The organism is Lysobacter korlensis, from assembly GCF_042434515.1.
The window spans coordinates 171118-226571 of sequence record NZ_JBHLTG010000006.1; the positions used below are offsets into that span (position 1 = coordinate 171118).

At 68.8% G+C, this 55454-nt stretch carries 68 protein-coding genes (2 of these 68 only partly in view); 57 read left to right on the top strand and 11 right to left on the bottom strand.

From position 1 onward, the window contains the following. From ACFFGH_RS23060 to tuf, 5 genes are all read left to right on the top strand, one after another. Positions 1-262, top strand: the 3' portion of a protein-coding gene (locus ACFFGH_RS23060) for a hypothetical protein (protein WP_386672728.1). It extends 779 nt beyond the left edge of the window; the window shows 262 of its 1041 coding nt (coding positions 780-1041); its start codon lies off the left edge, out of view; its stop codon occupies positions 260-262. A gap of 292 nt (positions 263-554) precedes the next feature. Then, positions 555-929: a 30S ribosomal protein S12 gene (rpsL, locus tag ACFFGH_RS23065; protein ID WP_055787040.1), complete on the top strand. Its 375-nt coding sequence runs from the start codon at positions 555-557 to the stop codon at positions 927-929. After that, entirely contained in the window at positions 929-1399 is a 471-nt protein-coding gene (gene rpsG, locus ACFFGH_RS23070; RefSeq protein WP_386672731.1) for a 30S ribosomal protein S7, read from the top strand. Before rpsL ends, rpsG begins: the two co-directional genes overlap by 1 nt. Positions 1400-1533: 134 nt before the next feature. Further along, positions 1534-3648 carry an elongation factor G gene (gene fusA / locus ACFFGH_RS23075; protein ID WP_386672733.1) on the top strand — a complete coding sequence of 705 codons (2115 nt, stop codon included), beginning with the start codon at positions 1534-1536 and terminating at the stop codon, positions 3646-3648. A gap of 136 nt (positions 3649-3784) precedes the next feature. Next, on the top strand, positions 3785-4978 hold the full coding sequence (tuf, locus tag ACFFGH_RS23080; protein WP_386672735.1) for an elongation factor Tu: 1194 nt from the start codon (positions 3785-3787) through the stop codon (positions 4976-4978). Between the two features lie 123 nt (positions 4979-5101). Here tuf and ACFFGH_RS23085 read toward each other — a convergent pair whose 3' ends face one another. The 3 genes from ACFFGH_RS23085 to ACFFGH_RS23095 are packed head-to-tail and all read right to left on the bottom strand — an operon-like array spanning position 5102 to position 9803. Then, entirely contained in the window at positions 5102-6076 is a 975-nt protein-coding gene (locus tag ACFFGH_RS23085; protein ID WP_386672737.1) for an NAD-dependent epimerase/dehydratase family protein, read from the bottom strand. Continuing rightward, entirely contained in the window at positions 6073-8784 is a 2712-nt protein-coding gene (locus ACFFGH_RS23090; protein ID WP_386672739.1) for an alpha/beta fold hydrolase, read from the bottom strand. The genes ACFFGH_RS23085 and ACFFGH_RS23090 overlap by 4 nt, the downstream gene beginning before the upstream one ends. Beyond that, entirely contained in the window at positions 8781-9803 is a 1023-nt protein-coding gene (locus ACFFGH_RS23095) for a 3-oxoacyl-ACP synthase III (RefSeq protein ID WP_386672741.1), read from the bottom strand. The genes ACFFGH_RS23090 and ACFFGH_RS23095 overlap by 4 nt, the downstream gene beginning before the upstream one ends. 147 nt (positions 9804-9950) lie before the next feature. Between ACFFGH_RS23095 and ACFFGH_RS23100 the strand changes: the two genes are divergently transcribed. From ACFFGH_RS23100 to ligD, 33 genes are all read left to right on the top strand, one after another. After that, positions 9951-10922, top strand: coding sequence for a DNA topoisomerase IB (locus ACFFGH_RS23100; protein ID WP_386672743.1), 972 nt, complete (start codon positions 9951-9953; stop codon positions 10920-10922). A 154-nt stretch (positions 10923-11076) separates the two neighbouring features. After that, positions 11077-11541 carry a hypothetical protein gene (locus ACFFGH_RS23105; protein WP_386672745.1) on the top strand — a complete coding sequence of 155 codons (465 nt, stop codon included), beginning with the start codon at positions 11077-11079 and terminating at the stop codon, positions 11539-11541. A 179-nt stretch (positions 11542-11720) separates the two neighbouring features. After that, positions 11721-12674, top strand: coding sequence for a type IV toxin-antitoxin system AbiEi family antitoxin domain-containing protein (locus ACFFGH_RS23110; protein ID WP_386672747.1), 954 nt, complete (start codon positions 11721-11723; stop codon positions 12672-12674). Between the two features lie 391 nt (positions 12675-13065). After that, positions 13066-13374, top strand: a complete 309-nt coding sequence (rpsJ, locus tag ACFFGH_RS23115; protein WP_386672748.1) for a 30S ribosomal protein S10 — start codon at positions 13066-13068, stop codon at positions 13372-13374. Between the two features lie 8 nt (positions 13375-13382). Further along, entirely contained in the window at positions 13383-14039 is a 657-nt protein-coding gene (gene rplC / locus ACFFGH_RS23120; protein WP_386672750.1) for a 50S ribosomal protein L3, read from the top strand. 4 nt (positions 14040-14043) lie between these two features. Then, positions 14044-14739: a 50S ribosomal protein L4 gene (gene rplD, locus ACFFGH_RS23125; protein ID WP_386672751.1), complete on the top strand. Its 696-nt coding sequence runs from the start codon at positions 14044-14046 to the stop codon at positions 14737-14739. Further along, a complete protein-coding gene (gene rplW / locus ACFFGH_RS23130; protein ID WP_386672753.1) occupies positions 14736-15038 on the top strand; it encodes a 50S ribosomal protein L23 in 303 nt (100 codons plus the stop codon). The genes rplD and rplW overlap by 4 nt, the downstream gene beginning before the upstream one ends. Positions 15039-15056: 18 nt before the next feature. Continuing rightward, a complete protein-coding gene (gene rplB, locus ACFFGH_RS23135; protein ID WP_386672755.1) occupies positions 15057-15893 on the top strand; it encodes a 50S ribosomal protein L2 in 837 nt (278 codons plus the stop codon). A gap of 15 nt (positions 15894-15908) precedes the next feature. Next, positions 15909-16190: a 30S ribosomal protein S19 gene (gene rpsS / locus ACFFGH_RS23140; RefSeq protein WP_386672757.1), complete on the top strand. Its 282-nt coding sequence runs from the start codon at positions 15909-15911 to the stop codon at positions 16188-16190. Between the two features lie 29 nt (positions 16191-16219). Beyond that, positions 16220-16621 (top strand): 50S ribosomal protein L22, encoded by a 402-nt coding sequence (rplV, locus tag ACFFGH_RS23145; RefSeq protein WP_446686174.1) that lies wholly within the window; start codon positions 16220-16222, stop codon positions 16619-16621. Next, the gene (gene rpsC, locus ACFFGH_RS23150; RefSeq protein WP_386672761.1) at positions 16621-17376 is read left to right on the top strand and encodes a 30S ribosomal protein S3; all 756 of its coding nucleotides are present in this window, start codon (positions 16621-16623) and stop codon (positions 17374-17376) included. The genes rplV and rpsC overlap by 1 nt, the downstream gene beginning before the upstream one ends. 2 nt (positions 17377-17378) lie before the next feature. Then, positions 17379-17798, top strand: coding sequence for a 50S ribosomal protein L16 (gene rplP, locus ACFFGH_RS23155; protein ID WP_386672763.1), 420 nt, complete (start codon positions 17379-17381; stop codon positions 17796-17798). Further along, a complete protein-coding gene (gene rpmC, locus ACFFGH_RS23160) occupies positions 17798-18124 on the top strand; it encodes a 50S ribosomal protein L29 (protein WP_446686168.1) in 327 nt (108 codons plus the stop codon). Before rplP ends, rpmC begins: the two co-directional genes overlap by 1 nt. Continuing rightward, a complete protein-coding gene (gene rpsQ / locus ACFFGH_RS23165) occupies positions 18124-18420 on the top strand; it encodes a 30S ribosomal protein S17 (protein WP_386672764.1) in 297 nt (98 codons plus the stop codon). Before rpmC ends, rpsQ begins: the two co-directional genes overlap by 1 nt. Positions 18421-18453: 33 nt before the next feature. Further along, on the top strand, positions 18454-18822 hold the full coding sequence (gene rplN, locus ACFFGH_RS23170) for a 50S ribosomal protein L14 (RefSeq protein ID WP_386672766.1): 369 nt from the start codon (positions 18454-18456) through the stop codon (positions 18820-18822). A 3-nt stretch (positions 18823-18825) separates the two neighbouring features. Next, on the top strand, positions 18826-19293 hold the full coding sequence (gene rplX, locus ACFFGH_RS23175; protein ID WP_446686169.1) for a 50S ribosomal protein L24: 468 nt from the start codon (positions 18826-18828) through the stop codon (positions 19291-19293). Then, positions 19293-19904, top strand: coding sequence for a 50S ribosomal protein L5 (gene rplE / locus ACFFGH_RS23180; RefSeq protein ID WP_386672768.1), 612 nt, complete (start codon positions 19293-19295; stop codon positions 19902-19904). Before rplX ends, rplE begins: the two co-directional genes overlap by 1 nt. Positions 19905-19972: 68 nt before the next feature. After that, positions 19973-20371, top strand: a complete 399-nt coding sequence (gene rpsH, locus ACFFGH_RS23185; RefSeq protein WP_386672769.1) for a 30S ribosomal protein S8 — start codon at positions 19973-19975, stop codon at positions 20369-20371. Between the two features lie 4 nt (positions 20372-20375). Next, complete coding sequence (rplF, locus tag ACFFGH_RS23190) at positions 20376-20912, top strand: 50S ribosomal protein L6 (RefSeq protein ID WP_386672771.1); 537 nt, start codon at positions 20376-20378, stop codon at positions 20910-20912. A 2-nt stretch (positions 20913-20914) separates the two neighbouring features. Continuing rightward, positions 20915-21286 carry a 50S ribosomal protein L18 gene (rplR, locus tag ACFFGH_RS23195; RefSeq protein ID WP_386672773.1) on the top strand — a complete coding sequence of 124 codons (372 nt, stop codon included), beginning with the start codon at positions 20915-20917 and terminating at the stop codon, positions 21284-21286. A gap of 53 nt (positions 21287-21339) precedes the next feature. Further along, the gene (rpsE, locus tag ACFFGH_RS23200; RefSeq protein ID WP_446686175.1) at positions 21340-22002 is read left to right on the top strand and encodes a 30S ribosomal protein S5; all 663 of its coding nucleotides are present in this window, start codon (positions 21340-21342) and stop codon (positions 22000-22002) included. Next, positions 22002-22184, top strand: coding sequence for a 50S ribosomal protein L30 (rpmD, locus tag ACFFGH_RS23205; RefSeq protein WP_386672775.1), 183 nt, complete (start codon positions 22002-22004; stop codon positions 22182-22184). The genes rpsE and rpmD overlap by 1 nt, the downstream gene beginning before the upstream one ends. After that, positions 22184-22720: a 50S ribosomal protein L15 gene (rplO, locus tag ACFFGH_RS23210; RefSeq protein ID WP_386672777.1), complete on the top strand. Its 537-nt coding sequence runs from the start codon at positions 22184-22186 to the stop codon at positions 22718-22720. The genes rpmD and rplO overlap by 1 nt, the downstream gene beginning before the upstream one ends. 111 nt (positions 22721-22831) lie before the next feature. Beyond that, positions 22832-24154, top strand: a complete 1323-nt coding sequence (secY, locus tag ACFFGH_RS23215; protein ID WP_386672779.1) for a preprotein translocase subunit SecY — start codon at positions 22832-22834, stop codon at positions 24152-24154. Beyond that, complete coding sequence (locus ACFFGH_RS23220; protein ID WP_386672781.1) at positions 24151-24765, top strand: adenylate kinase; 615 nt, start codon at positions 24151-24153, stop codon at positions 24763-24765. Before secY ends, ACFFGH_RS23220 begins: the two co-directional genes overlap by 4 nt. A gap of 168 nt (positions 24766-24933) precedes the next feature. Next, positions 24934-25155 carry a translation initiation factor IF-1 gene (infA, locus tag ACFFGH_RS23225; protein ID WP_191283558.1) on the top strand — a complete coding sequence of 74 codons (222 nt, stop codon included), beginning with the start codon at positions 24934-24936 and terminating at the stop codon, positions 25153-25155. A 66-nt stretch (positions 25156-25221) separates the two neighbouring features. Next, positions 25222-25335, top strand: a complete 114-nt coding sequence (gene rpmJ, locus ACFFGH_RS23230) for a 50S ribosomal protein L36 (protein WP_018191946.1) — start codon at positions 25222-25224, stop codon at positions 25333-25335. Between the two features lie 226 nt (positions 25336-25561). Next, positions 25562-25942, top strand: coding sequence for a 30S ribosomal protein S13 (rpsM, locus tag ACFFGH_RS23235; RefSeq protein ID WP_386672784.1), 381 nt, complete (start codon positions 25562-25564; stop codon positions 25940-25942). Between the two features lie 87 nt (positions 25943-26029). After that, positions 26030-26428: a 30S ribosomal protein S11 gene (rpsK, locus tag ACFFGH_RS23240; RefSeq protein WP_386672786.1), complete on the top strand. Its 399-nt coding sequence runs from the start codon at positions 26030-26032 to the stop codon at positions 26426-26428. Between the two features lie 199 nt (positions 26429-26627). Further along, positions 26628-27620 carry a DNA-directed RNA polymerase subunit alpha gene (locus tag ACFFGH_RS23245; RefSeq protein ID WP_386672788.1) on the top strand — a complete coding sequence of 331 codons (993 nt, stop codon included), beginning with the start codon at positions 26628-26630 and terminating at the stop codon, positions 27618-27620. Between the two features lie 48 nt (positions 27621-27668). After that, positions 27669-28301 (top strand): 50S ribosomal protein L17, encoded by a 633-nt coding sequence (rplQ, locus tag ACFFGH_RS34515; protein WP_446686170.1) that lies wholly within the window; start codon positions 27669-27671, stop codon positions 28299-28301. A 60-nt stretch (positions 28302-28361) separates the two neighbouring features. After that, positions 28362-29420 carry a GNAT family N-acetyltransferase gene (locus tag ACFFGH_RS23255; RefSeq protein ID WP_386672790.1) on the top strand — a complete coding sequence of 353 codons (1059 nt, stop codon included), beginning with the start codon at positions 28362-28364 and terminating at the stop codon, positions 29418-29420. A 26-nt stretch (positions 29421-29446) separates the two neighbouring features. Further along, positions 29447-30481, top strand: coding sequence for a non-homologous end-joining DNA ligase (gene ligD / locus ACFFGH_RS23260; protein WP_386672792.1), 1035 nt, complete (start codon positions 29447-29449; stop codon positions 30479-30481). Between the two features lie 42 nt (positions 30482-30523). On the opposite strand, the gene ACFFGH_RS23265 is transcribed toward ligD, so the two are convergent. Continuing rightward, positions 30524-31576: an ATP-dependent DNA ligase gene (locus ACFFGH_RS23265; protein WP_386672793.1), complete on the bottom strand. Its 1053-nt coding sequence runs from the start codon at positions 31574-31576 to the stop codon at positions 30524-30526. 37 nt (positions 31577-31613) lie between these two features. Here ACFFGH_RS23265 and ACFFGH_RS23270 point away from each other — a divergent pair, with 37 nt between their 5' ends. The 4 genes from ACFFGH_RS23270 to glmM all read left to right on the top strand — a co-directional run bounded on the left by ACFFGH_RS23270 (position 31614) and on the right by glmM (position 35062). Continuing rightward, positions 31614-32576 (top strand): tRNA pseudouridine synthase A, encoded by a 963-nt coding sequence (locus ACFFGH_RS23270; RefSeq protein WP_386672795.1) that lies wholly within the window; start codon positions 31614-31616, stop codon positions 32574-32576. 115 nt (positions 32577-32691) lie between these two features. Then, on the top strand, positions 32692-33138 hold the full coding sequence (gene rplM, locus ACFFGH_RS23275) for a 50S ribosomal protein L13 (RefSeq protein ID WP_386672797.1): 447 nt from the start codon (positions 32692-32694) through the stop codon (positions 33136-33138). A gap of 42 nt (positions 33139-33180) precedes the next feature. Further along, positions 33181-33672 (top strand): 30S ribosomal protein S9, encoded by a 492-nt coding sequence (gene rpsI, locus ACFFGH_RS23280; protein WP_446686171.1) that lies wholly within the window; start codon positions 33181-33183, stop codon positions 33670-33672. 25 nt (positions 33673-33697) lie between these two features. Further along, entirely contained in the window at positions 33698-35062 is a 1365-nt protein-coding gene (gene glmM, locus ACFFGH_RS23285) for a phosphoglucosamine mutase (RefSeq protein WP_386672798.1), read from the top strand. Between the two features lie 77 nt (positions 35063-35139). Here glmM and coaA read toward each other — a convergent pair whose 3' ends face one another. Further along, the gene (gene coaA, locus ACFFGH_RS23290) at positions 35140-36087 is read right to left on the bottom strand and encodes a type I pantothenate kinase (RefSeq protein ID WP_386672800.1); all 948 of its coding nucleotides are present in this window, start codon (positions 36085-36087) and stop codon (positions 35140-35142) included. Positions 36088-36186: 99 nt separating this feature from the next. Here coaA and glmS point away from each other — a divergent pair, with 99 nt between their 5' ends. From glmS to tsaE, 4 genes are read left to right on the top strand one after another with little or no spacing between them, the layout of a single operon-like run. Continuing rightward, on the top strand, positions 36187-38037 hold the full coding sequence (glmS, locus tag ACFFGH_RS23295) for a glutamine--fructose-6-phosphate transaminase (isomerizing) (RefSeq protein WP_386672802.1): 1851 nt from the start codon (positions 36187-36189) through the stop codon (positions 38035-38037). 4 nt (positions 38038-38041) lie between these two features. Continuing rightward, positions 38042-38407: a holo-ACP synthase gene (locus tag ACFFGH_RS23300; RefSeq protein WP_386672804.1), complete on the top strand. Its 366-nt coding sequence runs from the start codon at positions 38042-38044 to the stop codon at positions 38405-38407. Then, positions 38404-39492 (top strand): alanine racemase, encoded by a 1089-nt coding sequence (gene alr, locus ACFFGH_RS23305; protein ID WP_386672806.1) that lies wholly within the window; start codon positions 38404-38406, stop codon positions 39490-39492. The genes ACFFGH_RS23300 and alr overlap by 4 nt, the downstream gene beginning before the upstream one ends. Continuing rightward, the gene (tsaE, locus tag ACFFGH_RS23310) at positions 39489-39956 is read left to right on the top strand and encodes a tRNA (adenosine(37)-N6)-threonylcarbamoyltransferase complex ATPase subunit type 1 TsaE (protein WP_386672808.1); all 468 of its coding nucleotides are present in this window, start codon (positions 39489-39491) and stop codon (positions 39954-39956) included. Before alr ends, tsaE begins: the two co-directional genes overlap by 4 nt. A 95-nt stretch (positions 39957-40051) precedes the next feature. Here tsaE and ACFFGH_RS23315 read toward each other — a convergent pair whose 3' ends face one another. Next, entirely contained in the window at positions 40052-41017 is a 966-nt protein-coding gene (locus ACFFGH_RS23315) for a hypothetical protein (protein WP_386672810.1), read from the bottom strand. A 193-nt stretch (positions 41018-41210) separates the two neighbouring features. Between ACFFGH_RS23315 and tsaB the strand changes: the two genes are divergently transcribed. The 5 genes from tsaB to ACFFGH_RS23340 all read left to right on the top strand — a co-directional run bounded on the left by tsaB (position 41211) and on the right by ACFFGH_RS23340 (position 44220). Continuing rightward, on the top strand, positions 41211-41819 hold the full coding sequence (gene tsaB / locus ACFFGH_RS23320) for a tRNA (adenosine(37)-N6)-threonylcarbamoyltransferase complex dimerization subunit type 1 TsaB (RefSeq protein WP_386672812.1): 609 nt from the start codon (positions 41211-41213) through the stop codon (positions 41817-41819). After that, complete coding sequence (gene rimI / locus ACFFGH_RS23325) at positions 41816-42283, top strand: ribosomal protein S18-alanine N-acetyltransferase (protein WP_386672814.1); 468 nt, start codon at positions 41816-41818, stop codon at positions 42281-42283. Before tsaB ends, rimI begins: the two co-directional genes overlap by 4 nt. Continuing rightward, a complete protein-coding gene (gene tsaD / locus ACFFGH_RS23330) occupies positions 42280-43329 on the top strand; it encodes a tRNA (adenosine(37)-N6)-threonylcarbamoyltransferase complex transferase subunit TsaD (RefSeq protein ID WP_386672816.1) in 1050 nt (349 codons plus the stop codon). Before rimI ends, tsaD begins: the two co-directional genes overlap by 4 nt. A 97-nt stretch (positions 43330-43426) precedes the next feature. Further along, positions 43427-43903 (top strand): hypothetical protein, encoded by a 477-nt coding sequence (locus tag ACFFGH_RS23335; protein ID WP_386672818.1) that lies wholly within the window; start codon positions 43427-43429, stop codon positions 43901-43903. 56 nt (positions 43904-43959) lie between these two features. Continuing rightward, positions 43960-44220, top strand: a complete 261-nt coding sequence (locus ACFFGH_RS23340) for a hypothetical protein (RefSeq protein WP_386672819.1) — start codon at positions 43960-43962, stop codon at positions 44218-44220. Position 44221: 1 nt separating this feature from the next. Here the strand turns inward: ACFFGH_RS23340 and ACFFGH_RS23345 are convergent, their stop codons facing one another. Further along, positions 44222-45397: a THUMP-like domain-containing protein gene (locus ACFFGH_RS23345; RefSeq protein ID WP_386672821.1), complete on the bottom strand. Its 1176-nt coding sequence runs from the start codon at positions 45395-45397 to the stop codon at positions 44222-44224. 126 nt (positions 45398-45523) lie between these two features. Here ACFFGH_RS23345 and groES point away from each other — a divergent pair, with 126 nt between their 5' ends. The 4 genes from groES (at position 45524) to ACFFGH_RS23365 (ending at position 49172) form a co-directional block, all read left to right on the top strand. Continuing rightward, complete coding sequence (gene groES, locus ACFFGH_RS23350) at positions 45524-45820, top strand: co-chaperone GroES (protein ID WP_446686172.1); 297 nt, start codon at positions 45524-45526, stop codon at positions 45818-45820. Between the two features lie 86 nt (positions 45821-45906). Beyond that, a complete protein-coding gene (gene rarD / locus ACFFGH_RS23355; protein ID WP_386672825.1) occupies positions 45907-46830 on the top strand; it encodes an EamA family transporter RarD in 924 nt (307 codons plus the stop codon). 43 nt (positions 46831-46873) lie between these two features. Continuing rightward, positions 46874-47716, top strand: a complete 843-nt coding sequence (locus ACFFGH_RS23360; RefSeq protein ID WP_386672827.1) for an ABC transporter substrate-binding protein — start codon at positions 46874-46876, stop codon at positions 47714-47716. 160 nt (positions 47717-47876) lie between these two features. Continuing rightward, positions 47877-49172, top strand: coding sequence for an ABC transporter substrate-binding protein (locus ACFFGH_RS23365; RefSeq protein WP_386672829.1), 1296 nt, complete (start codon positions 47877-47879; stop codon positions 49170-49172). A gap of 115 nt (positions 49173-49287) precedes the next feature. Here ACFFGH_RS23365 and ACFFGH_RS23370 read toward each other — a convergent pair whose 3' ends face one another. The 4 genes from ACFFGH_RS23370 to ACFFGH_RS23385 are packed head-to-tail and all read right to left on the bottom strand — an operon-like array spanning position 49288 to position 53337. Then, on the bottom strand, positions 49288-50079 hold the full coding sequence (locus ACFFGH_RS23370) for an ABC transporter ATP-binding protein (RefSeq protein ID WP_386672831.1): 792 nt from the start codon (positions 50077-50079) through the stop codon (positions 49288-49290). Beyond that, positions 50076-50939, bottom strand: a complete 864-nt coding sequence (locus tag ACFFGH_RS23375) for an ABC transporter ATP-binding protein (RefSeq protein WP_386672833.1) — start codon at positions 50937-50939, stop codon at positions 50076-50078. Before ACFFGH_RS23375 ends, ACFFGH_RS23370 begins: the two co-directional genes overlap by 4 nt. A 40-nt stretch (positions 50940-50979) precedes the next feature. Continuing rightward, positions 50980-51957 (bottom strand): branched-chain amino acid ABC transporter permease, encoded by a 978-nt coding sequence (locus ACFFGH_RS23380; protein WP_386672835.1) that lies wholly within the window; start codon positions 51955-51957, stop codon positions 50980-50982. 9 nt (positions 51958-51966) lie between these two features. Then, entirely contained in the window at positions 51967-53337 is a 1371-nt protein-coding gene (locus tag ACFFGH_RS23385; RefSeq protein ID WP_386672837.1) for a branched-chain amino acid ABC transporter permease, read from the bottom strand. A 218-nt stretch (positions 53338-53555) separates the two neighbouring features. On the opposite strand from ACFFGH_RS23385, the gene guaB reads away from it, so the two are divergent. Together guaB and ACFFGH_RS23395 are read left to right on the top strand one after the other, a co-directional pair. Further along, positions 53556-55058, top strand: coding sequence for an IMP dehydrogenase (guaB, locus tag ACFFGH_RS23390; protein WP_386672839.1), 1503 nt, complete (start codon positions 53556-53558; stop codon positions 55056-55058). A gap of 309 nt (positions 55059-55367) precedes the next feature. Continuing rightward, positions 55368-55454: the 5' end (the start) of a hypothetical protein gene (locus tag ACFFGH_RS23395; RefSeq protein ID WP_386672841.1), read on the top strand. It continues 726 nt past the right edge of the window; only the first 87 of its 813 coding nucleotides appear in the window; its start codon is at positions 55368-55370; its stop codon lies beyond the right edge, outside the window.

Below are 55454 nucleotides of genomic sequence, written 5' to 3' on the forward strand. Positions count from 1 at the left end.
GCTGCTTCGCGCCACCGCGCTGACGCCGGAGACCGCCGTGCTCGCCTTCCGCCAGCTGCTCGTCAGCCCGACCGCGATCGCCGCCGGCTTGGTGGCTCGTGAGGTCGCGCTGTGGGCGGGTGCCGTCATCAGCGCCCGCGGGCGCCGGGTGACGGCGAGGAACGCTGAAGCGCGCGCCGAGTTCGAGCGCGATGAGGCGGAGCGCAAGGCGGAGATCGAGCGGAACGGTGCGGTCATCCGGGAGCGCGTGAACGTTCGCTGAGGGCGTTCCGTCGGGCACTCGCGACGCCCAGGCTCATTTGACCGACGGGACACCGAGCGGCTATTCTTGTCCGGGTGTGCGCGTTGACGCGCGCCCGATTTCCCGGCGAAGCTGGATTTCCGCGTGAGGCTCGCTGACGCGCACATCCCCACCGCCGCCCAACCAGCAGCGCACAGGCCAGCAGTACTCAAGCATGTGACCGCCGGTGGGACATGACGAAACCCCCGTGTCGCCGCGAAACGGCGAGCCGCGCGGCGGATAAACCGGCAGTACAACCCAAGGAGCAAGACCAGTGCCAACGATTCAGCAGTTGGTCCGAAAGGGACGCAGCCCCAAGGTCACGAAGACCAAGGCGCCCGCCCTGAAGGCCAACCCCCAGCAGCGCGGCGTGTGCACCCGCGTCTACACCACGACCCCGAAGAAGCCGAACTCGGCTCTGCGGAAGGTCGCGCGTGTGAAGCTGTCGAACGGCACCGAGGTCACCGCCTACATCCCCGGTGAGGGCCACAACCTGCAGGAGCACTCCATGGTGCTCGTGCGCGGCGGTCGTGTGAAGGACCTGCCGGGTGTGCGCTACAAGATCGTCCGCGGCGCTCTGGACACCCAGGCCGTGAAGAACCGCAAGCAGGCTCGCAGCCGGTACGGCGCGAAGATGGAGAAGAAGTAATGCCTCGCAAGGGTCCCGCCCCGAAGCGTCCTGTCGTCGCCGACCCGGTGTACGGCGCCCCCGTCGTGAGCCAGCTGGTCAACAAGATCCTGCTCGACGGCAAGAAGGGCCTGGCGGAGAAGATCGTCTACGGCGCGCTCGAGGGTGTCTCCAGCAAGACCGGCCAGGACGCCGTCGTCACGCTGAAGAAGGCGCTCGACAACGTCCGGCCGACCCTCGAGGTCAAGAGCCGCCGCGTCGGTGGCTCCACCTACCAGGTGCCGGTCGAAGTCAAGCCGCACCGCGCCAACACCCTCGCGCTGCGCTGGCTGACGAGCTACGCCAAGGCCCGCCGCGAGAAGACGATGACCGAGCGCCTCACCAACGAGATCCTCGACGCGTCGAACGGCCTCGGTGCCGCGGTCAAGCGCCGCGAGGACACTCACAAGATGGCCGAGTCGAACAAGGCCTTCGCGCACTACCGCTGGTAGGCGACCTCGCTGGTTGAGGAGGCGGCGCAGCCGTCGTATCGAAGCCAGCATCGCCGATCCGGCACCCTTCTGGTTTCGATACGCCGCATCGCGGCTGCTCAACCAGCGAAAAACAATCTTTCGGAGGAACCCCCGTGGCACAGGACGTGCTCACCGACCTGAACAAGGTCCGCAACATCGGCATCATGGCGCACATCGATGCCGGCAAGACCACCACCACCGAGCGCATCCTGTTCTACACCGGCATCACCCACAAGATCGGTGAGGTGCACGACGGTGCGGCGACGATGGACTGGATGGCGCAGGAGCAAGAGCGCGGCATCACGATCACGTCCGCCGCGACGACCTGCTTCTGGAACGGCACCCAGATCAACATCATCGACACCCCGGGCCACGTGGACTTCACCGTCGAGGTGGAGCGGTCGCTCCGCGTGCTCGACGGCGCCGTCGCGGTGTTCGACGGCAAGGAGGGCGTCGAGCCCCAGTCGGAGACCGTGTGGCGTCAGGCCGACAAGTACGACGTCCCGCGCATCTGCTTCGTCAACAAGATGGACAAGCTCGGCGCCGACTTCTACTTCACGGTCGACACCATCATCAAGCGCCTCGGCGCGAAGCCGCTCGTCATCCAGCTGCCGATCGGCTCCGAGTCGAACTTCGAGGGTGTCGTCGACCTGGTCGAGATGCGCGCGCTGACCTGGCGCGGCGACTCCAAGGGTGACGTCCAGATGGGCGCCAAGTACGAGATCGAGGAGATCCCGGCCGACCTCAAGGAGAAGGCCGACGAGTACCGCCACGCGCTGCTCGAGACCGTCGCCGAGTCCGACGACACGCTGCTCGAGAAGTACTTCGGGGGCGAGGAGCTCACGGTCGCCGAGATCAAGGGTGCGATCCGCAAGCTGACCATCTCGAGCCAGCTCTACCCCGTGCTCTGCGGCTCCGCGTTCAAGAACCGCGGCGTGCAGCCGATGCTCGACGCCGTCGTGGACTACCTGCCGAGCCCGCTGGACGTTCCGGCGGTCGAGGGCCACGACGTCCGCGACGAGGAGAAGATCATCGAGCGTCACGCCGACGCGAAGGAGCCCTTCTCGGCGCTCGCCTTCAAGATCGCCGTGCACCCGTTCTTCGGCCGGCTCACCTACGTGCGGGTCTACTCCGGCACCATCGACTCCGGCGCCCAGGTCATCAACTCGACCAAGGGTCGCAAGGAGCGCATCGGCAAGATCTTCCAGATGCACGCGAACAAGGAGAACCCGGTCGACAGCGTCACCGCCGGGCACATCTACGCCGTCATCGGCCTGAAGGACACCACCACCGGCGACACCCTCTCGGATGTCAACAACCAGGTGATCCTGGAGTCGATGACCTTCCCTGAGCCGGTCATCGAGGTGGCCATCGAGCCGAAGACCAAGGCCGACCAGGAGAAGCTGGGCACCGCGATCCAGAAGCTCGCCGAGGAGGACCCAACCTTCCGGACCGAGCAGAACCAGGAGACCGGCCAGACCATCATCAAGGGCATGGGCGAGCTCCACCTCGACATCCTCGTCGACCGCATGAAGCGGGAGTTCAAGGTCGAGGCGAACGTCGGAAAGCCGCAGGTGGCCTACCGCGAGACGCTGAAGCGTGCGGTCGAGCGCTACGACTACACCCACAAGAAGCAGACCGGTGGATCCGGTCAGTTCGCGAAGGTGCAGATCGCGCTCGAGCCGATGGAGGTGACCACCGACAAGATCTACGAGTTCGACAACAAGGTCACCGGTGGCCGCGTTCCGCGCGAGTACATCCCCTCGGTGGATGCCGGCATCCAGGACGCGATGCAGGTCGGCGTGCTCGCCGGCTTCCCTACGGTGGGCGTCAAGGCGACCCTGCTCGACGGTGCAGCGCACGACGTCGACTCCTCGGAGATGGCGTTCAAGATCGCCGGATCGATGGCGTACAAGGAGGCTGCCCGCAAGGCGAACCCGGTGCTCCTCGAGCCGATCATGGCCGTCGAGGTCCGCACGCCCGAGGAGTACATGGGCGACGTCATCGGCGACCTGAACTCGCGTCGCGGTCAGATCCAGTCGATGGAGGACGCGACCGGCGTCAAGGTGGTCCGTGCCAACGTGCCGCTGTCGGAGATGTTCGGATACGTGGGTGACCTGCGGTCGCGCACGTCGGGCCGCGCCGTGTACTCGATGCAGTTCGAGACGTACGCTGAGGTGCCCAAGAACGTCGCGGACGAGATCGTCCAGAAGAGCAAGGGCGAGTAGCCCGCTCCCAGAGGCTGAGCCCACGGTTCGTCGCCTCAAGCAACACAACCTAAAGTAGATACACACCAAATCGCAGAGCGTCCGGCGGCAACCAGCTGCCGGATGCCCAGCATTCGAGTCCTGAGGAGGACACCAAGTGGCCAAGGCCAAGTTCGAGCGGACCAAGCCGCACGTCAACATCGGAACGATCGGTCACGTCGACCACGGCAAGACCACGCTCACCGCGGCGATCTCGAAGGTGCTTGCCGACAAGTACCCGTCGGCGACCAACGTGAAGCGCGACTTCGCGTCGATCGACTCCGCTCCGGAGGAGCGCCAGCGCGGTATCACGATCAACATCTCGCACGTCGAGTACGAGACCCCGAAGCGTCACTACGCGCACGTCGACGCTCCCGGCCACGCCGACTACATCAAGAACATGATCACCGGTGCCGCACAGATGGACGGCGCGATCCTCGTGGTCGCCGCCACCGACGGCCCGATGGCGCAGACCCGTGAGCACGTGCTGCTCGCCAAGCAGGTCGGCGTGCCCTACCTGCTCGTCGCGCTGAACAAGTCCGACATGGTCGACGACGAGGAGATCCTGGAGCTCGTCGAGCTCGAGGTCCGCGAGCTGCTCTCCAGCCAGGACTTCGACGGCGACAACGCGCCGGTCATCCGCGTCTCGGGCCTGAAGGCCCTCGAGGGCGACGAGAAGTGGACCCAGTCGGTCCTCGAGCTCATGGAGGCCGTCGACGAGTCCGTTCCGGACCCGGTGCGCGACAAGGACAAGCCGTTCCTGATGCCGATCGAGGACGTCTTCACGATCACCGGTCGTGGCACCGTCGTCACCGGCCGTGCCGAGCGCGGAACGCTCAAGATCAACTCGGACGTCGAGATCGTGGGCATCCGTCCCACCCAGAAGACGACCGTCACCGGTATCGAGATGTTCCACAAGCAGCTCGACGAGGCATGGGCCGGCGAGAACTGTGGTCTGCTCCTCCGTGGCACCAAGCGCGAGGACGTGGAGCGCGGCCAGGTCGTCGTGAAGCCGGGTTCGGTCACGCCGCACACCGTCTTCGAGGGCACCGCCTACATCCTGTCCAAGGATGAGGGTGGCCGTCACAACCCGTTCTACGGCAACTACCGCCCGCAGTTCTACTTCCGCACCACCGACGTCACCGGCGTCATCACGCTGCCTGAGGGCACCGAGATGGTCATGCCCGGCGACACCACCGACATGTCGGTCGAGCTGATCCAGCCGATCGCCATGGAGGAGGGCCTCGGCTTCGCCATCCGTGAGGGTGGCCGCACCGTGGGCGCCGGCAAGGTCACGAAGATCATCAAGTAACACCTGTTCCACACGAAGGGCCGCACCCCAGGGTGCGGCCCTTCGTCGTTCCGAACGATCGCGACTGTTCCCGTTCCGGCCTGATGCACCCGTTCCGCCAGACGTACTCGGCCGGAACTGGAACTATCGGGCCGTCCGGTAGGCGGCTGCCAGCCGGCGGAGGCCCTCGTCGAGCGACACGGCCGGGGTCCACTGCAGGTCGGCTCGGGTGCGACGCTGGTCGAACCAGTGCGACGTGGACAGCTGCTCCGCGAGAAATCTCGTCATCGGCGGCTCGTCGGCGCCCGGCCGCACTCGCCACACGGCCTCCACCGCGGCGCCCGCCGAGCGGGCGAGCCCCGCACGCACATGCCGGCTCGGCGACCGCACGCCGGCGGCGCGGCAGATTCCGGCGAGCATCTCGGCGACAGGCCGCGGTTCGCCGTTCGTGACGACGTACGCCTGCCCGTGCACGTCCTCCGCGCGATCGAGCGCCGCGGCGATCGCGGTGGCTGCGTTGTCGAGGTACGTGGTGTCGATGAGCGCCGCGCCAGAGCCGATCAGCGGCAGCCGGCCGGCGGCGGCGCGCTGGACGATCCGCGCGACCAACTGGGTGTCGCCGGGACCCCACACGAGATGAGGCCGCACCGCGACGACCGCGAAGCCGGGCGAGTCCGCCGCGAGGGCGAGGCGCTCGGCGATCGCCTTCGTGCGCGCGTAGTCGCCCCGGGCGTGTGCCGGATCGGCCGGCCGGGCGTCGTCCCCGGCGATCGACATGCCTGCATGGGCCACCGACGGCGACGAGATGTGCACGAAGCGGCGGACCCCGGCACGTGCGGCCTCGGCGATCAAGCGCCGTGTCCCTTCCACGTTCACCGCCGAGAACTCGGCCGGATCCCCTGCGAGCGACACCTTTGCGGCGAGATGCACCACCGCATCCATGCCGGCGACTGCCCGCCGCACCGCGTCGGTATCGGTGACAGAGCCGGGCGCATCTTCGACACCCGGCAGCTCGGCGGGTCGGCGCTGGAACGAGCGAACCTCATGCCCACGGGAGGCCAGCTCGCGCGCCACGGCACCGCCCAGCAGCCCGCTGGCGCCGGTGACGAGCACGCTCATGGGCTGGTCATACGTCCGCCGGCGAGCACGCGGGTCGCCCAGTCGGCCAACCGGCTGCGGTCGATCTTGGAGTTGTGCCGGATGTCGGTGGGGAGCTTCGGCACGACGAGCACCGCCGCCAGCGGAAGCGGGCTGGCCTCGCGGACCGCGGCGGTGAGATCCGCCTCAGCGAGCCGCGGTGCGGCTCCCGCCGGCACCGTCTCGAGCACCGCGACCGCCTGCTGCGCGCCGATCGGGCCGACGCCGACGACGGCGGCCCGCACGACGTTCGGCACCCGTTCGATCCGTTGTTCCGGGCCGACGGGGGTGCGCACGCCGTCCGCGGTGACGAGCACGTGCTGCAGGCGGCCCTCCACCCAGAGGCGGCCGCCGTCGTCGAGGTGGCCGACGTCATTGGTGCGGTGCCAACGCTCCTCCGGCCCGCTGTCGCGGCGGCTCGCGCGGTCCGTGAGCCAGAGCCGGTCGTATGCGTCCTTGACGTGCGGGGCAGAGACGACGATCTCGCCGGTCACCCCGGGTTCGTCGGTGAGCTCACCGGTCGGGCGGCCGTCCGAGTCGAGCGGCGCGATGCGGATCCGAGTGGACGCCGTCGGCGTCCCGACGCAGACGCCGCCCAGTGGGTCCGCATCCTCGATCGCCGCGCGGATGCCGTCGAGCGAGATGTCGGTGAGGAGCAGCCCTTCCGTCATCCCGTAGGGGGTGTGCGGCTCGGCATTGGGGAAGAGCATGGCGGCCTCGGCGAGGAGCGGCTCCGGAACCGGCGCGCCGGCGGAGAGGAACGTCCGCACCTGCCGGAAGGTCTCCCGGCTCTCCCGGTCGAGGTCCTTGGCGGTCGCCACGACGTTCTCGAGGGCGGCGGGGGAGAGGAAGAGCACCTCGCCGTGGACAGCGGAGATCGCCTCCGCGGTGGCCCGGGCGGTGAGGGTAGCGGGTTTCGTGACGTCCATGTCCGGGGTCGCAGAGGTGGCCCCGAGCGCCGGCCCGAGCAGGGCGAACGGCGCAAAGCCGGCGACGAGGCCGGTGCCCGTGCGGATGTCGTACTGCGCCGCCAGAGCGTCGCGGAGCGCCGCGAGTCGCGCGTGGCTGTACACCACGCCCTTGGCAGGACCGGTGGACCCGGAGGTGAACAGCACCGCGGCGGGATCCTCCGGGGATGGCTCCGGCGGCAGTTTCGCGCCGACGCCGCGACCGGCGAGCTCCGTCAGCGTGTGTGAGACGCCGAGCGCGCGTCGCACCGGGGGGCTGAGGCGCAGCGTCGAGATCCGCCGTCCGGGCCAGCCGAGCGTCTTCGCGGCGGTGAGGCCGGGCAGCGCGCCGATCACGTGGTCGGGCCAGGCGCCGCGCACCGCTCGAGTGAGGCCCTGCAGGCCGAGGCCGGCATCCGCGACGACCACGACCGCACCGATCCGAAGGCACGCGTAGAGCACCGCGGTGAGGTCAGCGCCGGGGGGAATCAGCAGCGAGACCCGGTCGCCCTTCTTCACGCCCGCCCAGGCGAGTCCCGCCGCGAGTTCACGCACACGACGCGACAGCAGGCGCCAGCTGACGACCCGCGGCCCCTGGCCGGCCGGCGGGGCGAGCTCGACGAGCGCCGGGGCGTAGTGCTCGGAGTGCCGATCGATCGCCGACCAGAGGGGACGGTATGGGGTGCCGTCCGCCGACCCCTCCACAGCCGGCTCCATGCGGACATCCTCGGCGCGCGACTCGGCTGAGCCCGGCCGGGTGCGCCGGCGCACCTTCTCGTCGAGCCAGGACAGGGCGGGCGTCGCGATGTCGACGTCCTCGGCGAGCAGGTGCCCGGCGCCCTCGAAGCGGTGCACGTCGGCGTGCGGCATCCGGGAGATCAGGTCGTTGAGGTAGCGATCGCCGAACACCGGATCGCGCGGTCCCCACAGCATCAGTGCCGGCACGTCGAGCGACCGGATGCCCTGGTTGATCCGGTACAGCTCCGGTGCGGTCTCGTCGGTGGCGTAGACCGGGATGTCGGCGACGAACTGCCCGATGCCGCCGCGGTCCGCCCGCGTGCGGTAGGGGGCGCGGTACGCCTCCTTCACATCCGGGGGGAGCGGGGGGTGCGCGAGCGCCAGGGTCGTCTCGAGGAACGCGGGCGTGGTCACCGTGGCGGTGCCGAGCACTCCGGGTGCGAGCGCGACCCGAAGCGGTGACGGGATCCGGGTGTCGGCAGGCTGGTGCACGGCGGTGTTGAAAAGCATCACGCCGGCCAGCTGGTCCGGGTGGTCGAGGGCCCAGCCGAGCGAGATCACACCCCCCCAGTCGTGGCCGAAGGTCACCACCGGGCCGGTGAGCCACAGCGCGTTCGTCAGCCGCCCGAGCACCTCCACCCGGTCTGGGAGCGTGCGGCGCGCGCCGGTGCGCTCGGAGAAGCCCATCTCGAGGTGGTCCACCGCGATGACCCGCCACGCCGGACCGCCCGCGAGGGCCTGTGCGGTGGCGTGCTCGAGCACGCTGCGCCACATGTACGACCAGGTCGGGTTGCCGTGCACGCACAGCACCGTGCCGACCGGGGTGATGTCGGCCTCCGTCAGCTCTGCAGCGTTGTCGAGCACGTGCCAGTCGACGGTGGGCCGTCCGCCGCCCTCCTGCACGCGGACGATGCGCGACCAGCGCGGATTCAGGCCAGGGAGGCCCGGAGGCGGGATGCGCGCAGCGCTCGTCGCCGTCGCTGCCGATGGCAGCCGCCGCTTCACCAGGCCAGTTCCATCATCGCCGTGTTGAGGCCGGATCCGACCCCCATGAGCAGCACGCGGTCACCCGAGCGGAGCTTCGGCGCCTCCTCGGCCAGGGTGATCGGAATGGACGCGGGGCCGACGTTGCCGAATTTCGGGTAGGTGACCGGCACGCGCGAACGGTCGAGCTTCGCGGCCTTCACGATCGCGTTGGTGTGCACGTCGGAGACCTGGTGCAGGATGTAGCGGTCCATGTTGGACCAGTTCCAGTCCCGCTTCGCCTCCCGCCAGGCGGAGACGACGAGCTCCATGCCGCCCTTCAGCAGCGCCTTCGCGTCGGTGAACATCCCGTCGACGCTGCCGACGCAGAGGTTGTTGAACTGCGTCGCGGCCCGGGTGACGCCGCCGAGGATGCGGTGGCCGGACGGGTGGGCGTCGGCACGGCCGATCACGGCGGCGGCCGCGCCGGAGCCGAGGGTGAGGCTCGCGAACTCGCTCATGAAGTCGTCGCGGTTGATGTCGCCCTCAGTGAGCCGGCGGAGGGTGTTCTGCTGGATTTCGTCGGCATCCTCACCGTCGATGATCACCGCGTAGTCGACCTGGCCTGCGTCGACGAGCTGAGAGGCGAGGCTCATCCCGTTCACGAAGCCGAGGCAGGCGTTCGCGATGTCGAAGTTCAGCGCGGAGGTCGGGAGGCCGAGCCCATGGTGGATCCGCACCGCGACCGACGGCTCGAGGTGCTTCCGGGTGACCGACGTGTTGATGAGGAGCCCGACCTGGTCCGGGCGGATGCCCGCCTCAGCGAGCGCGTTCCGTCCGGCGGTGATGGCGGCGTCATCGAACGTCTGCTCACCACCCCAGTTGCGGCGCTCCACGACCCCCGCAACCCGCTGCAGCAGACCGGTGGGGAGCTTCAGTCTCCGCAGCACCGGTTCGAGCTTGCGATCGATGGCTTCCGACGTGGTGACCAGCGTCGGGGTGATGGCTGCGACGGCGAGGAGCGCGACATTCCGATGCCTCGTCGTGGCATTCCCGTCCAACGGCTCTCCTGTCGAAAGTGGTCAACCCTTATTCTCTCGTGCGAACCCTGACCATTCGCCCGGAGAACGCACATCTTCAGGTCGGGTTGCTTGCGGCAAACGGTCAGACAAGTGAGGTTCAGGCGGCCGACCGGTTATCTTCACACCGTGCCACGACTGCGCAGGAGCCGGACCTCGGGTCCCGGGATCACGCGCGTCCGCGCCGGGAAGGGGTTCTCCTACCGTGACGAGCGGGGGAGGACCATCCGCGATCCCGGGGTGAAGCAGCGGATCGAGGCGCTCGCGATCCCGCCCGCATGGAAGCAGGTCTGGATCTGTCCGTACGAGAACGGCCACGTGCAGGCGGTCGGCATCGACGCTGCCGGGCGGAAGCAGTACCGCTACCATCCGCTGTGGCGGGAGCAGAAGGACCAGGTCAAGTACGACCGGGCGCTGGCGCTCGGCGAGACGCTGCCGGCGGCGCGTCGGCAGGTGACGAAGTCACTCCGGCTCGACGGCTTCCAGCGCGAGCGCATCCTCGCCGCCGCGTTCCGGCTGCTCGACACCGGCTCCCTCCGGGTCGGCTCTGAGCGGTACGCGACGGACAACGGCAGCTTCGGGCTGTCGACGCTGCTCTGCGCGCACGTCACCGTGAGCGGCGACACCGTGCAGTTGCGCTTCCCGGCGAAGAGCGGCAAGGAATGGGACTCCGACATCACCGATCCGGACCTCGCACCCCTCGTGCGGAACCTCAAGCGACGCGGCCCGAACGCCCGGCTCCTCGCGTGGAAGGACGACGACGGGGAGTGGCATCCGCTCACCGCCGAGGAGATCAACGAGTACGTGCGCGAGCGGACCGGGGGAGACTTCACCGCGAAGGACTTCCGCACCTTCCACGGGACCCTCGCGGCGGCGATCAGTCTCGCCAAGCAGGGGCCGGCAGAGTCGAAGACCGCCCGCTCGAGGGCACTCACCCAGGCGATGCGCGACGCGGCGGAGGAGCTGAGCAACACCCCGGCGATCGCGAAGACGAGCTACGTCGACCCGCGGGTGGTGGAGGCGTTCGAGGACGGGGTGACGATCGACCCGAACCGGCTGCACGCCGCGGAGAGCGAGCTGCGGGACCTGCTGGAGGATTGACCGGCCCCCGGCCCGCATTTGTTCCCGTTTCGGCTGGATGTGCCCGCCGCGGCGGCAACATCGAGCCGAAACGGGAACAGTCGGCGGTGGAACGGGCGTAACCGGCGGTGGCGCCTCGCCGCTGCACGGGCCCGGGGGCGCTATCTTCTGGTCCATGCGCATCCTTGCGGAGACCGTCGTCGGCATCCTGCTCACCCTGCTCCTCACACTGCTCGTCACCGGCGCGCTGGTGTCGATCGACAACCCCGATCCGGCCGGGGCCTTCTTCGGCGAAGGGCCGGCGCTCGTCTTCGGCGCGTTCTGGATCGGGCTGGTGCTGTGGGGGATCCTCGTCGTGATCGGGAACGTGCTGCACCGCAACCGGCGGCCCGGCGCGCGTGTCCTGCACAACCTGCTCGCTGCGCTGGTCGCCGGGATTCTGACGCTGATCGTCTACATCGTGATCGGCGCGACGGCGGGCGGCTGGGGGCTCCTCATCGTCGGCATCGTGCTGGTCCCCACGATCGCCTTCCTCGTCGGCGCCGCCGTCGCCATCCCCCTCACCCATCTGGTTCTCTTCCGCCCCCGCACCACCGCAGCTCCTCCCGCGGCCACCGCCTCCTCCGCCAGACCGAGGTAACTGTTCCCGTTTCGGCTCGATGTGCCTGCCGCGGCGGGAACATCGAGCCGAACCGGGAACATTCACCCCGGTGTCGGCTGGCAGGCGGGCCCGTCGCTCACGCGGGTCCGCTTCCTGGATCGATGCACAGCGCTGATCCTGTGAGGTGCTACCAGGGGAGGTGGCGAGACGCTTCTGGTGTGGAACATGTAGCCGGCGCAGATCCGTTGTCCACGACGCGGCATTACGTGGCTGTCGGCGCCGACGACCGGGCATTGCGACGGAGCCACCAGAGCGGCGCCTTGGTGCGGGTGCGCCGAGGCGCATACGCCGCCACGTCGGAATGGGCGCTCCTCCGAGACGACGAGCGGTACGACCTGAGGATCGCCGCCGTGTTGGCGACCCGGCGGTCCGAGGTGGTGCTGTCGCACCACTCGGCCGCGCGGCTCTGGGGCTTGCCGCTGATCGACTGGCCTTCGGTGGTGCACATCACCGAGCCACTGGATTCCCGACGACGGAGCAAGAATGGCGTCGCTGTGCACCGGCGCGATCTCGACGCGTCGAGTGTGACCGTCCTGGGCGACGTGCGGGTGACGACGCTCATCCGGACGCTCATCGATCTCGCCTGCGATGCCGCCTTCCGGGACGCTGTGGCGGCGATCGACTGCGCGCGCTCCCGATACGGCGAGGCGCTCAGCCTGGAGGTGCTTCTCCGCGCGCTCGATTTCTTCGGTTCGCGAAACACGAGTCGGGCGCGCCGGGCAACCGAGTTCTCGACCGACCTGGCAATGTCCCCGCTCGAGTCGTTCAGCAGGGTGGTCATCGCCGAACTGGGGTTCCCCGAACCAGTTCTGCAGCACGTCGTTCGAACGCGCCGTGGGCGGCGCCTCACGGACTTCTGGTGGCCGGCCGAGCGGGTGATGGGGGAGTGCGATGGGAAGGTGAAATACGAGGATGTGCGCTTCCTCGCCGGCCGAAGTGCGGCCGACGTCGTCTGGGACGAGAAGCTGCGCGAGAACGAGCTGAGTGATGACGGCGTTCGATTCGCGCGGTGGACCTGGAGCGAGTGTGCCGAACCTTGGCGTCTTGCCACTCGCCTCCGCGCGGCCGGTCTGCGTCAGTCGCCTACCGCGCCCCGGGTGAAGGTGAACTGACGCGGGGGCTGTTTCCGTTTCGGCTGGATGTGCCCGCCGCGGCGGCAACATCGAGCCGGAACGGGAACAATAGGGCGGGGCGGGGCGGGGCGTGCGCGACACGCCCGGGTTGCAGCACATGAAGCGGTATGGCAAACTCTTCTAGTTCGACATTTCGCGCGTCTGCGCGGATCACCACCAGGCAGTGCATAGAAGCGGAACGACTTCTAGGCCGCGGGTGGCAGAACCAACACCGACTCCTTCGCACCTTGGGAAACCTGTGTGCCTCGCGGGGGTAAGCGCTTCAGCGTGTGGGTCGGCCTGAAACAAGAACAGTGGTGCGCCAGCAAGAGTGCTGTGCGGCGTCCGTGTCCCCAGGGATGCGCTACGTACCTAGAGAAAAGAGTTGTCAATGGCGGGACAGAAGATCCGCATTCGACTTAAGTCGTATGACCACGAGGTCATCGACACCTCGGCGCGGAAGATCGTCGACACCGTGACCCGTGCGGGCGCGACCGTGGTGGGCCCTGTGCCCCTGCCCACGGAGAAGAACGTGGTCGTCGTGATCCGTTCCCCCCACAAGTACAAGGACGCTCGCGAGCACTTCGAGAAGCGCACGCACAAGCGTCTCATCGACATCATCGACCCCACGCCGAAGGCGGTCGACTCGCTGATGCGCCTCGACCTGCCGGCCGACGTCAACATCGAGATCAAGCTCTAAGGAAACCCATGTCTACGCTTACGAAGACGACCAAGGGTCTGCTGGGCAAGAAGCTCGGCATGACGCAGGTGTGGGACGAGAACAACCGCCTCGTGCCGGTCACCGTGGTCGAGATCACCCCGAACGTCGTGACGCAGGTGCGCACGCCCGAGGTCGACGGCTACAGCGCCGTGCAGATCGCCTACGGCCAGATCGACCCGCGCAAGGTCAACAAGCCGGCAGCCGGCCACTTCGACAAGGCGGGCGTCACCCCGCGCCGCCACCTCACCGAGGTCCGCACCGCCGACGCCGGCGAGTACTCCGCCGGCCAGGAGCTCCCCGTCGACTCGGTGTTCGAGCCCGGCCAGCTGGTCGACGTCGTCGGCACCAGCAAGGGCAAGGGCTTCGCCGGTGTCATGAAGCGCCACAACTTCAAGGGCGTCAGCGCCTCGCACGGTGCACACCGCAACCACCGCAAGCCGGGATCGATCGGTGCGTCCTCGACGCCCAGCCGCGTCTTCAAGGGCATGCGGATGGCCGGTCGCATGGGTGGCGAGCGCGTGACCGTTCTGAACCTCAAGGTCCACTCGGTCGACGCCGAGAAGGGCCTGCTGCTGGTCAAGGGCGCCGTCCCCGGCGCGCGCGGCCGCATCGTCTTCGTCCGCAACGCCGTGAAGGGAGCGTAGCCAGATGGCCAACGCCACCACGCTCGACGTCCTCGACGCCACGGGACAGAAGACCGGCTCGGTCGACCTGCCCGCTGACCTCTTCGACGCATCGACCAACGTTCCGCTGATCCACCAGGTCGTCGTCGCCCAGCTCGCAGCCGCGCGCCAGGGCACGCACAAGACCAAGGGTCGCGGCGAGGTCTCCGGATCCGGTGTCAAGCCGTTCAAGCAGAAGGGCACCGGGCGCGCCCGCCAGGGTTCGGTCCGCATGCCGCAGCACCGCGGCGGTGGAATCGTCCACGGACCGGTGCCGCGCGACTACGCGCAGCGCACCCCCAAGAAGATGATCGCCGCAGCGCTGCTCGGCGCCCTCTCCGACCGGGTCCGCGCCGGACGGCTGCACGTCGTCGACTCCCTCGTCGTGGGCGATGCCCCGTCGACCAAGGTCGTGAACGAGCTGCTCCTCCGAATCGCCTCGAGCAAGAACGTGCTCGTCGTGCTGGAGCGGGACGACGAGCTCAGCTTCAAGAGCGTCCGCAACATCTCCACCATCCACGTGCTGCCGGCCGACCAGCTGAACGCGTACGACGTGCTGGTGAGCGACGACATCATCTTCACCCGCGCAGCATTCGACTCGTTCGTCGCCGCCAAGGCGACGAAGCAGGACGACACTGCCGTGGCGTCGACTCCTGAGAACACGGAAGAGGTGACCGCATGAGCGGCGGCCGCAACAAGGACCCGCGCGACATCATCCTCGCGCCCGTCGTGAGCGAGAAGAGCTACGCCCTGATCGACGACGGCAAGTACACCTTCACGGTGGACCCGCGCTCGAACAAGACCGAGATCAAGCTCGCCATCGAGAAGATCTTCGACGTCAAGGTGGACACGGTGAACACGCTGAACCGCACCGGCAAGACGCGCCGCACCAAGTTCGGGCTCGGCAAGCGCAAGGACACCAAGCGCGCCATCGTCACGCTCAAGTCCGGCTCCATCGACATCTTCACGGCTGTCGGCTAAGGACCAGAGGAATACATCATGGCTATTCGCAATTACAAGCCGACGACCCCGGGTCGCCGCGGTTCGTCCGTGGCGGACTTCGCGGAGATCACGCGCTCGACGCCTGAGAAGTCGCTGCTCCGCCCGCTGCCGAAGACCGGTGGACGCAACAACGCCGGCCGGATCACCACCCGCCACATCGGCGGCGGCCACAAGCGCCAGTACCGCGTCATCGACTTCCGTCGCAACGACAAGGACGGCGTCAACGCCAAGGTCGCGCACATCGAGTACGACCCGAACCGCACGGCGCGCATCGCGCTGCTGCATTTCGTGGACGGTACCAAGCGCTACATCCTCGCGCCGAACAAGCTCAGCCAGGGCGACATCGTCGAGTCGGGTGCCGGCGCGGACATCAAGCCGGGCAACAACCTGCCGCTGCGCAACATCCCGGTCGGTACCGTGATCCACGCGATCGAGCTGAAGCCCGGTGGCGGCGCCAAGATGGCCCGCTCCGCCGGCGCCTCGGTGCGTCTCGTCGCGAAGGACGGACCCTACGCGCAGCTGCGTCTGCCGTCGGGCGAGGTCCGCAACGTCGACGCCCGCTGCCGCGCAACGATCGGCGAGGTCGGCAACGCCGAGCAGTCGAACATCAACTGGGGCAAGGCCGGCCGCGCCCGCTGGAAGGGCGTGCGCCCGACCGTCCGCGGTGTGGCCATGAACCCGATCGACCACCCGCACGGTGGTGGTGAGGGCAAGACCTCCGGTGGTCGCCACCCGGTCAGCCCGTGGGGCCAGAAGGAAGGCCGCACGCGTCACCCCAACAAGGAGAGCGACAAGCTCATCGTCCGCCGCCGCAATGTCGGCAAGAAGCGTTAGTAGGAGACCAAGAGGATGCCACGCAGTCTGAAGAAGGGCCCCTTCGTCGACGAGCACCTGCTTCGCAAGGTGACGACACAGAACGAGGCCAAGACCAAGAACGTGATCAAGACCTGGTCGCGCCGCTCGATGATCGTGCCGTCGATGCTCGGCCACACGATCGCGGTGCACGACGGTCGCAAGCACATCCCGGTGTTCGTCACCGAGACCATGGTCGGTCACAAGCTCGGCGAGTTCGCGCCGACCCGCACCTTCCGCGGCCACGAGAAGGACGACAAGAAGGGTCGTCGCCGCTGACGCGGTGACGAAGAGGAGGAGAAGAAATGGTGGAGTCGATCGCACGCGTGCGACACATCCGCGTTACGCCTCAGAAGGCCCGTCGCGTCGTGGACCTCATCCGCGGCAAGCAGGCCGTCGAGGCCCTGGCCATCCTGAAGTTCGCCCCGCAGGGTGCGAGCGAGCCGGTCTACAAGCTGGTCGCCTCCGCGATCGCGAACGCCCGGGTCAAGGCGGATGCCGAGAACAGCTACCTGGATGAGCAGGACCTCTACGTGAGCCGCGCGTTCGTCGACGAGGGAACCACCCTCAAGCGATTCCAGCCGCGTGCCCAGGGACGTGCCTTCCGCATCAACAAGCGCACCAGCCACATCACGGTCGTCCTCGCCACCCCTGAGGGTGCCGATGTGGCGCCGGCCGGCCGTGCCACGAGCAAGAAGGCGAGCAAGTAATGGGCCAGAAGGTCAACCCGTACGGCTTCCGTCTCGGAATCACCACCGACCACGTGTCGCGCTGGTTCTCTGACTCCACGAAGCGCGGTCAGCGGTACAGCGACTTCGTCGCCGAGGACGTCAAGATCCGCCGCCTGCTGTCGACGAGCCTCGACCGCGCCGGTGTGGCGCGCATCGAGATCGAGCGCACCCGCGACCGCGTCCGCGTGGACATCCACACGGCCCGTCCCGGCATCGTCATCGGCCGCCGCGGCGCCGAGGCCGAGCGCATCCGCGCCGACCTCGAGAAGCTCACCGGCAAGCAGATCCAGCTGAACATCCTCGAGGTGAAGAACCCCGAGGCCGAGGCGCAGCTCGTCGCACAGGGCATCGCCGAGCAGCTGAGCGCCCGTGTGGCGTTCCGCCGCGCGATGCGCAAGGGTCTCCAGGGCGCCCAGCGCGCCGGCGCCAAGGGCGTGCGGATCCAGGTGTCCGGCCGCCTCGGCGGCGCGGAGATGAGCCGCAGCGAGTTCTACCGCGAGGGCCGCGTCCCGCTGCACACCCTGCGCGCCAACATCGACTACGGCTTCTACGAGGCCAAGACGACGTTCGGCCGCATCGGCGTGAAGGTCTGGATCTACAAGGGTGACATCACCAACAAGGAACTCGCTCGGGAGCAGGCGAACCAGAAGTCGTCGCGCCCCGAGCGACGGGATGGCGACCGCCGCCGTGGCCCTCGTGCCGAGGCGCCGGCGACCGCAGGAGCTGAGGCATAGAAATGTTGATTCCCCGTCGAGTCAAGCACCGCAAGCAGCACCACCCCAAGCGGAGTGGTCAGGCGACCGGTGGCACCCAGGTGTCGTTCGGTGAGTTCGGCATCCAGGCCCTCACCCCCGCCTATGTGACGAACCGTCAGATCGAGTCCGCTCGTATCGCGATGACCCGTCACATCAAGCGTGGCGGAAAGGTGTGGATCAACATCTACCCCGACCGCCCGCTGACCAAGAAGCCCGCCGAGACCCGCATGGGTTCCGGCAAGGGCTCGCCCGAGTGGTGGGTCGCCAACGTCAAGCCGGGTCGCGTCCTCTTCGAGGTCGCCGGTGTCAACGAGCAGCTCGCTCGTGAGGCCATGACCCGTGCCATCCACAAGCTGCCCCTGAAGGCACGCATCATCAAGCGCGAGGAGGGCGACGCGTAATGGCGATCGGATCCAAGGAGCTGCTTCCCGCCGAACTCGACACCTTCGAGGACGACCGTCTGGCGGATGCGCTGAAGAAGGCCAAGGAAGAGCTGTTCAACCTGCGCTTCCAGGCCGCAACCGGACAGCTGGAGAGCCACGGGCGTCTCCGCGCAGTCAAGCGCGACATCGCGCGCATCTACACCGTGCAGCGCGAGCGCGAGCTCGGCATCCGTGCCGTCCCGGCCCCGGTCGAGGCGCCCGCGAAGCCGGAGAAGAAGAGCCGCAAGAAGGCGGAGACCACGGCCGCTGAGCCCGTCGAAGCGGTCGAAGAGGAGAGCAAGTAATGGCTAAGGCAGACGCAGCGGCCCAGCCGCAGCAGGCCGCGGAGGGCCGCCCGTACCGCAAGGTGCGCCGCGGCTACGTGATCAGCGACAAGATGCAGAAGACCATCGTCGTCGAGGTCGAGGACCGCGTGAAGCACCCGCTCTACGGCAAGGTCATCCGCCGCACCTCCAAGGTCAAGGCGCACGACGAGCAGCAGACCGCCGGCATCGGCGACCTGGTGGTCATCGCCGAGACCCGCCCCCTCTCCGCCTCGAAGCGGTGGCGGCTCGTCGAGATTCTCGAGAAGGCCAAGTAAGCCCCCCGGCTTGCTTGAACGAAGGACACTCACATGCTTCAGCAGGAATCACGAGTCAAGGTCGCCGACAACACCGGCGCCAAGGAGCTGCTCACCATCCGCGTGCTCGGCGGCTCCGGCCGTCGCTACGCCGGCCTCGGTGACGTCATCGTCGCCACGGTCAAGGACGCGATCCCCGGCGGCAACGTCAAGAAGGGCGACGTCGTCAAGGCGGTCATCGTCCGCACGGTGAAGCAGACCCGGCGCCCGGACGGCTCGTACATCAAGTTCGACGAGAACGCCGCCGTCATCCTGAAGAACGACGGGGACCCCCGCGGCACCCGCATCTTCGGCCCGGTCGGCCGCGAGCTTCGCGACAAGAAGTTCATGAAGATCATCTCGCTCGCACCGGAGGTGCTGTAAACAATGGCGAACATCAAGAAGGGCGACCTGGTGCAGGTCGTCAGTGGCCCGACCCAGGACCGTGGCGGTGACCGCGGCAAGCAGGGTCGCGTTCTCGAGGTGCAGCGGGAGAAGAACCGCGTCATCGTCGAGGGTGTGAACTTCGTCACGAAGCACGTCCGCGTCGGCCAGACCCAGCGCGGCTCGAAGACCGGCGGCATCGAGACCCACGAGGCCCCGATCCACATCTCGAACGTGGCGCTCGTCGACCCCGACACCAAGCAGCCGGCCCGCGTCGGCTTCCGGGTGGAGACGGACGACAACGGCAAGACCACGCGCGTGCGCTACTTCAAGCCGTCGCGTCGTGCCGCCAAGCCCGCGAAGGACGACACCAAGCCCGCCAAGGCGAAGAAGGCCCCGGCGAAGAAGGACTCCGGGTCCGTCAAGGCCGCTGAGGCCGAGACCGACTCGACAGTGAAGGACGCAGAGTAATGGCTAGAACCGCGACCGCGGCGCCCACGGGCACCGCCACCGCAGCAGCGATCCAGCCGCGGCTGAAGACGAAGTACCGCACCGAGATCCTGCCGCAGCTCAAGGAGCAGTTCGGCTTCACGAACGTGCACCAGGTTCCCGGTCTCGTGAAGATCGTCGTCAACACCGGTGTCGGCGAGGCAGCTCGCGACAGCAAGGTGATCGACGGCGCCGTGCGCGACCTCACCCTGATCACCGGCCAGAAGCCGCAGGTCACCAAGGCCCGCAAGTCCATCGCGCAGTTCAAGCTGCGTGAGGGCATGCCGATCGGTGCGCACGTCACGCTGCGCGGCGACCGGGCGTGGGAGTTCCTCGACCGGCTGCTCAGCCTCGCCCTGCCCCGCATCCGCGACTTCCGCGGGCTGTCGGACTCGCAGTTCGACGGCAACGGCAACTACACGTTCGGTCTCAACGAGCAGAGCATGTTCCACGAGATCAACCAGGACCAGATCGACCGGGTCCGCGGCTTCGACATCACCGTCGTCACCACCGCGAAGAACGACGAAGAGGGTCGCGCGCTGCTGCGTGCGCTCGGCTTCCCGTTCACGTCGAACCGAACCGAAAACCAGTAACACCGATTCGGACAGGTCGGCCCCGGTGTACCGGGAGCCGAAACCGGCCGAGATAGGAACCGCACCACATGACGATGACAGATCCGGTCGCAGACCTGCTGACCAGACTGCGCAACGCGAACTCGGCGTACCACGACACCGTGTCGCTGCCGAGCTCGAAGCTCAAGACCCACATCGCCGACATCCTGAAGGCGGAGGGCTACATCGCCGACTGGAAGGTCGAGGACGCCCGCGTCGGCTCCACGCTGACCATCAGCCTGAAGTACGGCCCCAACCGCGAGCGGAGCATCGCGGGCATCAAGCGCGTCTCGAAGCCCGGCCTCCGCGTCTACGCGAAGTCCACCGAGATCCCGCACGTGCTCGGCGGTCTCGGCGTCGCCATCCTGTCCACCTCCTCCGGGCTCCTCACGGACCGCCAGGCGACCAAGAAGGGCGTGGGTGGGGAAGTCCTCGCCTACGTGTGGTGATCTGATGTCGCGTATCGGTCGTCTCCCCATCGAAATTCCGGCCGGCGTCGACGTGACCGTCGACGGTGCCGACGTGCGGGTCAAGGGCCCGAAGGGCGAGCTGTCGCTCACCGTGGCCCAGCCCATCGAGGTCCGGATCGAGGACGGCAGCGTCCTCGTCACCCGCCCCGATGACGAGCGCGCGTCGCGCTCGCTCCACGGCCTCACCCGTACCCTGATCGCCAACCAGATCCTCGGCGTCACGCAGGGCTACTCGAAGGGCCTCGAGATCGTCGGCACCGGATACCGGGTCGCCGCCAAGGGCAACGGGGTCGAGTTCGCGCTCGGCTACTCGCACCCCATCACCGTCGAGCCTCCCGCGGGCATCTCGTTCGCGGTGGAGGGCAACAACAGGCTCATCGTCTCCGGCATCGACAAGCAGGCCGTCGGCGAGGTAGCCGCGAACATCCGCAAGCTCCGCAAGCCCGAGCCCTACAAGGGCAAGGGTGTGCGGTACGCCGGCGAGGTCGTTCGCCGCAAGAGCGGAAAGAGTGGGAAGTAGTCATGGCTCTCGGAACTAGAGGAAAGAGCAAGACGGCGGCCAAGGGCCGTCGCCACGCTCGGCTGCGCAAGCGCATCGTCGGCTCCGCCGAGCGCCCGCGCCTCGTCGTCACCCGCTCCGCACGTCACGTGTTCGTTCAGATCGTCGACGACGCCAAGGGTCACACCCTGGCGTCGGCGTCGACCCTCGAGACCGACCTGCGCAGCTTCGACGGCGACAAGACCGCCAAGGCACGCCGCGTCGGTGAGCTCCTCGCGGAGCGCGCCAAGCAGGCGGGCATCGACGCCGTGGTCTTCGACCGCGGCGGCAACAAGTACGCGGGCCGCGTTGCGGCTATCGCAGATGGAGCTCGAGAAGGAGGGCTCAGCCTGTGAGCGACACCACCAACACTCAGAACACCACCCCCGTCGAGCAGAAGGACGTGGCCGTGGTCAACGAGGCGCCGGTCGAGACCGCCGCGTCGAGCGCACCGCAGACCGGTGAGCGTGAGGGCCGCCGCGGTGGCCGTGAGCGCAACCCCAACCGCGACCGCGGGTCCAGGGACGCCGACAAGAGCCAGTTCCTGGAGCGCGTCGTCACCATCAACCGTGTCTCCAAGGTCGTGAAGGGTGGTCGTCGCTTCAGCTTCACCGCCCTCGTGGTCGTCGGCGACGGCAACGGCATGGTCGGCGTCGGTTACGGCAAGGCCCGCGAGGTGCCGCTGGCGATCTCGAAGGGCGTCGAGGAGGCGAAGAAGAACTTCTTCCGCGTCCCGCGCGTGCAGCAGTCGATCCCGCACCCGGTGCAGGGTGAGGCGGCCGCCGGTGTGGTGCTCCTGCGCCCCGCCGCAGCCGGTACCGGCGTCATCGCCGGTGGCCCGGTGCGTGCCGTCCTCGAGTGCGCCGGAATCCACGACGTGCTGAGCAAGTCGCTCGGCTCGTCCAACACGATCAACATCGTCCACGCGACGGTGGAGGCGCTGAAGCAGCTCGAGGAGCCCCGCGCCGTCGCCGCGCGCCGTGGCCGCGACTTCGAGGACATCGCCCCCGACCGTCTGGTGCGGGCGGACAGCGAGGCCCGTGCGGCCCTGACTGCGAAGGCAGGTGCGTGATGGCGCAGCTTCGCGTGACCCAGATCAAGGGCAAGATCAGTGAGAAGCAGAACCAGCGGAACACGCTGCGCAGCCTCGGGCTGAAGCGCATCGGCGACGTGGTGGTCCGTGAGGACAACGCCCAGAACCGCGGATACGTCCGCACCGTCGCCCACCTGGTGAAGGTCGAGGAGATTGACTGATGGCAGAAGCGAAGAAGACTGAGGACACGGCTGCGGCCGCTCCGAAGTCGACGACGAAGAAGAAGGCCGTCGCGACCGAGGAGGTGCGTGCCGAGCGCCAGCAGGTGCTGAAGGTGCACCACCTCCGGCCGGCCGCCGGCGCCAAAAAGGCTCGCACCCGCGTCGGACGCGGTGAGGGATCGAAGGGCAAGACCGCGGGACGCGGCACCAAGGGCACGAAGGCCCGCTACTCGGTGTCCGCCGGCCTCGAGGGCGGCAACCTGAACCAGATCATGCGTGCGCCCAAGCTGCGCGGGTTCAAGAACCCGTTCCGCGTGGAGTACCAGGTCGTGAACCTCGAGAAGCTCGCCGAGCTCTACCCGGATGGTGGCAGCGTCACGATCAGTGACCTGGTCGCCAAGGGCGCCGTCCGCAAGAACGAGAAGGTCAAGGTTCTCGGCAACGGTGAGATTGCGGTTAAGCTGAACGTTGCGGTTGACAAGGTCTCCAGCTCTGCTGAGCAGAAGATCGTCGCTGCGGGCGGTTCCGTACAGTAAGACACCTTGCGCATGACGGTGGCCGCTTCGCGCGGCCACCGTCATCGCATATCTGGAGCGGACGCGCTGAGAACTGCGCCGCTCCACCCGATGCAACACCCAGGAGGACCCGTGTTCAGAGCCGTCGCGCGGATCTTCCGCACGCCCGACCTGCGCCGCAAGATCGCCTTCACCCTCGGGATCATCGCGATCTTCCGTCTCGGCTCCTTCATCCCGGCGCCATTCGTCGACTTCGGCAACGTGCAGCTGTGTCTCGCCGGCAACGCCGGCGCTTCCGGCCTCTACGAGCTGGTCAACCTCTTCAGCGGTGGTGCGCTGCTGCAGCTGTCGATCTTCGCGCTCGGCATCATGCCGTACATCACCGCGTCGATCATCACGCAGCTGCTGCGCGTCGTCATCCCGCACTTCGACACCCTCTACAAGGAGGGTCAGGCGGGTCAGGCGAAGCTCACGCAGTACACGCGCTACCTCACCATCGCGCTGGGCGTGCTGCAGTCCACCACCCTGATCACCGTGGCGCGCAGCGGCGCCCTGTTCAACAACAGCGGTGTCGCGCAGTGCTCGCAGCTGATCACCGACGACGCCTGGTACGCCATCCTGCTCATGGTCATCACCATGACAGCGGGCACCGGCCTCATCATGTGGCTCGGCGAGCTCATCACCGAGCGCGGCATCGGCAACGGCATGTCCCTGCTGATCTTCACGTCCATCGCCGCGACGTTCCCGTCCTCCCTCTGGCTGATCCAGCAGACGAACGGCTGGGAGGTGTTCTTCATGGTGATCGGCATCGGCGTGATCATCATGGGCCTCGTCGTCTTCGTCGAGCAGTCGCAACGGCGGATCCCGGTGCAGTACGCGAAGCGGATGGTCGGACGGCGCACATTCGGCGGGAACAACACCTACATCCCGATCAAGGTCAACATGGCCGGTGTCGTGCCCGTCATCTTCGCTTCGTCGCTGCTCTACCTGCCGGCGCTCGTCGCGCAGTTCAACCAGCCCGCCGACGGCGGCGTCGCCCCGGAGTGGGTGGTGTGGATCACCAACAACTTCCAGTCCGGGGACAACCCGCTCTACATGGCGGTCTACTTCCTGCTCATCGTGGGCTTCACGTACTTCTACGTCGCGATCACCTTCAACCCGGAAGAGGTCGCCGACAACATGAAGAAGTACGGCGGCTTCATCCCCGGCATCCGTGCCGGCCGGCCGACCGCCGAGTACCTCGACTACGTGCTGACGCGTGTGACGCTGCCCGGCTCGCTCTACCTCGGTCTCGTCGCACTCATCCCGCTGATCGCCCTGGCGACCGTCGGCGCCAACGCGAACTTCCCCTTCGGCGGCGCGAGCATCCTGATCATCGTCGGCGTGGGCCTCGAGACGGTGAAGCAGATCGACTCGCAGCTCCAGCAGCGGCACTACGAGGGACTGCTCCGTTGACCCGGTTGCTCATCGTCGGCCCGCCTGGCGCCGGCAAGGGCACGCAGGCGGCGCTCCTCTCCCAGCTGTTCGACGTCCCCACCATCTCGACGGGTGACATCTTCCGCGCGAACATCGCCGGGGAGACCGAGCTCGGCCTGCAGGTGAAGGCCATCGTCGACGCCGGCGACTACGTGCCCGACACGCTCACCAACGCACTGGTCACCGACCGGCTCTCCGAGGCCGACGCGGATGGCGGCTTCCTGCTGGACGGGTATCCCCGCACGGTCGATCAGGTCCGCTACCTTGAGGAGCTGCTCTCCTCCCGCGGGCACCAGCTGGACGCGGTCGTCCGCCTGGTCGCCGACACCGAGGCCGTGGTGGAGCGTCTGCGGCTGCGCGCGGTGCAGCTCGGGCGCACGGACGACACCGAGGAGGCGATCCGCCACCGGCAGGATGTCTACCGCCGGGAGACCGAGCCGCTGCTCGCCGTGTTCCGCGAGAAGGGCCTGCTCATCGAGGTCGACGGCCTCGGCCCCATCGACGAGGTGTCCGGCCGCATCCTCGAGCAGCTTGCTGCCCGGGGAATCACCGCTCCGAACCCGTCCGCTGCCAGCGGATCGGGAGTATAGGGCCAACTTGGCGATTCCTCGCCGAATGACCTAAGCTAGACCCTTGGTGTTTCACACCGTCATTTCGGCATGGCCGGTTCCCATGATCGTCTCGATCCGAACCGCGTGAGCTGAAGCACCAATCCACCGCAGGACCTGCGATCCACACTGCAAGCGACGAAGAGGCGAATGGCCAAGAAAGACGGCGTAATCGAACTCGAGGGCTCTGTCCTCGAGGCGCTGCCCAACGCGATGTTCCGCGTTGAGCTGACGAACGGGCACAAGGTGCTCGCCCACATCTCCGGCAAGATGCGGCAGAACTACATCCGCATCCTCCCCGAGGATCGGGTCGTCGTCGAGCTGAGCCCCTACGACCTCACCCGAGGCCGGATCGTCTACCGCTACAAGTAAGGATCGCCGGAAAGTAACGGCCGCCCGGCACCTCGGGCGGTACGAGGACGGCGAAAGAGAAGAACAATGAAGGTCAACCCCAGCGTCAAGCGCATCTGCGACAAGTGCAAGGTCATCCGTCGCAACGGACGCGTCATGGTCATCTGCGAGAACCCGCGCCACAAGCAGCGCCAGGGCTAGTCGCAATCCCCGGTCGCTTCGACAGGCTCAGGGACCCAGCAACGCATAACTCAATAGAAATCAAGGCAGCACCAACGCGTTCCCGATGGCCGAGACGGCCATCGGCGCTGGGGTCGCGGCGAAGGCCAGAAATGGCCTTCGCTCCCAGCTCCACCGCGCACCTCGGGATGAAGGCCCGGGCACCGGCGCTGTCTCACACCTTCACTCATCAACTGGAGAAGCCAAAATGGCACGTCTCGCCGGCGTAGACATCCCGCGCGACAAGCGCGTCGAGGTCGCACTGACGTACATCTACGGAGTCGGTCGCACCCGCGCTCTGAGCACCCTGAAGGACACCGGGATCAGCGGGGAGACCCGCGTCAAGGACCTGACCGACGAGCAGCTCGTCGCACTCCGCGATCACATCGAGGGCAATTTCAAGGTGGAGGGTGACCTTCGCCGTGAGGTCGCTGCCGACATCCGCCGCAAGGTCGAGATCGGCAGCTACGAGGGCATCCGCCACCGCCGCGGCCTGCCCGTGCGCGGCCAGCGCACCAAGACCAACGCTCGCACCCGCAAGGGCCCGAAGCGCACCGTCGCCGGCAAGAAGAAGGCCGGCCGCAAGTAACCGCCTGCCCCCGCCGGGTCGGCGGAGGGCGCCAAGATGTCGGCAGCCGCCTCGCGGATGCCGGAAAACCTCCAGGAGAGAAAACGCATGGCAACACCCAAGGCGGCAGCTCGCAAGCCGCGTCGCAAGGAGAAGAAGAACATCGCCGTGGGCCAGGCCCACATCAAGTCGACGTTCAACAACACCATCGTGTCGATCACCGACCCGACCGGTGCCGTCATCAGCTGGGCGTCGTCCGGCGGTGTGGGCTTCAAGGGCTCGCGCAAGTCGACGCCGTTCGCCGCGCAGCTCGCCGCCGAGTCGGCCGCGCGCCAGGCGCAGGAGCACGGCATGAAGAAGGTCGACGTCTTCGTCAAGGGCCCGGGCTCCGGTCGGGAGACGGCGATCCGCTCCCTGCAGGCCGCAGGCCTCGAGGTCGGCTCGATCAACGACGTCACCCCGCAGGCGCACAATGGCTGCCGCCCGCCGAAGCGTCGTCGAGTCTGACCGCTCTCCTCGATTCCATCCGCGCGCTAGTACCGGGGCCCGGGACGGGCCCCGGCGCTGGCGTCGCGGCGGAGGCCAGAAATGGCTTCCGCTCCAAGCTCCAGCGCGCTCAATAACTCAATAGAACGAACGGGACTCACCCGCCCGCTCGAACCTCACAGATGTCATATAGCGGACATCTCGCCGAAAGGAATCCATCGTGCTCATCGCACAGCGCCCCACTCTTACCGAAGAGAACATCTCGGAGTTCCGTTCGCGGTTCATCATCGAGCCCCTCGAGCCCGGCTTCGGCTACACGCTCGGCAACTCGCTGCGCCGCACACTGCTCTCCTCCATCCCCGGCGCGGCCGTGACCAGCATCCGGATCGACGGCGTGCTGCACGAGTTCAGCACCATCCCGGGTGTGAAGGAAGACGTCACGGAGATCATCCTGAACGTCAAGAACCTCGTGGTCTCCAGCGAGCACGATGAGCCCATCACCGCCTACCTCCGCAAGCAGGGCGCCGGCGAGGTCACCGCCGCCGACATCTCCGCTCCGGCCGGTGTCGAGATCCACAACCCGGACCTGGTGATCGCCACCCTCAACGACAAGGCGAAGTTCGAGCTCGAGCTCACCATCGAGCGCGGCCGCGGCTACGTGTCCGCCACCCAGAACCGCAGCGAGTTCAGCGAGGCGGGCCAGATCCCGATCGACTCGATCTACTCCCCGGTGCTCAAGGTCACCTACCGCGTCGAGGCGACGCGTGCCGGTGAGCGCACCGACTTCGACCGCCTGGTCGTCGACGTCGAGACGAAGGCGGCCATCACGCCGCGCGACGCCATCGCATCCGCCGGCAAGACGCTGGTCGAGCTCTTCGGTCTCGCCCGTGAGCTGAACACCGCCGCCGAGGGCATCGAGATCGGCCCGGCACCGGTCGACGCCGTGCTCTCCAGCGAGCTCAGCATGCCGATCGAGGACCTCGACCTCTCCGTGCGCAGCTACAACTGCCTTAAGCGCGAGGGCATCAACACCGTCAGCGAGCTGGTCGCCCTCTCGGAGACGCAGCTGATGAACATCCGCAACTTCGGGCAGAAGTCGGTGGACGAGGTCAAGGACAAGCTCACCGAGATGGGCCTGTCGCTGAAGGACACCGTGCCCGGCTTCGACGGCGCGCACTTCTACGGCGGCTACGACGAGGACGACAACATCTGAGTCCCTTCGGGCTCAGAACTGTTGCGGAACAACTGGAGATAACGAATCATGCCTAAGCCAACCAAGGGTCCCCGTCTCGGTGGAGGACCGGCGCACGAGCGCCTGATGCTCGCGAACCTCGCCGCCGCGCTCTTCACCCACAAGAGCATCACCACGACCGAGACGAAGGCCAAGCGCCTCCGTCCGCTCGCCGAGCGTCTCATCACGTTCGCGAAGCGTGGCGACCTGCACGCCCGCCGTCGCGTACTGAGCGTCATCTCGGACAAGGGCGTCGTGCACGAGCTGTTCAGCGAGATCGCTCCGCTGCTCGCCGAGCGTGAGGGCGGCTACACCCGCATCACGAAGATCGGCTACCGCAAGGGTGACAACGCGCCCCTCGCGGTCATCGAGCTCGTGCTCGAGCCGGTCGTGAAAAAGTCGAAGGCGCCGAAGCGCACCACGGCCGCCACTGCTCCGGCCGCTCCGGCCGAGGAGGCCACGGCTCCTGCCGATGAGGCTCCGGCCACCGAAGCGGTCTCGGTCGATGAGGCCGTCGCCGTGGATGCGGCCGACGAGGCTCCGGCAGGGGAGGCCGCGGCTGACACCACGGATGCTCCCGTCGCCGCTCCGGCCGACGACGCAGCGACCGAGACGGTCGAGGCCGACCCGGCCGACGTCGCCGAGCAGCAGCAGAACGCATAGGCACTCCTCCGGAGAACCGACCAGAACCCCGCCTTCCGGCGGGGTTCTAGTCTTGAAGCCGTGACCACGGACACCTCCGCCCCTGTCCAACCCGCACGCGGCGACGACGTCCCGCTCCGCGACCGCGTGACTGCGCCAGTGCACCTCGAGCTCCCCGAGACGGATGGCGTCGAGTGGCGACCGGCGACTCTCGACGACCTGGATGCGCTCGTGTCGCTGCACGCGGCCCTGGGACGGGCCGATCATCCGAACTACCTGATCTCCCGCGAGGAGCTCGAGGATGAGCTGAGCCACTCCTGGGTCGACAGGGCAGCGGACACGCTGGTCGGCTTCCGCCGCGACGGTGCCGCCGTCGCGTTCGGTCTCGTCGCGCTGAGCCCCGGCAAGGAGACCCTCGTTCGGTCGATCCTCTGGGGCGGTGTGCACCCTGAGCTCCGCGGTCAGGGGCTCGGCCGGCAGCTGCTCGCCTGGCAGGAGGCGCGGGCGCTGCAGCAGCTGGCCACGGTCGACCTCGCGCTGCCCGGGTGGATCATGCTCTACGCCGACGACCGGTCGCAGCGCACCCATCGCTTGGCCGCATCCGCCGGATTCGCGCCGGCGCGCTATTTCACCGGCCTGAGCCGGGTGCTCGCCGACCCTGTCCCGCAGCTTCAGCTCCCGGACGGTGTGCGGATCGAGCCGTACCGCGCAGAGCGCGGCGCCGCGACGCTCGAGGCGAAGAACGCAGCCTTCCGCGATCACTGGGGCAGCCAGCCGATGACCGCCGAGCAGTGGGAGTCGATGCTCGGGCTGAGCGTCTTCCGGCCCGACCTGTCATTCCTCGCCCTCGCCGGCGACGAGGTCATCGGATTCCTCACGAGCGAGGTGAACGAGGACGACTGGGCCGGGCAGGGATTCTCCTCGGCGTACATCCCCCTCGTCGGCGTGGTCCGGGAGTGGCGGAGGAAGGGGATCGCCCCGGCGCTCCTCGCCCGCGCCTTCTCCGCCTTCCGCGACGAAGGGCTCGAGCGCGCGGTGCTCGACGTCGACAGTGACAACCCGACCGGCGCGCTCGGCCTCTACACCGGGATGGGCTTCGTGCCGGAGACGCGGGAGACGGCGTTCAGCAAGGTGTTCTGAATCCGCGCTGCCGCTAGGTTGGGGCAATGGCGAGCGAGGCGGTCACCCTTGAAGTCCCCGGTCCCGACGGTGCGCGCGAGATGCGGGTCTCGAGCCCGAGCCGCGTGCTGTATCCCGAGCTCGGGTTCACCAAGCTGGATCTCGCGAACTACCTGATCGCCGTCGGCGACGCGTTCGTCGAGGCGAACGGCGACCGGCCGGTCTCGCTCCAGCGCTACCCGGGCGGCATCGACGGTGAGATGTTCTTCGCGAAGAATCCGATGAAGGGCGCGCCCGGATTCATCCGGACTGTGATGTGTGTGTATCCCAGCGGTCGGCAGCATCCGCAGCTCGTGATCGACGAGCCGGCCGCGGCCGTCTGGATGGCGCAGATGAACACCGTCGTGTTCCACCCGTGGGCGTCGCGGGCGTCGAACATCGACAACCCGGACGAGCTGAGGCTCGATCTCGATCCGCAGCCCGGCCGCGACTTCGACGACGCCATCCCGGCGGCGTTCGCCCTCCGCGACGTGCTGGCGGAGGCCGGGCTGACCACCTTCGTGAAGACCTCCGGAAACCGGGGCCTGCACGTCTTCTCGCCGATCCGACCGCACCACGAGTTCGTCGACGTACGCCACGCCGTCATCGCCGCGGCGCGGGAGCTGGAGCGACGGATGCCCGATCAGGTCACCACCGCCTGGTGGAAAGAGGAGCGCGGGGAAAGGGTCTTCGTCGACTTCAACCAGGCGGCGCGGGACCGGACGATCGCCGGCGCCTACAGCCCCCGAGCGATCGCGCACGGCGCGGTGTCCTGCCCGGTGTCGTGGAAGGAGCTCGAGAACGTCGACCCGCGCGCGCTGACGGTGCTGACCGTGCCGGACCGGCTCGCCGCGACCGGCGACCCGTGGCACGGCATGCACGACAGTCCGGGCGAGCTGACCACGCTGCTCGAATGGTGGGAGCGAGACCTCGAGAACGGGCTCGGCGAGATGCCGTTCCCGCCCGACTACCCGAAGATGCCAGGCGAGCCGCCGCGGGTGCAGCCCAGCAAGAAGAACCCGGCCAACTGGCCGAAGGAGTGAACCCGGTGACCGAGGATGGCGCGCCTCCTCAATCACCGGGTGCTAGCTGAGGACCTCTTCGAGGTCGTAGGCGAGAGGGCGCTCGAGCTGCTCGAAGGTGCAGGAGCGTGGCTCGCGGTCGGGGCGCCAGCGCACGAACTGGGCGGTGTGGCGGAACCGCCAGCCCTCCATCTGGTCGTACGCGACCTCGGCCACCCTCTCGGGGCGGAGCTTCACGAAGCTGGTGTCCTTTGCCGCGGAGAAGCGACTCCGCTCGCCCTCGCCCTTGACCGCGTCGCCCGCCTCGTCACGCTGGACCAGCGGCTGCAGCTCCTCGATGAGCTCGAGGCGGCGCTTGTCGCTGAACGCCGACGCGCCCCCGACGTTCATCAGCTGGCCGTCCGCGTTGTAGAGGCCGAGCAGCAGCGAGCCCACGCCGTTGCCGCTTTTGTGCACGCGGTACCCGGTGAGCACCACGTCTGCGGTCCGGGCGTGCTTGATCTTCTGCATGATCCGCTTGCCGGGGGAGTAGACCGCCTCGACCGGCTTCGCGACGACTCCGTCGAGGCCGGCACCCTCGAACTCCTCGAGCCAGCGCTCTGCGGTCGCCATATCGAACGTCTGGCGACTCAGATGCAGCGGTGCCGCGACGTTCGCGAGCACCTGCTCCAGCCGCCCACGGCGGTCCCGGAACGGCGCGTCGAGCAGCGACTCCTCCCCGACCGCGAGCAGGTCGAACGCGACGAAGGCCGCCGGCGTCTCCTTCGCCAGCCGGGTGATGCGGCTCTCTGCAGGGTGGATGCGCTGCGACAGCGCCTCCCAGTCGAGGCGCTCGCTGCCGGCGGAGCCGGTGCGCACGATGATCTCCCCGTCGACCACGCAGGGACCGGGCAGCTGCTTCCGGAACGCCTCCACCAGCTCAGGGAAGTACCGGGTGAGCGGCTTCGACCCTCGGCTGCCGATCTCGATCTCATCCCCGTCGAAGTACACGATCCCGCGGAACCCATCCCACTTCGGCTCGAACGCGAGCCCACCCTTCACGGTCGAAGGGTCCGGCACCTCCTTCACGGCCTTCGCGAGCATCGGGTCCAGCGGCATCTCGATCGGGGAACGCATGAAGCCCATCGTGGCGCATCCGCCCTACACTCGCTGGGTGGATATCCCGGGACCGACGACGCGGCTGCGCCTCGACGTCGCGTACGACGGCACTCGATTCTCCGGATGGACCAGGCAGCCGGAACTGCGGACGGTGCAGGGGGAGCTGGAGGCTGCGCTCGCGACGGTGTTCCGGCGTCATCCGCCCGCGCCGGCCCTGACCGTCGCCGGCCGCACGGATGCCGGCGTGCACGCCACCGGCCAGGTTGCACACCTGGACCTCGGCGAAGCGCAGCTCGCCGGGCTGACGGCGCGGCAGCGCGGAAAGGTCGCCCGGCCCGAGGAGGACCCGGCCGATGCCCTCCGCCGCCGCCTGAACGGCATCGCCGGGCTCGCGAGCGACCTCTACGTCTCCCGCGTCAGCGTGGCGCCCCTCGGCTTCGACGCGCGGTTCTCCGCGATCTGGCGGAGATACGAATACCGCGTGGCGGACACCCTCGCCGTGCGGAACCCGCTGCTGCAGAACCACACGCTGTGGCACCCCGCGGCACTCGACGCTGACGAGATGGATCGCGCCGCACGTGCCCTCGTCGGCCTCTGGGACTGGGCGGCGTTCTGCAAGCCTCGCGAGGGATCCACGACGGTCCGATCCCTGCAGGAGTTCACCTGGCATCGCGACGACTTCGGGGTGCTGATCGCCAGCGTGCAGGCCGACGCCTTCTGCCACAGCATGGTGCGGGCGCTCGTCGGCGCGTCGATCGCCGTGGGCGAGGGGAAGCTCCCGGCCGAGCGGCTGACCGAGCTGCGGGACGAGCAGCAGCGCGGAAGCGAATTCATCGTCGCACCCGCCAAGGGCCTGACGCTGCTCGAGGTCGGCTACCCGCAGCCTCGCGAGTACGGCGCCAGGGCGGAGCAGACGCGGGCGCGGCGCGATCCGGTGCCGGCCGGGGATCATGGAGCCGACGACTCGTCGACGGGGCCGGCCCGGTTTGACGCCTCCCAGCGCGATCGACTAATCTAGCGAGGTTGTCTCCGCATCACGGAGACCAGTCTGAGCCCTCCACCTGCAGGTTCTTCCTCAGAACGTGCGACCGGAGCGGGATTCACGAACACCTCGACAAGAAAGCAGCACAACTGTGACTCGCACGTTCTCTCCGAAGCCGGCTGATGTGCAGCGCGACTGGATCGTGATCGATGCGGCCGACGTCGTTCTCGGCCGCCTCGCCAGCCAGACCGCGGCGCTCCTGCGCGGAAAGCACAAGGCGACCTTCGCCCCGCACATGGACATGGGCGACTTCGTCATCATCGTCAACGCCGAGAAGGTCGCCCTCACCGGCGCGAAGCTCGAGAAGAAGATGGCGTACCGCCACTCCGGCTACCCGGGTGGCCTCACCGCCACCAGCTACAGCGAGATGCTCGAGAAGCACCCGACCCGTGCGGTCGAGAAGGCCGTGCGCGGCATGCTGCCGAAGAACTCGCTCGGCCGCGCGCAGATCAAGAAGCTGAAGGTGTACGCCGGTGCCGAGCACCCGCACGCCGCTCAGCAGCCGAAGCCGTACGTTTTCGACCAGGTCGCGCAGTAGCAGCGCCCGCTTTCGACTTTCTCAGACTTAAGGATTCCACCAGTGGCGAAGATCGCAGACTCCATCTCCGACGAGGTCATCTCGTCCTACTCGACGGCGACCCCGGCTGACCAGACGGTCTCCAGCGCCCCGCGCGCCGTGCTCAACGTGCCCGGCGCTGCCGTCGGCCGTCGCAAGCAGGCCATCGCCCGCGTGCGCCTCGTTCCCGGCAGCGGCACCTTCACGGTGAACGGCCGCACCCTCGAGGAGTACTTCCCGAACAAGCTGCACCAGCAGCTCATCAACGACCCGTTCAAGGTGCTCGACCTGCTCGGCAGCTACGACGTGATCGCCCGCATCACCGGCGGCGGCCCCTCGGGCCAGGCCGGTGCGCTCCGTCTCGGCATCGCCCGTGCGCTGAACGAGATCGACCTCGAGAACAACCGCCCGCGCCTGAAGAAGGAGGGCTTCCTCAGCCGCGACGCCCGGGTCAAGGAGCGCAAGAAGGCTGGGCTCAAGAAGGCCCGCAAGGCTCCTCAGTTCTCGAAGCGCTGATCCGACTCCTTCGGGAGCCAGACTCATGCCTCGATTGTTCGGCACGGACGGTGTGCGTGGGCTCGCCAACCGGGATCTGACCGCAAACCTCGCGATGAGCCTCGCTCAGGCGAGCGCTGTGGTGCTGACCCGGGGACGCAGCGCCGACGCGCGCCGCGCCGCCGGTCGCCGGCCCACCGCGGTCGTCGCTCGCGACCCACGGATCTCCGGCGAGTTCCTCACGGCGGCGGTCGCGGCCGGTCTCGCGAGCTCCGGCGTCGACGTGCTCGACGCGGGAGTCATCCCGACGCCTGCCGCCGCGTTCCTCGTCGCCGACAGCGGCGCGGACTTCGGCGTCATGGTGTCGGCGTCGCACAACCCGGCGCCGGACAACGGCATCAAGTTCTTCGCGGCCGGCGGGCAGAAGCTGCCCGACATCGTGGAGGACCGCATCGAGGCGATGCTCGACGGCGAGCGCCTCACTCCGATCGGTGCCGACGTCGGCCGCATCCGCCGGTTCGCGGACGCCGAGGACCGCTACGTCATGCATCTGCTCGGGGCGCTGCCGAACCGCCTCGCCGGGATGCACGTGGTGCTCGACTGCGCCAACGGCGCGGCCGCCGGCATCTCGCCTGAGGTGTTCACGGACGCGGGAGCGCGGGTGACCATCATCGGCGCCGACCCTGACGGGCTGAACATCAACGACGGCGTCGGGTCGACCCACCTCGACAAGCTCGCGACGGCCGTCGTCCAGCACGGCGCCGACGTGGGTATCGCCCACGACGGCGATGCGGACCGCTGCCTGGCTGTGGATGCCGACGGCAGGATCGTCGACGGAGACCAGATCATGGCGATCCTCGCGCTCGCGGCAGCGGAGCGCGGCGCGCTGAGGCAGCGCACCCTCGTCACCACGGTGATGAGCAACCTCGGCCTCAAGCGGGCGATGGACGCGCACGGGATCAAGGTGGTCGAGACGAAGGTCGGCGACCGCTACGTGCTCGAGGCGCTGGTCGAGCACGGGCTCTCGCTCGGCGGCGAGCAGTCCGGCCATGTCATCATGACGGACTACGCCACCACCGGTGACGGCATCCTCACGGGCCTTCACATCGTCGCGGAGATGGCGCGCACCGGCAAGAGCCTCGCTGAGCTCGCCAGCGTGATGACCGTGTACCCGCAGGTGCTCGTCAACGTGCGCGACGTCGACCACCACGCGATGGCGACCGATGAGGGCATCGCCCAGGCCGTCGCCGCGGCGGAGGCGCAGCTCGCCGACACCGGCCGCGTGCTGCTGCGCCCGTCCGGCACGGAGCCGATGGTGCGCGTCATGGTGGAGGCCGCCGATCAGGAGACCGCCGAGCGGGTGGCGCAGTCCCTCGCCGGCACGGTGCGGGAGCGCCTCACCGTCAGCTGAGCGGCTGTCCGTCAGCTGAGCGGCTGTCCGTCAGCTGAGCCGAGGTCCCTTCGACGGACTCACGGACCGGTGCGGCCTCAGATCTTGCGGAGCAGGACCGTCGACACGGCGTGGTCGCTGTCCTTGCGGAGGACGAGTGTGGCCCGGGAGCGGGTGGGCAGGATGTTCCGCACCAGGTTCGGCTCGTTGATCGACGACCAGATCTGCCGCGCCCGGGCGATCGCCTGCTCCTCCGTGAGGCTTGCGAACCGGTGGAAGTAGGACTGCGGGTCGGCGAACGCGCCGCGCTGCAGCTCCAGGAACCGCTGCTCGTACCAGCGCGCGATGTCCTGGGTGCGGGCATCCACATAGACGCTGAAATCGAACAGATTGCTGACCGCGAGGCTGGTCCCGGGCGGCGGCGGCTGCAACACGTTGAGGCCCTCGACGATGAGCACATCGGGCCGCCGCACCGTGATGTGCTCTCCGGGGACGATGTCGTACTGCAGGTGCGAGTAGACCGGCGCTGCGACCTCCTCGACACCCGACTTCACCTCGATGACGAAGCGCAGCAGCGATCGCCGGTCGTAGCTCTCCGGAAAGCCTTTGCGCTCCAGCAGGCCGCGGCGCTCGAGCTCCGCGTTCGGGTAGAGGAACCCGTCGGTGGTGATCAGCTCGACTCGTGGTGTGTCCTCCCACCGGCACAGCAGCTCGCGCAGCAGGCGGGCGACCGTCGACTTGCCCACCGCGACGGAGCCGGCGACACCGATCACGAAGGGGGTCGTCGGGCCGCGCTCGCCGAGGAACTCGCTGGTCTGCTGGTGCAGCTGCCGCGATCCGGCGACGTAGAGGTTCAGCAGCCGGCTGAGCGGCAGGTAGACGTCGCGCACCTCTCGCAGATCCAGCACATCTCCAAGACCCCGGACGGCGCCGATCACGTCCTCGTCGAAGGGGAGCGGGGTGGTCGGGGCGAGCTCGGCCCAGCGCTCCCGGGGGATCTCGGTGAACGGCGACGTGCGGCCGCTTGTCCCGCCCGGATCAGACACCCGACCACAGTATCCGAACGGATCCGAGCATCCGGCTGGCCGCGCGTCGCCCGGACTGGGGCGAGAGGGCGGGGGAGGCGCGGAAGTAGACTCGACCGCATGTGTGGAATCGTGGGATACGTCGGGGACACCAAGACGGTGGATGTGCTGCTGAGCGGGCTCCGCCGTCTGGAGTACCGCGGCTACGACTCCGCGGGCGTCGCCGTTCTGGACTCGGACGGCCACATCGGCACCCGCAAGCGCGCGGGCAAGCTGCAGGTGCTGGCCGACGACCTGCAGACACTTCCCGTACGCGACGGTTCCACCGGCATCGGTCACACCCGGTGGGCCACTCACGGCGGACCGACCGACGTCAACGCGCATCCGCACCTCGGGGACGACGGCAAGCTCGCCCTCATCCACAACGGGATCATCGAGAACTTCGCCGAGCTGAAGAAGGAGCTGCTCGAACGTGGTGCCACGTTCACCAGCGAGACGGACAGCGAGGTCGCCGCGCTCCTCGTCGGCGAGGCGTACCGCGAGACCGGCGATCTGGCGGAGGGGCTCCGCCGCGTGGTCAATCGGCTCGAGGGCGCCTTCACCCTGCTCGCCATCCACAAGGATCAGCCGGGCGTCGTCGTCGGTGCGCGCCGCAACTCGCCCCTCGTGATCGGGATGGGGGACGGGGAGAACTTCCTCGGCTCGGACGTCGCAGCGTTCGTCGAGTACACCCGCAAGGCGCTCGAGATCGGCCAGGACCAGATCGTCACCATCCGCAAGGATTCCATCGAGGTCACCGACTTCGACGGCAACCCGGTCGAACCTCGCGAGTTCGAGGTCGCCTGGGATGCCTCCGCCGCCGAGAAGGGCGGCTGGTCGAGCTTCATGGCGAAGGAGATCAGTGAAGAGCCGGAGGCCGTCGCCAACACGCTGATCGGGCGGACCGCCGACGGTGCGGTGCACCTGGAGGAGCTGGCCCCTCTCGGCGACGAGGTGCTCGCCGGAATCGACCGCATCGTGGTCATCGCCTGCGGCACCGCCGCCTACGCGGGGATGCTCGCCAAGTATGCGGTGGAGAGCTGGTCGCGCATCCCCGTCGACGTCGAGCTGTCGCACGAGTTCCGCTACCGGAGCCCGGTGATCACCGAGCGGACGCTCGTCATCTCGATCAGCCAGTCCGGCGAGACGATGGACACCCTGATGGCGGTCAAGTTCGCCCGGGAGTCCGGCGCCAAGGTGCTCTCGGTCTGCAACACCCAGGGTTCGTCGATCCCCCGGGAGTCGGATGCGGTGCTCTACACCCACGCGGGGCCCGAGGTGGCGGTGGCGTCGACGAAGGCGTTCGTCGCGCAGGTGGCCGCGCTCTATCTGGTCGGCCTCCACCTCGCCACGGTTCGGGGCACGCTCGATGCCAAGGCGATCGCCAGAAACGTGCGGCAGCTGCACGACATCCCGGAGAAGCTCGCCAAGACGATCGAGTCCGCGAACCGGCTGCGGGAGTTGGCGCACTGGATGGCGGACACCCAGTCGGTGCTGTTCCTCGGCCGGAACGTCGGCTACCCGATCGCGATGGAGGGTGCGCTGAAGCTCAAGGAGCTGGCCTACATCCACGCCGAGGGGTTCGCGGCCGGTGAGCTGAAGCACGGGCCCATCGCCCTCATCGAGCCCGGTCAGGTGGTCTTCGTGATCGTGCCGAGCCCTCGCGACAAGCTGTCGCTGCACCCCAAGGTCGTGTCGAACATCCAGGAGATCCGCGCCCGCGGTGCCCGGGTGATCGCGATCGCCGAGCAGGGCGACGCCGCCGTGCATCCGTATGCGGACGAGGTCATCCCGATCCCGCTCGCCGCCCCGCTGTTCGAACCGATCCTCGCGGTGGCACCCCTGCACATCTTCGCCATGGAGCTCGCCGCGGCGAAGGGTCTGGACGTGGATCAGCCGCGGAACCTCGCGAAGTCCGTCACGGTGGAGTGAAGCGGTGATCGTCGGCGTCGGCGTGGACATCGTCGATCTGGCACGGTTCGAGCGGGCACTGTCGCGCACACCCAGGCTCGCCCCGCGGCTGTTCACCGACGCCGAACGCGTTTCCGGCGACGCGCCGCTTCCGTTGCGCAGCCTCGCCGGCCGCTTCGCGGCGAAGGAGGCGCTGATCAAGGCGCTCGGCGGTTCCGCCGGCATCGGGTGGCATGACATGCGGGTGATCCGGGACGACGACCGGAACCCCGCGTTTGCGGTTGAGCCGCCGCTTCAGCAGCTGCTGAACGATCGCGGCATCCGCCGCATCCATCTCTCGATGGCACACGACGCGGGCGTCGCGATCGCCTATGTGGTGACCGAGACGTGACGCTCCGCGAGGCGCGCGTCGACCTCGACGCCATCCGGCACAACGTGCGGACGCTGCTCGACGCCGTCGGCGTTCCCGGGATGGTGGTGGTCAAGGCGGACGGCTACGGCCACGGCGCGGTGCGCGTCGCGCGGGCCGCGCTCGAGGGTGGGGCGAGCGGTCTCGGCGTCGCTGATGTCACGGAGGCGCTGCAGCTGCGCGCCGCCGGGATCGAAGCGCCGGTGCTGGCATGGATCCACGGCGCCGAGGCGGACTTCGACGCCGCCGTCGCGCACAATGTCGAGCTCGGTGTGAGTAGCCTCGAGCAGCTGTGCCGCGCCGCGGATGCCGGCGCGACCGTGCAGCTGAAGACCGACACCGGGCTGAGCAGGAACGGCGTGGCGGAGGACCAGCTTCAGGCGGTGTTCGCGGAGGCCGCCCGGCTGGAGCGCTCCACCGGGCTGCGGGTGCGCGGCATCTGGAGCCACCTCGCGAACGCGTCACTGGAGGACGACCTCGCGCAGGTCGCCGCCTTCGAGGCGCACGTCGCCGCCGCGCGCGCGGCGGGTCTCCACCCGGAGGTGCTGCACCTCGCGGCCACAGAGGGCGCCCTCCGGCGGCCGTCGGCGCGCTTCGACCAGGTGCGGTTCGGCATCGGCGTCTACGGCCTCAGTCCGCTCGATGGTGTGCGGTCGGCGGACCTCGGGCTCCGGCCGGCGATGGAGCTGAGCGCCGAGATCGTCGCCGTCCGGCGGGTCCGTGCCGGCCGCGGTGTCTCCTACGGCTACACGTACCGCACCGCCGGCGACACGACACTGGCGCTGGTCGGGATCGGCTACGCGGACGGTGTGCCTCGCCAGGCCTCGAACAGCGGGCCGGTGGTCGTGAACGGTGAGCGGTTCACCGTGAGCGGCAGGATCGCGATGGACCAGTTCATCGTCGACGTCGGGGACGCGCAGGTGCAGGCCGGGGACCGCGCGGTGCTCTTCGGCGACCCGGCGACCGGCGCCCCGAGCGCCGACGAGTGGGCCCGGGCGGCATCCACGATCAACTACGAGATCGTCACCAGGATCGGGCCGAGGGTGCCGCGACGGTACGTGCCGTGATCGAGCAACTCATCGCCACTCCGGAGGACATGGAGGCATTGGGTGCACGCGTCGCCTCCCGCCTCCGCGCCGGCGACGTGCTGGCGCTGAACGGCGAGCTGGGCGCCGGGAAGACGACGTTCACCCGCGGCCTCGGGCAGGCCCTCGGGGTGCGGGGGACCGTGACCAGCCCCACCTTCGTGCTGGCTCGGTCCCATCCCCGCGCTGACGGCGCCCCGCTGGTGCACATGGACGCCTACCGGCTCGGGAGCGGACTCGAGCTCGACGACCTCGACGTCGACGTCGACGCCTCGATCGTGGTGGTCGAATGGGCGGGGGACTATGTCGGCCTGCTCGCCGACGAGTGGCTGCAGATCGACATCGACCGCCGCACCGCGGAGGCGGACGACGACGGCGTCGCACCGCGGAAGGTCACGGTGCGGGGGCACGGCGCCCGCTGGGCCGACCTGGAGTGGCTGCGCTGAGCAGACAGACGGCCATCGTGCGACCCGTCAATGCTGCTGTTCGGCGCGAGTGCGGCCGTGTGAACGACCGCATCCGCGCCGAACGGCAGCAGTCGTCACGCGGTCCGGAGTCCAGCGCCGGAAAGATGCTCGCGGAGCAGAGGCAGCGATCTCGCGACCTCCCAGTCCCACCTCGTGACACGCGGGCCGAGTGCGCGGAGACGGTCCTCGCGCTGCTTCTCTGCGAGCACGATGTCGGCGGTCGATCTTCCGCGCGTGTACTCCTCCCGCAGATACTTGCCGTGACCGTCGAACTCGCCGACGAGGTTGAACTGCGGCCACCAGAAGTCGACGATCATCCGACCCCGGCGGTCGTGGAACTCCTGCTGCAGCACGGGGGCGGGGAAGCCGAGCCATCGGATGTTGACTCGGCTGAGTGATTCGCCGGCCGACTCGGACCGGGCGTCCGCGAAGGCGACGACCTCCCGCGCGCGGACGCATCCGCGCGCTCCGGTCAGGCGGGCGATCTCATCCTCCAGCGCAGGGCGGGGCAGCGGCGCCCTGAGCCAGCCGCCGGTGCTGCGGGTGCGCAGTCCGTGAAGGGCGGCGTCCGCCATCGCGACCCCCACTTCGAACGGGGCGCATCGCGCCACGTCGATGACCGTCTTCACCAGCGGCGTCACCCGGAGTCCGTTCAGGTCGACGCTGACATCGGGAAGACCCCAATTGTGGCGCACCAACCCGGCGGTGGACCGGCTCCCGTCGCGACGCTCGTCTGTGACATGAACCGTTCTCGGCCATTGGCCGATGATCGGAAGCTGCCAGATCCGGGCAGCCGACATCTGCACGAACACGAGGTCCGTCCTCGCGGCCAGCTGCGTCCCCCGCAGGAGTGCGAGATACCGATCGTCGTCGTCTTCGGACGCGAACCCGGCTCGCCGGTAGATGCCACGACAGACCGGAACCAGCGATCCGGTGCGCACGCCGCGCACCAAGTCGGATCGGTGGCCGACCTTGCGCATGTCGGCGGCGCGCACGAACTCATCCTGCCAGGCGCGACGGTGGCCGGCGACGTCGATCATCCGGCCACCCTCCCATTCGGCGCGGGTCGGCGAAGTGTCGTCTCGTCGAGCTGGGGAGAGTCTCCAGCTGTGGGAGAGAAGACCGCCTCCCGACGAGTGCGGTCGCTTGGCGCCAGTGCGGCCGTTCGAACGACCGCATTCGCGTCAAACGGCAGCATTCGAGTACCGCACGCGAACGCGTAGGCTGGTCGCCGTGCTGCTGGCGATCGACACCTCCGCCGGCACCAGCGTCGCCGTGGTCGATCGAGACCGCGGCGTGCTCTCCGAACACTCGGTGGAAGACACCCGCCGCCACGCCGAGGTGATCGGCGACCTGATCGAGCGCGCGCTGCGTGACGCCGGCATCTCTGCCCGGAAGCTGTCGGGCGTCGCCGTCGGCATGGGACCGGGCCCCTTCACCGGACTCCGGGTGGGGATCGCGGCGGCACGGGCCTTCGCGTTCGGCGCAGGCAAGCCCGTCGTGCCGGTCGTGAGTCACGACGCCGTCGCGTTCGGCAGGGTCACACCGGTCACGGTCGTCACCGACGCGCGGAGGAGAGAGGTGTACTGGTCGTCGTACGACAGCCCGGACGCCGCCGGCCTCCCGCGGCGGGACCGCGGCCCCTCCCTCGCCGCGCCCGATGAGGTGCCCGCCGACCGGGAGCGCGTCGACGCGCGCTGGGTCTCCGCCGCGTCGGTCGGCCTGTTGGCCGAGGCGCTGTACGCCGCCGGTCGTCCGTTCGCTCCAGACGAGCCGCTCTACCTGCGCTCACCGGACGTCACGATGTCGACGACCAACGCATCCGGCCGGAGGGTGACGTGACCGCTGAGCTGCGCCCCGCCCGCGCGACGGACCTCGGCGCCGTGATCGCGATCGAACGGGCCGCATACCCGGAAGACGCCTGGTCGGAGGACGCCATGGCCTCCCAGCTGGAGAACCCGAACACGCGGTATCTGGTCGCGGAGGAGGGCGGCGTGATCGTCGGCTACGCGGGCCTGCTGGCACCCGTCGGCGCCGAAACCGCGGAGGTGCACACCGTGACGGTGACGGAGACGCATCGGCGGCGCGGGATCGGTCGCAGGATGCTGGCCGAACTGCTCGAGGCTGCCGCGGCCCGCGGTGCCGCCGAGGTGTTCCTCGAGGTGCGGATCGACAACCCCGCCGCCCAGGATCTCTATCGTTCGCTCGGCTTCGAGGCGGTCGGAGTCCGGCGGAAGTACTACCAGCCGGAGGGTGTCGACGCGCTCGTCATGCGGGCGCCCGTGCCTGAGAGGGGGGAACGTTGAGCGCGCCGCTGGTCCTCGGAATCGAGACCAGCTGCGACGAGACCGGTGTGGGGGTCGTCCGTGGACGACAGCTGCTCGCGAACGTGATCGCCTCCTCGATGGACGAGCACGCGCGATTCGGCGGAGTGGTTCCGGAGGTCGCCGCACGGGCGCATCTCGAGGCGCTCACCCCCACACTCACGGCTGCGCTCGCCGAGGCGGACGTCGCACTCGACGACCTCGACGCGATCGCGGTGACCAGCGGTCCGGGACTCTCCGGCGCCCTGATGGTCGGCATCGGGGCAGCCAAGGCGCTCGCGCTGGCGACCGGCAAGCCGCTCTACGCCGTGAACCACCTCGTCGGCCACGTCGGCGCGGACGTGCTCCGCAGCGACGGGACGGAGATCGAGCTGCCGACGATCGCGCTGCTCGTGTCCGGCGGCCACACCTCGCTGCTCCTGGTGCGGGACCTCCTCAACGACGTCGAGCTGCTCGGCGAGACGATCGACGACGCCGCCGGGGAGGCGTTCGACAAGGTGGCCCGGCTGCTCGGCCTCGGCTACCCGGGCGGTCCGCGCATCGACGAGGCGGCAGCGTCCGGCGACCCGGACGCCATCCGCTTCCCGCGGGGGCTGACGCAGCCGAAGGATCGGGAGCGGCACCGCTATGACTTCTCCTTCTCCGGACTGAAGACGGCGGTCGCCCGCTTCGTCGAGCAGCGTCGTGACGCCGGGCTGGAGGTGCCGGTGGCAGATGTCGCCGCCGGCTTCCGTGAATCGGTCGCGGACGTGCTGACCGCCAAGGCCGTGGACGCCTGCCTCGAACACCGAATCCCCCGGCTGCTGCTCGGGGGAGGCGTGGCGGCGAACGCGCGGATCCGGGATCTCGCCGCCGAGCGGACCACCGCGGCAGGCATCGAGCTGCGCGTCCCGCCGCTGCCGCTGTGCACCGACAACGGCGCAATGATCGCGGCGATCGGCGCCGCGTTGGTGGCCGCCGGCCGCGCGCCCTCGGCCGGGGGCTTCGGTGCGGACTCCACATTGCCCGTGACAACCGTGCAAGCCTGATGCGGCGTGCCGGGGTGGATGATTGACACGGCCCGAACCCCCTGGGACTATGGCACCGCTAAGAGGATTCTCACCTCATTCATAAGGAGCCCTTCACATGACCAACGTTCCTCCGCCTCCTCCGGGCGACGTTCCTCCTCCGGCGGGGAATGTTCCGCCGGCGGGCAGCGTGCCGCCCGCGGGCAACGTGCCCCCGGCAGCCAGCGTTCCGCCGCCCGCGTCGGGTGCCGGGGCGTACAGCGCTCCTGGGCCCGGCCCGTCGCCCTACGCCGCGCCGCCCAGCGGCGGCGGTGGACCGAAGCAGGGCCTCAGCCTCACCTCGTTCATCGTCGGTCTCGCCGGTCTGCTCATCCTGAGCTGGATCCCGATCCTTGGCCTCCTCGCCGGTATCGCCGCGGTCGTCCTCGGTTTCATGGCGAAGGGCCGGGAGCCGGGCGCGCCGCAGTGGATGTGGATCGTCGGTGTGATCGCCGGTTTCGTCACCATCCTGCTGAACCTGATCTTCAGCTTCCTGTTCCTGATCCTGCCGATCATGCTGATCGGCTCGGTCGGAACCATTCCGACCTCGCCCTGAGCGATCGACACCTGTGGGCCCGCTCCGGCGGGCCCACAGCCGTCTCCGGAGGTCTCGTGAGCGAACCGCAGCCGGTGAGCAGCGCGCCGGACGACCGGATGCCCGTCGGCCGGTCGGTGCTCGCCGGGCTGCTGCTGCGCCGCTTCGGCCTGCTGCCCATGGTCGCGCTCGTGCTCGCCGGCCGCGGCCTCGCCCCGGCCCGCCGTCGCGGGATCCTGACCGCCGCGGCCGGTATCTACCTCGGCGCGCTCCTGCTGCTGGTGCTCCTCGTGCTGCTGCTCGTCGGTGGACTGACGTTCGTCGCCCTGACCGGCTGACTCAGACGCGCTGCGTGAGGAGCGCGATCCGCCGTCCGTCGCCGCGCGTGAGGATGAGCGTCGCCGCGCCGTCGCCCTTGAGACCGAGGCGCGTCCGGAACTGCGCGGGGTCGACATCGACCCCCCGCTTCTTGATCTCCAGCGTGCCGATCCCCCGAGCCGACAGTTCCTTCCTCAGGATCTTCACGTCCAGCGGGAGCACCGCCTCCACCCGGAAGCAGCTCGCGAACGGGGTCGCCACCGGCTCATCGGCCGTGAGGTACGCGATCTCCGGGTGCAGCATCCGAGCACCGACGGTGCGGGCGAGATCCCCGATCAGGCGGGCCCGGATGACCGCGCCGTCCGGCTCGAGCAGGAACTCTCCGAGCTGACCGGTCTCGGCGTCAGGGCTGTCGCCCGCGGCGGTGAGCTCGGCCGGCCCGCCCTCGGTGAGCACGAGCGCCGCGCGACCGACTCCAGACCTCGCGAGCGGGCCGAACCAGAGGCCGAGCTCCACCACGTCGCGGTCGACCGACACCCATTGCGCCTCGCATCCCGGCGGGATGAGGGACCGGTCGATTCCCGGCCCGAGCTTGATCCCGGTGGGAAAGCGCTCGGCCAGCCCGAACGCGAACTCCAGGCTCGGCGTCCAGTCAGCCGGGTCCGAGAGCCGCCTGCCCGCCGACCGCCGCGCCGGATCCAGGTAGACGCCGGCGATGCCCGTGAGGTCGAAGTCCTCCGCGGCGGCATGCTCGACCCGGGCGTTCGACCATGACGCGAGGTTATAGGCGGCGATCGCCGCCGTCACCTCGTCGCGTTCGACGGCGGTCACCTCCAGCTGCAGTGCCGCGAGGGCGAGTGCGTCGGCGCCGATCCCGCAGCCGAGGTCGGCGACCCAGTGGATTTCCGCCGCGGCGAAACGGCCCGCGTGCAGCGCGGCCACCTGCAGCCGGCTGGCCTGCTCGAGTCCCGCCTCGGTGAAGAGCATCGTCGACGCGAACTCGCCGAACTTCGTCCGGGCTCGCGCGCGCAGCTTCGCCTGGCTCAGCACGGCGGCGACGAGACCGGGGGAGTGGCCCTCTGCCCGGAGCCGCGACACGATCCGCACCACATCGCTCGCCGACTCGTACGGCGGCAGTGAGTCGAGGAGCCGAAGCCCCTCCGGCGACATCAGCTCCCGGAACTCCGACGCCTCCACGTCATCAGGCTACCGGCACGCCCGCTAGCACTCGGATTGACTGAGTGCTAGCCGGTCAATACGATGGATCTGGCACTCTCAGAGGGAGTGTGCCAGCCCCGGATTTTCAGAAAGAAGAGGTCAACCGTGTCGGTGTCCATCAAGCCGCTCGAGGATCGCATCGTCATCCGCCAGGTCGAGGCCGAGCAGACCACTGCGTCTGGCCTCGTCATCCCTGACACGGCGAAGGAGAAGCCCCAGGAGGGCGAGGTCGTCGCGGTCGGCCCCGGTCGCATCGACGACAACGGCAACCGTGTTCCGCTCGATGTCGCCGTCGGCGACCGGGTGCTCTACTCCAAGTACGGGGGAACCGAGGTCAAGTTCGGCACCGACGAGTTCCTCGTGCTGTCGGCCCGCGACGTCCTCGCGGTCGTGGTGCGCTAGCACGCACCCGTTCGAAACGGCCCGCCGGCTCTGCCGGCGGGCCGTTTCGCGTCTGCGGCGGCACCGCCGGGAGTACGCTCGGTCGGGTGAGATCCGCCGCGCCGAGCACCCAGGGCGCGGGTCTCGCCTTCGCTGTCGGTGCCTACGGGCTGTGGGGGCTGCTCCCGGTCTACTTCCTCTCCCTGGAGCCCACTGGCCCGGTCGAGATCGTCGCGTGGCGCATCGTGCTGTCGCTGGTGTTCTGCTTCCTCCTGCTGGCGGTCACGCGCGGCTGGGCGTCGCTTCGCCGCACGATCCTCGACCGGCGCGCGATGCTGCTGCTCGGCCTCGCCGGTGCGCTGATCGTGGTGAACTGGCTCACCTACGTCGTCGCCACCCTCACCGGGCACGTCGTCGAGGCGGCGCTGGGCTACTTCCTGAACCCCATCGTCACCGTGCTGCTCGGCGTGCTGGTGCTGCACGAGCGGCTGCGACCCGCGCAATGGGCGGCGATCGGCATCAGCGCCGTCGCGGCGCTCGTGCTCGCCGTCGGCTACGGCTCGGTGCCCGTGGTGGCGCTGACGCTCGCCTTCTCCTTCGGCTTCTACGGCCTCGTGAAGAAGAAGGTCGGCCCGAACGTCGACGCGATCGTCGGCCTCACCGTCGAGACCGCGTGGCTCACGCCGCTCGCCCTCGGTGGCCTCGCGATCCTGGCGGCGACCACGGGGCTCACCCTCGGTGCGGCAGGCCCCGTGCACCTCGTGCTCCTGCTCAGCGCCGGGGTGGTGACCGCCGTGCCACTGCTGTTCTTCGCCGCGGCCGCCCGACGTCTGCCGCTCACGCTGGTCGGCCTCGTGCAGTATCTGGCGCCCCTCCTTCAGTTCGTCCTCGGTGTCACCGTGCTGGCCGAGCCGATGCCGATCGAGCGCTGGGTCGGCTTCGGCCTCGTCTGGCTCGCCCTCCTCGTGCTCAGCATCGACCTGGTCGTCGCCGGACGCTCGCCGCGCCGCGCCTCCCTCGAACCGGCCTGACGCGCCGATAGGGTTTCGGCGTCCGACCGCCGAAAGGATCCCCGTGCGCGCTGCTGTCCCCGCGCTGTCGGCGGCGGCCGTCGTGATGTCCGCTCTGCTTGTCGGATGCGCGGAGCAGCCACCGGCCGTCGCGCCCACCGTTCCCGCCGCGCCGCAGCCGGATGCGAGCGGGGACGGGGTGCTCCGCTTCGGCACCCTGTTCTCCTCGACCGGTGCATACGCCGACTACTCCGGTGCCCAGGTCGCGGGCGTCGAGCTGGCGGTTCGTGATCTGAACGCCGCAGGCGGAGTCGGCGGCCGGCCGGTCGAGGTCGTTCACCGCAACGCGGCCGACGGCGGCCAGCCAGCCACGGATGCCCTCGCGCAGCTGATCGAGAAGGGCGTCGACGTCGTCCTCGGCCCCACCGCCACGTCGGTCGCGAAGAGCCTGCTTGCCGATCCCGCGATCGACGGCGTGCTGCTGCTCACACCCGCCTTCGTCGACGCGGGCCGAGCCGACGAGCTCGTGCCGACTGGGCTCTTCCGCACCGTCGCGGACGCCGGCACGCCGACTCGGGCGGACGACGACTTCCTCGGTCGGCTGACCGTGGTCGACCCGGGACTCACCGACACGGCACTCGCGGCTGAGGCGTACGACGCCACGCTGGCTGCCGCGCTCGCCGCCGTCGCCGCCGGGGACGACGGCGCAGCATCCGTCGCGTGGGCGCTGCCCACGGTCACCACCGGCGGCTACGGGTGCACGGTGCTCGGCGTGTGCCTGGAGGCACTCGCCGCCTCGATCGACATCGACTACGCCGGCGTCAGCGGCCCGTTCGACATCCCCGGCCCGGGGAACACGCGCGGCAGCGCGTCCGCGGGAAGGCCTCCCGGCGCGGCCGGCGACTGAGTTCGAGCCCACTGCGCACGGCCGCGCCGTTACACAACCGAAGCAGACGCGTAACACGCCCGTAACACGATCGGAATGTTTCGCGCATTTGGTCCGCCTACTGTGGCTATACCGCGGGCCAGTGTGCCCGCGTGTCCTGTACACGTAAAAGAGGAGCAACATGAGCCTGAGCTCGAAGGCCATCCGGTCCCGGTCTCGCAAGGCAGCCATCTCCGGCATCGCCCTTCTGGCGGGCGGAGCCCTGGCGCTGAGCGGCTGTTCGGCCGGAGGTGGCACCACTGAGACCGAGGAGCCGACCAGCGGAGGCGGCGCCCCGATCGAAGATCTGACCCTGAAGGTCGGCACGGCGCTGCCCGTGACCGGCAACCTCGCCTTCCTCGGCCCGCCCGAGATCGCGGGCGTCAACTACGCGGCATCCCAGATCAACGAGGCAGACCTGGGGATCACCGTCGAGGTCGTCGAGGGCGACTCCGGCGACCTCGACAACAAGGCGTACGAGACCGAGATCCCTCGCGTTCTGGGCGAGGACGTCTCGGCCATCATCGGTGCGGCGTCCAGCGGTGTCTCGCTGCAGTTCATCGACCAGGTCACGAGCGCCGGTGTCATCCAGTTCTCCCCGGCCAACACGTCCGCGGACTTCTCCACCTACGACGACAACGGCCTGTATTGGCGCACCGCACCCTCGGACATCCTCCAGGGTGAGGTGCTCGGCAACCTGATCGCCGAGGACGGCCACGAGACGCTCGGCATGATCGTGCTGAACGACTCCTACGGCACCGGCCTCGCCGGCTTCACGCAGGAGGCCTTCGAAGCCGCCGGCGGCGAGGTCGTCGCGATGGAGACCTACAACACGGGTGACACCAACTTCGACGCGCAGATCAGCGCGGTTCTGGCGGCGGACCCCGACGCGATCGCTCTGATCACCTTCGAGGAGGTCGTGACGATCCTTCCGGGACTGGTCGACAGCTTCCCCGCGGAGAACCTGTACTTCGTCGACGGCAACCTGAAGAACTTCAGCGAACAGCTCGACCCGGGCATGCTCGAGGGCGCGAAGGGCACCCTGCCCGGCCTGACGATCGACGACATCGCCTCGTTCACGGACGAGCTTCAGGCGTTCCAGGCGGACAACGGCGGCGAGGAGCTCGAGGACTTCAGCTACGCGGCCGAGTCCTACGACGCGGTGATCCTGCTGGCGCTGGCCGCCATGCAGGCACGCTCCGTCGAGGGCGCCGACATCGCGGCCGAGCTGCAGGCGGTCTCCGGCGGCGTCGACGAAGAGGGCGAGCAGTGCAGCACCTTCGCTGACTGCGCGCAGATCATCGTCGACGGCGGCACGCCGAACTACGACGGCGTCTCGGGACCGATCTCGTTCGACGAGAACGGCGACCCGACCCGCGCCTCGATCGGCATCTACCAGTACGGCCCGGACAACAACTACGCGGCCTACGAGGGCTAGACCCTCCGACGCGGCGTGCGGGGCTCCGACCTTCGGGTCGGGGCCCCGTTTCCGTTCACCGGGCGCACGCCACGACTACGTCGCAGCCGGAGCTGCGACGGATGAATGGCGGGCGTTACGCGCCCAGTGTGCCGAGGTAGAGGCCGATGACCTTGGGGTCGTTCAGCAGCTCGCGGCCGCTTCCGGTGTAGGCGTCGCGGCCCTGGTCGAGCACGTAGCCGCGGTCGCAGATCTGCAGGCACCGCCGGGCGTTCTGCTCGACCATGATCGTCGTGACGCCCGCCTTGTTGATCTCCGACACACGCAGGAACGCCTCGTCCTGACGCACCGGGGACAGCCCAGCACTCGGCTCGTCCAGCAGCAGCACGTGCGGATCCATCATCAGCGCCCGCGACATCGCCACCATCTGGCGCTCGCCGCCCGACAGCGACCCTGCACGCTGTTTGAGCCGCTTCCCGAGCTCCGCGAAGATGCCGGTGACGAAGTCCAGCCGCTCGGCATACGCCTTCGGCCGCTGGTAGAGCCCCATCTGCAGGTTCTCCTCGATGGTGAGGCTCGGGAAGACGTTGTTGTTCTGCGGCACGAAGCCGACGCCCCGGCCCACCAGCTTGTTCGCCTTGAGCCCGGTGATCTCCTCGCCCATCAGCTTGATGCTGCCGCTGCGGATCCGGACCTGACCGAAGATCGCCTTGAGCAGGGTCGACTTGCCGGCGCCGTTCGGACCGATGATGCCGATGAGCTCGCCTTCACGAGCCTGAAGGGAGCAGCCGTTCAGGATGTTCACGCCCGGCAGGTATCCGGCGACGAGGTCGTCGATGTCCACCACCAGTGTTCCCGGCGCGGCCTTCAGATCCGTTTCGATGTCCGTGTTCGGCCTCAGCCCGCCGAGCTCGGTGGCCTCGCTCACTTCGCCTCCTCCGCGCTGACCCGGCCGGTGACGACGCCGAGGTCGATCTCCTGGTGTGCGCCCAGGTAGGCGTCAATCACCGCGGGGTCGTTCATGACGGCGTCAGGCGGTCCCTCCGCGACGATCCTGCCCTCGGCCATGACGACCACCCAGTCCGCGATGTGCCGCACCATGTGCATGTCGTGCTCGACGAAGAGCACCGTCATCCCCTCGTCCTTCAGATCGAGGATGTGGTCGAGCAGCGACTGGGTGAGCGCAGGGTTGACACCCGCCATCGGCTCATCGAGCATCACCAGCCTGGGCTGCACCATGAGCGCACGCGCCATCTCGAGCAGCTTCCGCTGGCCGCCGGAGAGGCTCGCGGCGAAGTCGTCCTTCTTCGCGTCGAGCTTGAATTTCTCGAGGATCCGCATCGCACGGTCCTCGATGTCGAACTCCTGCTTGCGCCACATGCCGGGGATGAGGCTCTGCCAGAAGTGCTCACCGGTCTGCTTCGTGGCGCCCAGCTTCATGTTCTCGAGAACCGTGAGCAGGCCCAGCGCTTTGGTGAGCTGGAAGGTGCGGACCAGTCCCATCCTCGCTGCGCGGTACGCGGGCACCCCGTGCAGCGACTTGCCGTCGAAGGTCCAGGTGCCCGCATCCGGCTTGTCGAACCCGGTGAGGAGATTGAACAGGGTGGTCTTGCCCGCGCCGTTCGGCCCGATGAGCGCGGTGATGGCGTTGCGGGGTATCTCGAGGTGCTCGACGTCGACCGCCGTCAGGCCACCGAACGTGCGGGTGACGCCGTCGATGACGATGATCGGATCCACCTTCGCGGCGCCCGGCACCGCCTCGCCCTTGTGGAGGCCGGTGGACTTCATGCGCGGCTGATGCGGGACCGGGGTCGCACCGCTCGGAGCGCTACTTGACAAAGGTCAGCTCCTTCTTGTTGCCGAGGATGCCCTGCGGCCGGAAGATCACGATGAGCATCAGCGCCACACCGACCAGGATGAACCGTAGCGTCTGCGACTGTGAGGTGGTCATCGGCAGCACGCCGATGTTCACGAGGGCCGGCAGCAGGTTGCCGAGCAGGGTCTGGATCACCCAGAAGATCACCGACCCGAGCACAGGACCGAACACGGTCGCCGCTCCACCGAGCAGCAGCGCGGTGTAGACGAAGAAAGTGAGCGAGGTGACGTAGACGCCCGGGTTGACCGAGGCGGGAAGGGCGTACACGATGCCGCCGACCGCCGCGATCACACCGCCGAGGACGAGCGCCTGCAGCTTGTAGGAGAAGACGTTCTTGCCGAGCGCGCGAACCGCGTCCTCGTCCTCGCGGATGCCCTTGAGCACCCGGCCCCACGGGCTTCGCATGAGCGCCCAGACCATCAGCAGCGCCACCGCAAGGGCGAGCAGGCCCAGGATCCGCACCCACCACTGATCGTGGTTGTACGTCCACGGGCCGAACCCGTACGTGCCCGGCGGGATGGGGTTCGCCGCACGGAAGTCGAGGTGGTAGCCGCTCAGCCCGTCTGCGGATCCGGTGACGTCTTCGAAGGCGGTGGTGAGGAACAGCAGGCGAAGCACCTCGGCGGCGGCGATCGTGACGATGGCGAGATAGTCACCGCGCAGCCGCAGCGTCGGGATGCCGAGGATCAACGCGAAGATGATGGACCCGATGATCCCGACGAGCACCCCGATCCACCAGGGGAGTCCGAACGAGAGGATCGAGATGGCGTAGCCGTACGCGCCGATCGCCATGAACCCCGCGATGCCCATGTTGAGCAGGCCCGCGTACCCGAAATGCACCGCCAGACCGACGGTCGCGAGGGCATAGGCGAGGGTGACCGGGCTGAGCAGCGAGGCACCGGTGTTATTGAGGATCTGCAGCCAGTCCATGGAGGGCTCCTAACCGATTCTCGCTCGGCGGCCGAGGATTCCCTGGGGCCGGAACAGCAGGATGAGGATGAGCACGACGAGCGCGCCGGCGAAGCGGAGGTCGGCCGGGATCCAGAGGCTCGAGACCTCCGTGAGCATGCCCACGATCAGCGCACCGATGAGCGCTCCGAACGCGGTGCCGAGCCCGCCGAGGGTGACCGCCGCGAAGATGAGCAGCAGGATCTGCGCGCCCATGTCCCAGCGGATCCCGGGGCGGTAGTAGGCGTACAGCACGCCCGCGAGGCCCGCGAGCGTCGCGGCGACGACCCACACGATCCGGACCACCTGGTCGACGTCGATGCCGGACGCGGCCGCCAGCGACGGGTTGTCCGAGATCGCGCGGGTGGCCTTGCCGACGCGGGTGCGCAGCAGCCAGAAGGCGAACGCCACGATCACGAGGACGCTGATCGCCATGCTCACCATGTCGATCACGCTGAGGGACACCGCGCCGAACAGCTGGATCTGGGCGGAGTTGGAGCCCGGCAGCTGTTCGGTGCCGCCACCGATGAAGTACTGGAAGACGTAGCGGAGGGCGAGGCTGAGCCCGATGCTGACGATCATCAGCTGGACCACGCCGACGCCCTTTCGGCGAAGCGGGCGCCAGAGGCCTGCGTCCAGCGCCAGGCCGAACGCGGCGCTCGCGATCAGGGCGATCGGGATGGCGACCCAGATGGGTATGTCGAACCCGACGAAGAACAGGGCGGCGATCGCGCCGAACGTCACCATCTCGGCGTGCGCGAAGTTCGACAGCCCGGTGGTGCCGAACACGAGCGACAGGCCGATCGCGGCGAGGCCGAGCATCAGTCCGAAGTTGAGCCCGTTCACCATGCGCTCGACGAGCTGGTCGACGAAGCTGACCGTGTTCCGCTCGCCGCGGCCGATGAAGAAGTTCATCGTCACGCGGCCGCTCGGCCCGATCTCCGCCTCCTTCACGTTCGGGGTCTCGTCGGCACCGGTCTCGTCCACCACAGCGATGCCCTCGGGGAGGGTGTTCTCGTCGAGGGTGACGGTGTACTCCGCCTTTTCTGGGACGCCGACGCGCCACTGCCCTTCCGCGTTGGTCCAGACATCCGCCGTGTAGCCGCCGCCCGACACCGTGATGTGCACGCCTTCGAGCGGCTCACTGTTGAGCAGAACGTTGCCGCTGACCCGGTTCGGGTGCTCGTCGAGCCCGACCTCGCTGGGCTGGTCGGCGGGTGCGCCGGTCTCCTCCGCCATCGCCGGTGCGGGGCTCGCGAGGGTCAGGAACGCGATCAGGACGGCGAACAGCGCTGCGATGAGCGCTGCCGGCCGTCGAGCGCCCGGGGCTGTGGTTCCGGGCGACGCATGTGCCTGGCTCAATCGACCTCCAAGGTGCGCGGTGGACGCCCGCAGGACGTGAGCGCCATCGCAGAAACATAGTGTCGCCACATGTCGGCGGTGTTTCACGCGCGACATGTGGTCGGCTCATTATCCGGGCGGAATGCTCGGAGCGCGAACCGGTTAACATTGGATACCGGTATTCAGCGGCGCAACCGGATCCTCTTTTCTCAATTCGCTCTTCTTTTCGCAAGGGAATCATGGACCAGCCTGACCCGTTCGGTTTCATCGGCCTGACCTACGACGACGTGATGCTGCTGCCAGGGCACACCGACGTCATCCCGAGCGAGGCGGACACCAGCACCCGCCTCACGCGCCGCATCACCATGAGTGCGCCGCTGCTCTCCAGCGCCATGGACACCGTGACGGAGTCGCGGATGGCGATCGCGATGGCGCGGCAGGGCGGCATCGGCGTGCTGCACCGGAACCTCTCAATCGCCGACCAGGCTGAGCACGTCGACCGGGTGAAGCGCAGCGAATCCGGGATGATCACGAATCCGGTGACCACCACGCCCGACGCGACCGTCGCGGAGGTGGACGCCCTCTGCGGTCAGTTCCGCGTCTCCGGGCTCCCCGTGATCGAGGGAGACGGCAAGCTCGTCGGCATCATCACGAACCGCGACATGCGCTTCGTGTCGCCGTTCGAGAAGGCGACGACGCTCGTGCGCGACGTCATGACGAAGGCGCCGCTCATCACCGCGCCGGTCGGTGTGGACCCGGACAGCGCCGTCGCGATCTTCGCGCAGCACAAGATCGAGAAGCTGCCGCTCGTCGACGGGAACGGACGGCTCAGCGGCCTCATCACCGTCAAGGACTTCGAGAAGACGGAGAAGTACCCGAACGCGACGAAGGATGGCGAGGGCCGCCTGCGGGTCGGGGCGGCCATCGGCTTCTTCGGCGACGCCTGGGAGCGTGCGGGGGCCCTCCTCGACGCGGGCGTCGACGTGATCGTCGTCGACACCGCCAACGGGGACAGCTCCGGCGTGCTCGACATCATCCGCCGGCTGAAGAGCGACCCCGCGTTCGCCGCGGTCGACGTGATCGGCGGGAACGTGGCGACCCGAAGCGGCGCGAAGTCCCTGATCGAGGCCGGTGCGGACGCCATCAAGGTCGGGGTCGGGCCGGGCTCCATCTGCACCACCCGGGTCGTCGCCGGGGTCGGCGTGCCGCAGGTGACCGCCGTCTACGAGGCGTCGCTCGCCGCTCGCGAGGCCGACGTGCCGGTGATCGCCGACGGCGGCCTCCAGTACTCCGGCGACATCGCGAAGGCGCTCGTCGCCGGCGCCGAGACCGTGATGCTCGGTTCGCTGCTCGCCGGCACCGACGAGAGCCCCGGCGACCTCGTCTACGTGAACGGCAAGCAGTTCAAGAAGTACCGCGGCATGGGCTCGCTCGGCGCGCTGCAGACCCGAGGCAAGAAGACGTCGTACTCGCGGGACCGCTACTTCCAGTCCGACGTCCCGAGCGACGAGCAGCTCATCGCCGAGGGCATCGAGGGACAGGTGCCATACCGGGGACCCGTCGGCTCGGTCGTGTACCAGCTGCTCGGCGGCCTCCGGCAGTCGATGTTCTACACGGGCGCCCGCACCATCCCGGAGCTCCGCGCCAAGGGCAAGTTCGTGCGCATCACCGCCGCGGGCCTCAAGGAGTCCCATCCCCACGACGTGCAGATGGTGGTGGAGGCCCCCAACTACCGCCGCTGACCGACCCCCGACGAAACCGGGCCATTTCGGCGTGACCGGCCCGCCGCGGCGGCCCGCGAACGCCGAAGTGACCCGTGTTCGGCGATGCGGCGCGCGTCGCTCTCAGCGGTGACCGCTGCACCGGTGGGTGGTCCCGCGGAGCAGACGCATCTGACGGCCGCACGCTGGCCGGATGGACCCGATCGCATCCGGCACAGATTTCACGCTGATCTCCGAGGTCCGCCGAGTCGGCGCTGATGACCGGGCATACCGGCACGCCGCAAGCCGTGGCGATTACGTGCGGCTGCATCGCGGCGCCTCGACGCGACGGTGTGGCAGGGCCTCGAGCCGGAGGACCAGCATTGGATCCGCGCCGTCGCCGCCGCCAACGCCAGCCCGTCCCGACCTGTCCTCAGT

Bases quoted from the DNA above. Each gene is read 5' to 3' on its own strand.
- rpsG (WP_386672731.1), top strand. From the start codon at position 929: ATGCCTCGCAAGGGTCCCGCCCCGAAGCGTCCTGTCGTCGCCGACCCG.
- ACFFGH_RS23085 (WP_386672737.1), bottom strand. From the start codon at position 6,076: ATGAGCGTGCTCGTCACCGGCGCCAGCGGGCTGCTGGGCGGTGCCGTG.
- ACFFGH_RS23105 (WP_386672745.1), top strand. From the start codon at position 11,077: ATGCGCATCCTTGCGGAGACCGTCGTCGGCATCCTGCTCACCCTGCTC.
- rpsJ (WP_386672748.1), top strand. From the start codon at position 13,066: ATGGCGGGACAGAAGATCCGCATTCGACTTAAGTCGTATGACCACGAG.
- rplC (WP_386672750.1), top strand. From the start codon at position 13,383: ATGTCTACGCTTACGAAGACGACCAAGGGTCTGCTGGGCAAGAAGCTC.
- rplD (WP_386672751.1), top strand. From the start codon at position 14,044: ATGGCCAACGCCACCACGCTCGACGTCCTCGACGCCACGGGACAGAAG.
- rplW (WP_386672753.1), top strand. From the start codon at position 14,736: ATGAGCGGCGGCCGCAACAAGGACCCGCGCGACATCATCCTCGCGCCC.
- rplB (WP_386672755.1), top strand. From the start codon at position 15,057: ATGGCTATTCGCAATTACAAGCCGACGACCCCGGGTCGCCGCGGTTCG.
- rpsS (WP_386672757.1), top strand. From the start codon at position 15,909: ATGCCACGCAGTCTGAAGAAGGGCCCCTTCGTCGACGAGCACCTGCTT.
- rpsC (WP_386672761.1), top strand. From the start codon at position 16,621: ATGGGCCAGAAGGTCAACCCGTACGGCTTCCGTCTCGGAATCACCACC.
- rplP (WP_386672763.1), top strand. From the start codon at position 17,379: ATGTTGATTCCCCGTCGAGTCAAGCACCGCAAGCAGCACCACCCCAAG.
- rpmC (WP_446686168.1), top strand. From the start codon at position 17,798: ATGGCGATCGGATCCAAGGAGCTGCTTCCCGCCGAACTCGACACCTTC.
- rpsQ (WP_386672764.1), top strand. From the start codon at position 18,124: ATGGCTAAGGCAGACGCAGCGGCCCAGCCGCAGCAGGCCGCGGAGGGC.
- rplN (WP_386672766.1), top strand. From the start codon at position 18,454: ATGCTTCAGCAGGAATCACGAGTCAAGGTCGCCGACAACACCGGCGCC.
- rplX (WP_446686169.1), top strand. From the start codon at position 18,826: ATGGCGAACATCAAGAAGGGCGACCTGGTGCAGGTCGTCAGTGGCCCG.
- rplE (WP_386672768.1), top strand. From the start codon at position 19,293: ATGGCTAGAACCGCGACCGCGGCGCCCACGGGCACCGCCACCGCAGCA.
- rpsH (WP_386672769.1), top strand. From the start codon at position 19,973: ATGACGATGACAGATCCGGTCGCAGACCTGCTGACCAGACTGCGCAAC.
- rplF (WP_386672771.1), top strand. From the start codon at position 20,376: ATGTCGCGTATCGGTCGTCTCCCCATCGAAATTCCGGCCGGCGTCGAC.
- rplR (WP_386672773.1), top strand. From the start codon at position 20,915: ATGGCTCTCGGAACTAGAGGAAAGAGCAAGACGGCGGCCAAGGGCCGT.
- rpmD (WP_386672775.1), top strand. From the start codon at position 22,002: ATGGCGCAGCTTCGCGTGACCCAGATCAAGGGCAAGATCAGTGAGAAG.
- rplO (WP_386672777.1), top strand. From the start codon at position 22,184: ATGGCAGAAGCGAAGAAGACTGAGGACACGGCTGCGGCCGCTCCGAAG.
- infA (WP_191283558.1), top strand. From the start codon at position 24,934: ATGGCCAAGAAAGACGGCGTAATCGAACTCGAGGGCTCTGTCCTCGAG.
- rpmJ (WP_018191946.1), top strand. From the start codon at position 25,222: ATGAAGGTCAACCCCAGCGTCAAGCGCATCTGCGACAAGTGCAAGGTC.
- rpsM (WP_386672784.1), top strand. From the start codon at position 25,562: ATGGCACGTCTCGCCGGCGTAGACATCCCGCGCGACAAGCGCGTCGAG.
- rpsK (WP_386672786.1), top strand. From the start codon at position 26,030: ATGGCAACACCCAAGGCGGCAGCTCGCAAGCCGCGTCGCAAGGAGAAG.
- rplQ (WP_446686170.1), top strand. From the start codon at position 27,669: ATGCCTAAGCCAACCAAGGGTCCCCGTCTCGGTGGAGGACCGGCGCAC.
- ligD (WP_386672792.1), top strand. From the start codon at position 29,447: ATGGCGAGCGAGGCGGTCACCCTTGAAGTCCCCGGTCCCGACGGTGCG.
- ACFFGH_RS23265 (WP_386672793.1), bottom strand. From the start codon at position 31,576: ATGCGTTCCCCGATCGAGATGCCGCTGGACCCGATGCTCGCGAAGGCC.
- glmM (WP_386672798.1), top strand. From the start codon at position 33,698: ATGCCTCGATTGTTCGGCACGGACGGTGTGCGTGGGCTCGCCAACCGG.
- glmS (WP_386672802.1), top strand. From the start codon at position 36,187: ATGTGTGGAATCGTGGGATACGTCGGGGACACCAAGACGGTGGATGTG.
- ACFFGH_RS23315 (WP_386672810.1), bottom strand. From the start codon at position 41,017: ATGATCGACGTCGCCGGCCACCGTCGCGCCTGGCAGGATGAGTTCGTG.
- ACFFGH_RS23335 (WP_386672818.1), top strand. From the start codon at position 43,427: ATGACCAACGTTCCTCCGCCTCCTCCGGGCGACGTTCCTCCTCCGGCG.
- ACFFGH_RS23365 (WP_386672829.1), top strand. From the start codon at position 47,877: ATGAGCCTGAGCTCGAAGGCCATCCGGTCCCGGTCTCGCAAGGCAGCC.
- ACFFGH_RS23375 (WP_386672833.1), bottom strand. From the start codon at position 50,939: ATGAAGTCCACCGGCCTCCACAAGGGCGAGGCGGTGCCGGGCGCCGCG.
- ACFFGH_RS23380 (WP_386672835.1), bottom strand. From the start codon at position 51,957: ATGGACTGGCTGCAGATCCTCAATAACACCGGTGCCTCGCTGCTCAGC.
- guaB (WP_386672839.1), top strand. From the start codon at position 53,556: ATGGACCAGCCTGACCCGTTCGGTTTCATCGGCCTGACCTACGACGAC.